Annotated in this window: 67 protein-coding genes and 1 riboswitch (1 of these 68 running past the window's edge); of the genes, 58 read left to right on the top strand and 9 right to left on the bottom strand. The window is 38.2% G+C overall.

Translation table 11 applies throughout. The annotated features are described in order from the left end of the window. From H9655_RS19450 to tuf, 5 genes are all read left to right on the top strand, one after another. A protein-coding gene (locus tag H9655_RS19450; protein WP_191816921.1) for a 50S ribosomal protein L7ae-like protein crosses the window boundary here: on the top strand, nt 1-181 show its 3' portion. It extends 68 nt beyond the left edge of the window; 181 of the gene's 249 nt are visible here — the last part of the coding sequence; the start codon falls outside the window, past its left edge; the stop codon is at nt 179-181. Nucleotides 182-285: 104 nt separating this feature from the next. Then, nucleotides 286-708 carry a 30S ribosomal protein S12 gene (rpsL, locus tag H9655_RS19445; protein ID WP_095371229.1) on the top strand — a complete coding sequence of 141 codons (423 nt, stop codon included), beginning with the start codon at nt 286-288 and terminating at the stop codon, nt 706-708. A gap of 44 nt (nt 709-752) precedes the next feature. Beyond that, nucleotides 753-1,223 (top strand): 30S ribosomal protein S7, encoded by a 471-nt coding sequence (rpsG, locus tag H9655_RS19440; protein WP_095371228.1) that lies wholly within the window; start codon nt 753-755, stop codon nt 1,221-1,223. Nucleotides 1,224-1,277: 54 nt separating this feature from the next. Next, nucleotides 1,278-3,356 carry an elongation factor G gene (gene fusA, locus H9655_RS19435; protein WP_191816894.1) on the top strand — a complete coding sequence of 693 codons (2,079 nt, stop codon included), beginning with the start codon at nt 1,278-1,280 and terminating at the stop codon, nt 3,354-3,356. A gap of 121 nt (nt 3,357-3,477) precedes the next feature. After that, nucleotides 3,478-4,665, top strand: coding sequence for an elongation factor Tu (tuf, locus tag H9655_RS19430; RefSeq protein WP_095371226.1), 1,188 nt, complete (start codon nt 3,478-3,480; stop codon nt 4,663-4,665). A gap of 95 nt (nt 4,666-4,760) precedes the next feature. Here tuf and metH read toward each other — a convergent pair whose 3' ends face one another. Both metH and H9655_RS19420 read right to left on the bottom strand, forming a co-directional pair. After that, nucleotides 4,761-8,186, bottom strand: a complete 3,426-nt coding sequence (metH, locus tag H9655_RS19425) for a methionine synthase (protein WP_191816893.1) — start codon at nt 8,184-8,186, stop codon at nt 4,761-4,763. Continuing rightward, nucleotides 8,164-10,020 (bottom strand): bifunctional homocysteine S-methyltransferase/methylenetetrahydrofolate reductase, encoded by a 1,857-nt coding sequence (locus tag H9655_RS19420; protein WP_191816892.1) that lies wholly within the window; start codon nt 10,018-10,020, stop codon nt 8,164-8,166. Before H9655_RS19420 ends, metH begins: the two co-directional genes overlap by 23 nt. Before the next feature lie 102 nt (nt 10,021-10,122). Next, a riboswitch (SAM riboswitch) is annotated at nt 10,123-10,236 on the bottom strand. Between the two features lie 357 nt (nt 10,237-10,593). Between H9655_RS19420 and rpsJ the strand changes: the two genes are divergently transcribed. The 42 genes from rpsJ to H9655_RS19210 all read left to right on the top strand — a co-directional run bounded on the left by rpsJ (nt 10,594) and on the right by H9655_RS19210 (nt 38,707). Continuing rightward, entirely contained in the window at nt 10,594-10,902 is a 309-nt protein-coding gene (rpsJ, locus tag H9655_RS19415) for a 30S ribosomal protein S10 (protein WP_003348621.1), read from the top strand. Between the two features lie 36 nt (nt 10,903-10,938). Continuing rightward, nucleotides 10,939-11,568 (top strand): 50S ribosomal protein L3, encoded by a 630-nt coding sequence (gene rplC, locus H9655_RS19410; RefSeq protein WP_095371223.1) that lies wholly within the window; start codon nt 10,939-10,941, stop codon nt 11,566-11,568. 24 nt (nt 11,569-11,592) lie between these two features. Further along, entirely contained in the window at nt 11,593-12,216 is a 624-nt protein-coding gene (gene rplD / locus H9655_RS19405) for a 50S ribosomal protein L4 (RefSeq protein WP_095371222.1), read from the top strand. After that, nucleotides 12,216-12,500, top strand: coding sequence for a 50S ribosomal protein L23 (gene rplW, locus H9655_RS19400; protein ID WP_095371221.1), 285 nt, complete (start codon nt 12,216-12,218; stop codon nt 12,498-12,500). The genes rplD and rplW overlap by 1 nt, the downstream gene beginning before the upstream one ends. A gap of 28 nt (nt 12,501-12,528) precedes the next feature. Next, nucleotides 12,529-13,359 carry a 50S ribosomal protein L2 gene (rplB, locus tag H9655_RS19395; RefSeq protein ID WP_095371220.1) on the top strand — a complete coding sequence of 277 codons (831 nt, stop codon included), beginning with the start codon at nt 12,529-12,531 and terminating at the stop codon, nt 13,357-13,359. A 60-nt stretch (nt 13,360-13,419) separates the two neighbouring features. Further along, nucleotides 13,420-13,698 carry a 30S ribosomal protein S19 gene (rpsS, locus tag H9655_RS19390; protein ID WP_095371219.1) on the top strand — a complete coding sequence of 93 codons (279 nt, stop codon included), beginning with the start codon at nt 13,420-13,422 and terminating at the stop codon, nt 13,696-13,698. Nucleotides 13,699-13,716: 18 nt separating this feature from the next. Continuing rightward, nucleotides 13,717-14,058 carry a 50S ribosomal protein L22 gene (rplV, locus tag H9655_RS19385; RefSeq protein ID WP_095371218.1) on the top strand — a complete coding sequence of 114 codons (342 nt, stop codon included), beginning with the start codon at nt 13,717-13,719 and terminating at the stop codon, nt 14,056-14,058. Nucleotides 14,059-14,061: 3 nt separating this feature from the next. Then, complete coding sequence (rpsC, locus tag H9655_RS19380; RefSeq protein ID WP_095371217.1) at nt 14,062-14,718, top strand: 30S ribosomal protein S3; 657 nt, start codon at nt 14,062-14,064, stop codon at nt 14,716-14,718. 1 nt (nt 14,719) lies between these two features. Further along, complete coding sequence (rplP, locus tag H9655_RS19375; RefSeq protein ID WP_095371216.1) at nt 14,720-15,154, top strand: 50S ribosomal protein L16; 435 nt, start codon at nt 14,720-14,722, stop codon at nt 15,152-15,154. Beyond that, nucleotides 15,144-15,344 (top strand): 50S ribosomal protein L29, encoded by a 201-nt coding sequence (rpmC, locus tag H9655_RS19370; protein ID WP_009336588.1) that lies wholly within the window; start codon nt 15,144-15,146, stop codon nt 15,342-15,344. Before rplP ends, rpmC begins: the two co-directional genes overlap by 11 nt. Nucleotides 15,345-15,365: 21 nt before the next feature. Next, nucleotides 15,366-15,629 carry a 30S ribosomal protein S17 gene (rpsQ, locus tag H9655_RS19365; protein ID WP_191816891.1) on the top strand — a complete coding sequence of 88 codons (264 nt, stop codon included), beginning with the start codon at nt 15,366-15,368 and terminating at the stop codon, nt 15,627-15,629. Nucleotides 15,630-15,670: 41 nt separating this feature from the next. After that, nucleotides 15,671-16,039 (top strand): 50S ribosomal protein L14, encoded by a 369-nt coding sequence (rplN, locus tag H9655_RS19360; RefSeq protein ID WP_095371214.1) that lies wholly within the window; start codon nt 15,671-15,673, stop codon nt 16,037-16,039. 36 nt (nt 16,040-16,075) lie between these two features. After that, a complete protein-coding gene (gene rplX, locus H9655_RS19355; protein WP_095371213.1) occupies nt 16,076-16,387 on the top strand; it encodes a 50S ribosomal protein L24 in 312 nt (103 codons plus the stop codon). A 26-nt stretch (nt 16,388-16,413) separates the two neighbouring features. Further along, nucleotides 16,414-16,953, top strand: a complete 540-nt coding sequence (gene rplE / locus H9655_RS19350) for a 50S ribosomal protein L5 (RefSeq protein ID WP_191816890.1) — start codon at nt 16,414-16,416, stop codon at nt 16,951-16,953. Between the two features lie 25 nt (nt 16,954-16,978). After that, the gene (gene rpsN / locus H9655_RS19345; protein WP_009499044.1) at nt 16,979-17,164 is read left to right on the top strand and encodes a 30S ribosomal protein S14; all 186 of its coding nucleotides are present in this window, start codon (nt 16,979-16,981) and stop codon (nt 17,162-17,164) included. Between the two features lie 29 nt (nt 17,165-17,193). Beyond that, nucleotides 17,194-17,592 (top strand): 30S ribosomal protein S8, encoded by a 399-nt coding sequence (gene rpsH, locus H9655_RS19340; protein WP_095371211.1) that lies wholly within the window; start codon nt 17,194-17,196, stop codon nt 17,590-17,592. A 31-nt stretch (nt 17,593-17,623) separates the two neighbouring features. Next, nucleotides 17,624-18,163 (top strand): 50S ribosomal protein L6, encoded by a 540-nt coding sequence (gene rplF, locus H9655_RS19335; RefSeq protein WP_191816889.1) that lies wholly within the window; start codon nt 17,624-17,626, stop codon nt 18,161-18,163. A gap of 32 nt (nt 18,164-18,195) precedes the next feature. Beyond that, complete coding sequence (gene rplR / locus H9655_RS19330) at nt 18,196-18,558, top strand: 50S ribosomal protein L18 (protein ID WP_191816888.1); 363 nt, start codon at nt 18,196-18,198, stop codon at nt 18,556-18,558. A gap of 23 nt (nt 18,559-18,581) precedes the next feature. Beyond that, complete coding sequence (gene rpsE, locus H9655_RS19325; RefSeq protein WP_095371208.1) at nt 18,582-19,082, top strand: 30S ribosomal protein S5; 501 nt, start codon at nt 18,582-18,584, stop codon at nt 19,080-19,082. 13 nt (nt 19,083-19,095) lie between these two features. Continuing rightward, nucleotides 19,096-19,278: a 50S ribosomal protein L30 gene (gene rpmD / locus H9655_RS19320; protein ID WP_191816887.1), complete on the top strand. Its 183-nt coding sequence runs from the start codon at nt 19,096-19,098 to the stop codon at nt 19,276-19,278. 34 nt (nt 19,279-19,312) lie between these two features. Continuing rightward, entirely contained in the window at nt 19,313-19,753 is a 441-nt protein-coding gene (gene rplO, locus H9655_RS19315; RefSeq protein WP_191816886.1) for a 50S ribosomal protein L15, read from the top strand. Further along, a complete protein-coding gene (gene secY / locus H9655_RS19310; protein WP_191816885.1) occupies nt 19,753-21,048 on the top strand; it encodes a preprotein translocase subunit SecY in 1,296 nt (431 codons plus the stop codon). Before rplO ends, secY begins: the two co-directional genes overlap by 1 nt. 57 nt (nt 21,049-21,105) lie before the next feature. Further along, on the top strand, nt 21,106-21,759 hold the full coding sequence (locus H9655_RS19305) for an adenylate kinase (RefSeq protein WP_191816884.1): 654 nt from the start codon (nt 21,106-21,108) through the stop codon (nt 21,757-21,759). Further along, a complete protein-coding gene (map, locus tag H9655_RS19300) occupies nt 21,756-22,502 on the top strand; it encodes a type I methionyl aminopeptidase (protein WP_191816883.1) in 747 nt (248 codons plus the stop codon). The genes H9655_RS19305 and map overlap by 4 nt, the downstream gene beginning before the upstream one ends. A 295-nt stretch (nt 22,503-22,797) precedes the next feature. Further along, nucleotides 22,798-23,016, top strand: coding sequence for a translation initiation factor IF-1 (infA, locus tag H9655_RS19295; protein ID WP_095371202.1), 219 nt, complete (start codon nt 22,798-22,800; stop codon nt 23,014-23,016). 35 nt (nt 23,017-23,051) lie between these two features. Then, nucleotides 23,052-23,165, top strand: a complete 114-nt coding sequence (rpmJ, locus tag H9655_RS19290) for a 50S ribosomal protein L36 (RefSeq protein WP_003156543.1) — start codon at nt 23,052-23,054, stop codon at nt 23,163-23,165. 21 nt (nt 23,166-23,186) lie between these two features. After that, entirely contained in the window at nt 23,187-23,552 is a 366-nt protein-coding gene (rpsM, locus tag H9655_RS19285) for a 30S ribosomal protein S13 (protein ID WP_095371201.1), read from the top strand. A gap of 22 nt (nt 23,553-23,574) precedes the next feature. Next, the gene (gene rpsK / locus H9655_RS19280; RefSeq protein ID WP_095371200.1) at nt 23,575-23,964 is read left to right on the top strand and encodes a 30S ribosomal protein S11; all 390 of its coding nucleotides are present in this window, start codon (nt 23,575-23,577) and stop codon (nt 23,962-23,964) included. A gap of 170 nt (nt 23,965-24,134) precedes the next feature. Next, a complete protein-coding gene (locus tag H9655_RS19275; protein WP_095371199.1) occupies nt 24,135-25,079 on the top strand; it encodes a DNA-directed RNA polymerase subunit alpha in 945 nt (314 codons plus the stop codon). A gap of 51 nt (nt 25,080-25,130) precedes the next feature. After that, entirely contained in the window at nt 25,131-25,493 is a 363-nt protein-coding gene (rplQ, locus tag H9655_RS19270) for a 50S ribosomal protein L17 (RefSeq protein ID WP_191816882.1), read from the top strand. Between the two features lie 954 nt (nt 25,494-26,447). Continuing rightward, nucleotides 26,448-26,618 carry a hypothetical protein gene (locus H9655_RS19265; protein ID WP_191816881.1) on the top strand — a complete coding sequence of 57 codons (171 nt, stop codon included), beginning with the start codon at nt 26,448-26,450 and terminating at the stop codon, nt 26,616-26,618. A gap of 478 nt (nt 26,619-27,096) precedes the next feature. Further along, the gene (locus tag H9655_RS19260) at nt 27,097-27,936 is read left to right on the top strand and encodes an energy-coupling factor ABC transporter ATP-binding protein (protein WP_191816920.1); all 840 of its coding nucleotides are present in this window, start codon (nt 27,097-27,099) and stop codon (nt 27,934-27,936) included. Next, nucleotides 27,912-28,778, top strand: a complete 867-nt coding sequence (locus H9655_RS19255; protein ID WP_191816880.1) for an energy-coupling factor ABC transporter ATP-binding protein — start codon at nt 27,912-27,914, stop codon at nt 28,776-28,778. Before H9655_RS19260 ends, H9655_RS19255 begins: the two co-directional genes overlap by 25 nt. Then, complete coding sequence (locus tag H9655_RS19250) at nt 28,778-29,575, top strand: energy-coupling factor transporter transmembrane component T family protein (RefSeq protein WP_191816879.1); 798 nt, start codon at nt 28,778-28,780, stop codon at nt 29,573-29,575. Before H9655_RS19255 ends, H9655_RS19250 begins: the two co-directional genes overlap by 1 nt. Before the next feature lie 9 nt (nt 29,576-29,584). Next, nucleotides 29,585-30,346: a tRNA pseudouridine(38-40) synthase TruA gene (truA, locus tag H9655_RS19245; protein WP_191816919.1), complete on the top strand. Its 762-nt coding sequence runs from the start codon at nt 29,585-29,587 to the stop codon at nt 30,344-30,346. Nucleotides 30,347-30,549: 203 nt separating this feature from the next. Continuing rightward, the gene (gene rplM, locus H9655_RS19240) at nt 30,550-30,987 is read left to right on the top strand and encodes a 50S ribosomal protein L13 (RefSeq protein ID WP_191816878.1); all 438 of its coding nucleotides are present in this window, start codon (nt 30,550-30,552) and stop codon (nt 30,985-30,987) included. A 22-nt stretch (nt 30,988-31,009) separates the two neighbouring features. Then, nucleotides 31,010-31,402, top strand: coding sequence for a 30S ribosomal protein S9 (gene rpsI / locus H9655_RS19235; protein ID WP_191816877.1), 393 nt, complete (start codon nt 31,010-31,012; stop codon nt 31,400-31,402). A gap of 299 nt (nt 31,403-31,701) precedes the next feature. Beyond that, the gene (locus H9655_RS19230; protein ID WP_191816876.1) at nt 31,702-33,135 is read left to right on the top strand and encodes a spore germination protein; all 1,434 of its coding nucleotides are present in this window, start codon (nt 31,702-31,704) and stop codon (nt 33,133-33,135) included. A gap of 426 nt (nt 33,136-33,561) precedes the next feature. Further along, nucleotides 33,562-34,230, top strand: a complete 669-nt coding sequence (locus H9655_RS19225) for a WxL domain-containing protein (protein ID WP_191816875.1) — start codon at nt 33,562-33,564, stop codon at nt 34,228-34,230. Between the two features lie 76 nt (nt 34,231-34,306). After that, nucleotides 34,307-35,332 (top strand): DUF916 and DUF3324 domain-containing protein, encoded by a 1,026-nt coding sequence (locus H9655_RS19220; RefSeq protein ID WP_191816874.1) that lies wholly within the window; start codon nt 34,307-34,309, stop codon nt 35,330-35,332. 55 nt (nt 35,333-35,387) lie between these two features. Beyond that, entirely contained in the window at nt 35,388-37,811 is a 2,424-nt protein-coding gene (locus H9655_RS19215) for a ring-infected erythrocyte surface antigen domain-containing protein (protein WP_191816873.1), read from the top strand. Continuing rightward, complete coding sequence (locus tag H9655_RS19210; protein WP_191816872.1) at nt 37,781-38,707, top strand: hypothetical protein; 927 nt, start codon at nt 37,781-37,783, stop codon at nt 38,705-38,707. The genes H9655_RS19215 and H9655_RS19210 overlap by 31 nt, the downstream gene beginning before the upstream one ends. 279 nt (nt 38,708-38,986) lie before the next feature. Here the strand turns inward: H9655_RS19210 and H9655_RS19205 are convergent, their stop codons facing one another. Together H9655_RS19205 and H9655_RS19200 are read right to left on the bottom strand one after the other, a co-directional pair. After that, the gene (locus H9655_RS19205; RefSeq protein WP_191816871.1) at nt 38,987-39,286 is read right to left on the bottom strand and encodes a hypothetical protein; all 300 of its coding nucleotides are present in this window, start codon (nt 39,284-39,286) and stop codon (nt 38,987-38,989) included. Beyond that, nucleotides 39,283-39,489, bottom strand: a complete 207-nt coding sequence (locus H9655_RS19200) for a helix-turn-helix transcriptional regulator (protein WP_191816870.1) — start codon at nt 39,487-39,489, stop codon at nt 39,283-39,285. The genes H9655_RS19205 and H9655_RS19200 overlap by 4 nt, the downstream gene beginning before the upstream one ends. Nucleotides 39,490-39,753: 264 nt before the next feature. Between H9655_RS19200 and H9655_RS19195 the strand changes: the two genes are divergently transcribed. Then, entirely contained in the window at nt 39,754-40,482 is a 729-nt protein-coding gene (locus H9655_RS19195; RefSeq protein WP_191816869.1) for a CPBP family intramembrane glutamic endopeptidase, read from the top strand. A gap of 315 nt (nt 40,483-40,797) precedes the next feature. Here the strand turns inward: H9655_RS19195 and blaI are convergent, their stop codons facing one another. Both blaI and H9655_RS19185 read right to left on the bottom strand, forming a co-directional pair. Then, nucleotides 40,798-41,187, bottom strand: a complete 390-nt coding sequence (gene blaI, locus H9655_RS19190) for a penicillinase repressor BlaI (protein WP_191816868.1) — start codon at nt 41,185-41,187, stop codon at nt 40,798-40,800. Further along, nucleotides 41,188-42,975 carry a BlaR1 family beta-lactam sensor/signal transducer gene (locus tag H9655_RS19185; RefSeq protein WP_191816867.1) on the bottom strand — a complete coding sequence of 596 codons (1,788 nt, stop codon included), beginning with the start codon at nt 42,973-42,975 and terminating at the stop codon, nt 41,188-41,190. Between the two features lie 153 nt (nt 42,976-43,128). Here H9655_RS19185 and bla point away from each other — a divergent pair, with 153 nt between their 5' ends. Continuing rightward, nucleotides 43,129-43,983: a class A beta-lactamase gene (gene bla / locus H9655_RS19180; protein ID WP_225230764.1), complete on the top strand. Its 855-nt coding sequence runs from the start codon at nt 43,129-43,131 to the stop codon at nt 43,981-43,983. Between the two features lie 109 nt (nt 43,984-44,092). Here the strand turns inward: bla and H9655_RS19175 are convergent, their stop codons facing one another. Next, nucleotides 44,093-44,830, bottom strand: a complete 738-nt coding sequence (locus H9655_RS19175; RefSeq protein ID WP_191816865.1) for an SDR family NAD(P)-dependent oxidoreductase — start codon at nt 44,828-44,830, stop codon at nt 44,093-44,095. A 186-nt stretch (nt 44,831-45,016) separates the two neighbouring features. Here H9655_RS19175 and H9655_RS19170 point away from each other — a divergent pair, with 186 nt between their 5' ends. From H9655_RS19170 to H9655_RS19140, 7 genes are all read left to right on the top strand, one after another. Next, nucleotides 45,017-45,616 (top strand): TetR/AcrR family transcriptional regulator, encoded by a 600-nt coding sequence (locus H9655_RS19170; protein ID WP_191816864.1) that lies wholly within the window; start codon nt 45,017-45,019, stop codon nt 45,614-45,616. A 279-nt stretch (nt 45,617-45,895) separates the two neighbouring features. Continuing rightward, entirely contained in the window at nt 45,896-47,083 is a 1,188-nt protein-coding gene (locus tag H9655_RS19165; protein ID WP_191816863.1) for a DUF4317 domain-containing protein, read from the top strand. Between the two features lie 485 nt (nt 47,084-47,568). Next, nucleotides 47,569-50,244 carry a YhgE/Pip domain-containing protein gene (locus tag H9655_RS19160; RefSeq protein ID WP_191816862.1) on the top strand — a complete coding sequence of 892 codons (2,676 nt, stop codon included), beginning with the start codon at nt 47,569-47,571 and terminating at the stop codon, nt 50,242-50,244. A 477-nt stretch (nt 50,245-50,721) separates the two neighbouring features. Next, entirely contained in the window at nt 50,722-51,558 is an 837-nt protein-coding gene (gene proC, locus H9655_RS19155) for a pyrroline-5-carboxylate reductase (RefSeq protein WP_191816861.1), read from the top strand. 90 nt (nt 51,559-51,648) lie between these two features. Continuing rightward, entirely contained in the window at nt 51,649-52,092 is a 444-nt protein-coding gene (locus H9655_RS19150; protein ID WP_191816860.1) for a DUF2521 family protein, read from the top strand. 66 nt (nt 52,093-52,158) lie between these two features. Continuing rightward, nucleotides 52,159-52,878 carry an N-acetylmuramoyl-L-alanine amidase CwlD gene (gene cwlD / locus H9655_RS19145; protein ID WP_191816859.1) on the top strand — a complete coding sequence of 240 codons (720 nt, stop codon included), beginning with the start codon at nt 52,159-52,161 and terminating at the stop codon, nt 52,876-52,878. Between the two features lie 170 nt (nt 52,879-53,048). Further along, on the top strand, nt 53,049-54,098 hold the full coding sequence (locus tag H9655_RS19140) for an Mrp/NBP35 family ATP-binding protein (protein ID WP_191816858.1): 1,050 nt from the start codon (nt 53,049-53,051) through the stop codon (nt 54,096-54,098). A 43-nt stretch (nt 54,099-54,141) separates the two neighbouring features. Here the strand turns inward: H9655_RS19140 and gerD are convergent, their stop codons facing one another. After that, complete coding sequence (gene gerD, locus H9655_RS19135) at nt 54,142-54,792, bottom strand: spore germination lipoprotein GerD (RefSeq protein ID WP_191816857.1); 651 nt, start codon at nt 54,790-54,792, stop codon at nt 54,142-54,144. 148 nt (nt 54,793-54,940) lie between these two features. Between gerD and H9655_RS19130 the strand changes: the two genes are divergently transcribed. After that, entirely contained in the window at nt 54,941-55,582 is a 642-nt protein-coding gene (locus H9655_RS19130) for a KinB-signaling pathway activation protein (RefSeq protein ID WP_191816856.1), read from the top strand. A gap of 20 nt (nt 55,583-55,602) precedes the next feature. Here the strand turns inward: H9655_RS19130 and pdaB are convergent, their stop codons facing one another. Continuing rightward, on the bottom strand, nt 55,603-56,355 hold the full coding sequence (gene pdaB, locus H9655_RS19125; protein WP_191816855.1) for a polysaccharide deacetylase family sporulation protein PdaB: 753 nt from the start codon (nt 56,353-56,355) through the stop codon (nt 55,603-55,605). Between the two features lie 138 nt (nt 56,356-56,493). On the opposite strand from pdaB, the gene H9655_RS19120 reads away from it, so the two are divergent. Further along, nucleotides 56,494-56,733 (top strand): hypothetical protein, encoded by a 240-nt coding sequence (locus H9655_RS19120; protein WP_191816854.1) that lies wholly within the window; start codon nt 56,494-56,496, stop codon nt 56,731-56,733. The last annotated feature ends 209 nt before the right edge of the window (nt 56,734-56,942 follow it).

Below are 56,942 nucleotides of genomic sequence, written 5' to 3'. Positions count from 1 at the left end.
TAAATCTGGAATTGTATCTGAAGTAGTCATCGCTAGCGATACAAATTTTCAAGTCAAATCTATGATAGAAGAAGCTGCTAAAGATCATAACGTTCCAATCACATATGTTGATTCGATGAAAAAGCTTGGTAAAGCATGTGGGATAGATGTAGGTGCTGCAGCTGTTGCATTAACTATTTAAAAACTGTTTTTGTAGATAGAAATCTGCAAGAACTTTGTTTTTGCCTTTAAATGAACCACCTGGATGTGTGGGCTTACATGAAAAGATGAAGGGAGGAAAAATACATGCCTACTATTAATCAATTAGTACGCAAGCCTCGTAAAACAAAGGAAGAGAAATCAACTTCTCCTGCGTTGAACAAAGGTTATAACAGCTTCAAAAAAGTACAAACGAACATATCTTCACCACAAAAACGCGGTGTATGTACTCGTGTTGGTACAATGACTCCTAAAAAACCAAACTCAGCGTTGCGTAAATATGCACGTGTGCGTTTAACTAACGGAATCGAAGTAAATGCTTATATTCCTGGTATTGGTCATAACCTACAAGAGCACAGTGTGGTACTTATCCGTGGCGGTCGTGTAAAAGACTTACCGGGTGTACGTTACCATATCGTTCGTGGTGCACTTGATACTGCTGGTGTTAACAACCGTATGCAAGGTCGTTCTAAATACGGTGCAAAACGTCCTAAAGCAGCTAAGAAATAATTCACAAATAAAAATAACCCTTTCTTGAAAGGAGGAAAAATTACATGCCACGTAAAGGTCCTGTAGCAAAAAGAGACGTATTGCCTGATCCGATTTACAACTCAAAGCTTGTTAGCCGTCTAATCAATAAAATGATGGTAGATGGTAAGAGAGGTAAATCTCAAGCAATTCTATATAATGCATTTGATATCATTAGTGAGCGTACTGGCAAAGAGCCAATGGAAGTATTCGATCAAGCGCTTAAAAACATCATGCCTGTACTTGAAGTAAGAGCACGCCGTGTAGGTGGAGCTAACTACCAAGTACCAGTTGAGGTGCGCCCTGATCGCCGTACAACTCTTGGTCTTCGTTGGTTAGTAAACTACGCTCGCCTTCGCGGTGAGAAAACAATGGAAGAGCGTCTTGCAAACGAAATTCTTGATGCAGCTAACAACACTGGTGCATCAGTGAAGAAACGTGAAGACACTCATAAGATGGCTGAAGCAAACAAAGCATTTGCTCACTATCGTTGGTAAGATTCATTTATATATTATAAAAACAATTCCCATACTAGGAAGGAGAAAGACACAATGGCAAGAGAGTTCTCCTTAGATAATACGCGTAATATTGGTATCATGGCTCATATTGATGCTGGTAAAACAACAACAACTGAGCGTGTTCTTTATTACACTGGTCGTATCCATAAAATTGGTGAAACACATGAAGGTGCTTCACAAATGGACTGGATGGAGCAAGAGCAAGAACGTGGTATTACAATCACTTCTGCCGCTACTACAGCTCAATGGAAAGGCCACCGTGTTAATATCATTGACACGCCAGGACACGTAGACTTCACAGTTGAAGTTGAACGTTCATTGCGTGTACTTGACGGAGCAGTTGCTGTACTAGATGCTCAATCTGGTGTTGAACCACAGACTGAGACTGTATGGCGCCAAGCGACAACTTACGGCGTACCACGTGTGGTATTCGTAAACAAAATGGATAAAATCGGTGCAGACTTCTTGTACTCTCTAGGTACAATTCATGATCGTCTTCAAGCAAACGCAGCAGCTATCCAATTACCAATTGGTGCTGAAGATGAATTCGAAGGTATCATTGACCTTATCGAAATGAAAGCTACTTTCTACGGTAACGACCTTGGTACTGACATCGAAACACGTGAAATTCCTGAAGAATACATGGATCAAGCTCAAGAGTATCGTGAAAAATTAATCGAAGCTCTTGCAGAACTTGATGAAGAATTAATGGAGAAATATCTTGGTGGAGAAGAAATCTCTAATGAAGAGATTAAAGCTGCAATCCGTCAAGGTACAGTAAACGTTGAATTCTATCCAGTTATTTGTGGATCTGCATTCAAAAACAAAGGTGTTCAAAAAATGCTTGATGCAGTAATCGACTATCTTCCATCTCCATTGGATGTACATGCCATTAAAGGTATTAATCCAGAGACAGAAGAAGAAGTTACTCGTCCATCAAGTGATGATGAGCCTTTCTCAGCATTAGCATTTAAAGTTATGACTGACCCTTATGTTGGTAAATTAACTTTCTTCCGCGTTTACTCTGGTACGTTAGATTCAGGTTCTTATGTTAAGAACTCTACGAAAGATAAACGTGAACGTGTAGGTCGTATCCTACAAATGCATGCAAACTCTCGTGAAGAGATCTCTACAGTTTATGCAGGGGATATTGCTGCTGCTGTTGGTTTGAAAGATACTTCTACTGGAGATACACTATGTGATGAAAAGAGTCTTGTCATTCTTGAATCTATGGAGTTCCCAGAGCCAGTTATCTCTCTTTCTATCGAACCTAAGTCTAAAGCAGACCAAGATAAGATGACAACAGCACTTCAAAAACTTCAAGAAGAAGATCCAACATTCCGTGCGCATACTGACCAAGAAACAGGTCAAGTAATCATTGCTGGTATGGGTGAGCTTCACCTTGATATCCTTGTAGACCGTATGAAACGTGAATTTAAAGTAGAAGCAAATGTTGGTGCACCACAAGTTGCTTATCGTGAAACTTTCCGTGCATCTGCAAACATCGAAGGTAAATTCGCTCGTCAATCCGGTGGTCGTGGTCAATTTGGTCACGTTTGGATTGAGTTCTCTCCAAATGAAGAAGGTGCAGGATTTGAATTCGTAAATGGCATCGTTGGTGGTGTTGTTCCACGTGAATATATCCCTGCAGTACAATCTGGTCTTGAAGATGCTATGGAGCGTGGTGTATTAGCCGGCTATCCAATGGTTGATATTAAAGCTAGATTATTTGATGGATCTTATCATGACGTTGACTCATCTGAAATGGCGTTTAAAATTGCCGCTTCTATGGCATTGAAAAACGCTGCTTCAAAATGTAACCCAGTTATCCTTGAACCGGTAATGAAAGTTGAAGTAGTTATTCCGGAAGAGTATATGGGAGACATTATGGGTGATGTTACATCTCGTCGTGGACGTGTAGAAGGTATGGAAGCACGCGGTAACGCACAAGTTGTTCGTGCAATGGTACCACTTTCTGAAATGTTTGGTTATGCTACTTCATTGCGTTCTAATACGCAAGGTCGCGGTACATTCTCAATGCACTTTGATCATTATGAAGAAGTTCCAAAATCAATTTCTGAAGAAATCATCAAAAAAAATAAAGGTGAATAATTGATTTTACCTTTTTAATCAAGTATAACTATCATTGTAAGTACCCTGACATTGGAAGGTAGCCACCGACCAATGTCAATCAAATACTTAATTTATTTAAATTTAAAGGAGGATTTTCCTAATGGCTAAAGAAAAATTTGACCGTTCAAAACCCCATGTTAACATCGGAACTATCGGACACGTTGACCATGGTAAAACTACATTAACAGCAGCAATCACAACTGTACTTGCGAAAGCAGGCGGCGGTGAAGCTCGTGGATATGACCAAATCGATGCTGCTCCAGAAGAAAGAGAACGTGGTATCACAATCTCTACTGCACACGTTGAGTACGAAACTGAAAACCGTCACTATGCACACGTTGACTGCCCAGGTCACGCTGACTATGTTAAAAACATGATCACTGGTGCTGCACAAATGGACGGCGGTATCCTGGTAGTATCTGCTGCTGATGGCCCAATGCCACAAACTCGTGAGCACATCCTTCTTTCTCGTCAAGTAGGTGTACCTTACCTTGTTGTATTCATGAACAAATGTGACATGGTAGACGACGAAGAATTACTTGAATTAGTAGAAATGGAAGTTCGTGACCTTCTTTCTGAATATGAATTCCCTGGTGACGATATTCCTGTAATTAAAGGTTCTGCGCTTAAAGCTCTTGAAGGAGATGCTGCGTGGGAAGAAAAAATCATTGAATTAATGGCAGCAGTTGATGAGTATATCCCAACTCCAACTCGTGACACTGAAAAACCATTCATGATGCCAGTTGAGGATGTATTCTCAATCACTGGTCGTGGTACTGTTGCTACAGGTCGTGTTGAGCGTGGACAAGTTAAAGTCGGTGATACTATCGAAATCATCGGTCTTGCTGAAGAACCAAAATCAACTACTGTAACAGGTGTTGAAATGTTCCGTAAGCTTCTTGATTATGCTGAAGCAGGAGATAACATTGGTGCTCTTCTTCGTGGTGTTGCACGTGAAGATATCCAACGTGGTCAAGTATTAGCTAAACCAGCTTCAATCACTCCACACGTAAAGTTCAAAGCTGAAGTTTACGTTTTATCTAAAGAAGAAGGTGGACGTCACACTCCATTCTTCACAAACTACCGTCCTCAGTTCTACTTCCGTACAACTGATGTAACTGGTATTTGTAACCTTCCTGAAGGTGTAGAAATGGTTATGCCTGGAGATAACATCGAAATGAACGTTGAACTTATCTCTCCAATCGCTATCGAAGAAGGTACTAAATTCTCTATCCGTGAGGGTGGACGTACTGTAGGCGCTGGCGTAGTTGCTACAATCGTTGAGTAATAACTTTTGATTTAATATATTTGAAGGGGACGCCTTTCATAGAAAAAGCAGTCGGGACGCCGGCTGCTTTTTCTTTATGCCTTTTTTTACAAAAATCATGAAGAGGCGTGGACATTAAAGTATCTTGCTTCGGGATGTGAAAACACCATTGCTGTAACAGAAGCTTCAGGTTCCATCATAAAACCCTCTGTTAATTCGATATCAATATCCTCTGGTTTTATAAGACGAAATAACTTTGCTTGATCTTCTAAATTTGGGCAAGCTGGATAACCGAATGAAAAGCGTTGTCCTTGATATTTCGCTGCAAAACGGTCCTCCATCGTCATTGTTGGATGATCTGGGAAGCCCCATTTATCTCTAATCTGTCGATGAATATACTCAGCGAGTCCCTCAGCTGTTTCTAAAGCAAGTGCTTGCAATGCATGACTTTCTAGAAACCTGCCTTCCTCTTTTAAATGTGTAGCTGCTTGTCGTATTCCCTTTCCAGCTGTTACAGCAAAAAAACATACATAGTCTGTTTGCTTTTCTCTTAGGTAATCAGCAAGACAAAGATTTTTCCCTTTTTCTTGTCGAGGGAATGCAAATTTTTCAATAGCACGTTCGTCTTTATCTAATATTATGACACCATTTCCATTAGCCCTTGCTTTGAAAAATTGGTAGGTAGCCTTTGCTTGTATCCAGTTATTTTTAATGATTTCATGAATCAGTGAGTCTAGCATGAAATTCACCTTTTCCAGTTTTTCATTCATGAGCTCCCTTTTTTGATTCTTAACCCCAAGATGATATAGCAGCATTTTTCGGTTTATATATGGTTCAATATGGTGGAAAGAGAGATTTGTAATTAAATGTCTCTTTAAGTCTTGCGGTTGAAAAATAGGAGCTTCTTGAACGGTTTTCACTGCAACGGTTGGTTGTTTTGGATATTTTTTGATCAATGAATCTTCTTCCGTGATTATTTGTGCCGCTCTCGAGATTTGTGCTTGAAATAATTCATGATAGCGACTTGGTTCTCGGATATCATTAGCTAAACTGAGACCGGTCATTGCATCTTTTGCATATAAGACGAGGCCTTTATAGTTAGGTGCGATTTTATTATTCGTAAATTTGCGAGATAAGGCCGCTCCACCGACCATAATGGGGGTTTGAATATGGGCATCCTGTAAGTCCTTTGCCGTTAAAGCCATTTGTTGTGCGGATTTTACGAGTAAGCCAGAGAGCCCAATTATGTCGGGGTTTTCCTTCCGAATGGCTGCGATAAGATCAGCAGAAGAGACTTTTATTCCAAGATCAATGGTTTCAAATCCATTGTTAGAGAGAATAATATCTACGAGATTCTTGCCAATATCATGGACATCCCCTTTGACGGTAGCAAGTAAAACTTTTCCCTTACTTGTAGATGTTTGTTGATCATTTTCCATATAAGGTTCTAAAAAGGCGACTGATGCTTTCATCACTTCTGCACTTTGTAAGACCTCTGCAACAATTAATTGATTATCATTAAATAATCTACCTACTTCTGCCATGCCATTCATTAATGGTCCGTTGATGATATCTAATGGACTTGGGTATTTCACTAACGCTTTTTCTAAATCTGGGAGGAGGCCTTCTTTTGTTCCTTCTATAATATAGTGTGATAAACGTTCTTCTAATGATAGTAAATGGGTTTCGATCCTTTTTTCTTTCTTCTTATCACGATAAAAGTCAGTAAAGTCAGCTAAAATGTTATCGTTTGTTTGAAAGAGAAGCTTTTCTGCTAATTCAACTTCATCTTTAGGGATGCTGGGGAAGCGCTCTAGCCTTTCGGTATTGACGATTGCATAGTCTAGTCCGGCTTTCGTGCAATGAAAAAGGAAGACTGAATTTAAAATTTCTCTCCCCACATTTGGGAGACCAAAGGACACATTACTAATGCCTAGAATCGTTTTCGCCTCGGGCAGAGCTTCTTTAATAAGTTTAATACCAAGTACTGTTTCTTTAGCTGAACCAATATATTGTTCATCTCCAGTGCCGACAGGAAAAACGAGAGGGTCGAAGATAATATCCTCTGGAGGTACTTGATACTGCTCAACGAGGATGTGATAGGCCCGATTAGCTATAGCTAGCTTATTTTCAGCTGTGATGGCCATGCCTTCCTCATCAATGGTACCGACAACAATGGCGGCTCCGTACTGATGAATAAGCTTGGCAGCAAAGGCAAATCGCTCTTCCCCATCTTCTAAGTTAATCGAATTGATTATAGCTTTGCCTTGAGAGTAAGTGAGTGCTTTAGCGATAACTTCATCGTCAGTTGAATCAATGACTAAAGGAACTTTGATCTTTTTCGTTACTTCCGCTAAAAAATAGTCCATATCTTCTATCTCATTACGATCAGGGTCAGCGAGACATATATCAATGACGCTTGCTCCGTTTTTAACTTGAGCTCTAGCTATTTCTGATGCTTCTTCATACTTTCCTTCATTAATCAAGCGTTTGAATTTTTTCGAGCCAATGACATTTGTCCGCTCCCCAACCATAATCGGCCTAATAGACTCATCATAGGTAAGGGGCTCGATACCAGATAGTTTATGCTGTCTCTTTTTTGTAATGGGACGGGGTGGCACATGGGCTAATGCTTGACTAATTGCTCTGATATGCGCTGGTGTGGTACCACAACAACCACCGACGATATTCACCCACCCCTGTTTGGCAAAATCCAAAAGTTTTGTAGACAGAGATTCTGCTGTTTCGTGATAACAACCGTCTTCATCTGGTAAACCTGCATTAGGATAACAGCTCACGCCAGTTGAAGAGAGTTGGGCAAGAGAGCGAATATGCTCTTGCATAAATTCCGGTCCAGTTGCGCAGTTGAGCCCAACAGCTATTGGTTTCATATGCTCTACGGAAATGTAAAAAGCTTCGATGTTTTGCCCTGCCAAAGTCGTGCCCATCGGCTCAATTGTCCCTGAAATCATAATAGGGAGTTCTTTCTTTGTATCCTGAAAGGCTTTGTTAATTCCTAGAAAAGCTGCTTTTACATTGAGGAGATCTTGACTTGTTTCTATCAATAATAAATCTACACCACCATCAATAAGGCCTTTCGCTTGTGTACGATAATCAATGACTAATTGCTCAAAAGTTGTTCCGCCGGTGACGCTTAATGTCTTAGTGGTTGGCCCCATTGATCCAGCTACATAACGGGGATGATTAGGCTGGTCGTATTTATGGGCTGCTTTTATAGCGATTTCAGCAGCTCTACGGTTTAACCATTCACTTAAATGGCCAATATTGTATTCTTCTAAAACGATACGCGTCGCTCCGAATGTATTTGTTTCAATGATATCTGCCCCTGCTGAAAGATAAGCTTCATGAATGGATTGAATCAATTCAGGCCGCGTAAGTGTGAGGTGTTCATTGCATCCTTCTAAATCCTCACCACCAAAATCATCTGCTGTTAGATGGGCTTCTTGTAGCATGGTACCCATTGCTCCATCCATGATTAAAATCTTTTTTTTCATTTGTTTAGTGATGGATACTTTTGACATAATGATGCTCCTTCTGTCGATCTTTTCTTTTAATATAATTGGTCAGTTCAGTTGTAAGTTGATATCTAAGGAAAGGGGTAACAAGATAGATGCCTTGAAAGAGTTCTAAGCTTGCATCGATTAACTCCTTTGTAATTAATAAGCCTTCTTTCTCAGCTTGAATCGGGTTAACCGCTTTTGCCATTCTGTCGCGGATTATTTGTGTAATTTTGATACCAGGCACTTCGTTATGAAGATACTCTGCATTTTTACTGCTAATCAGTGGCATCATTCCGATGAAAATAGGTGTGGAAAGATGCTTAGTTGCTTCATGGATCTCCAATAGTTGTGTTACCGAAAAAACGGGCTGTGACACGAAATAATCAGCGCCTGCTTTTATTTTCCTTTCAAGTCGGATAACTGCTTTGTCCAATGCTTTTACATGAGGGTTAAACGCTGCCCCGACAGAAAAGACGGCATTTTCACCAAGTTCAGAGCCTGAAGGGGAGATTCCTTCATTAAATTGTTTAATCATTTCTATTAATTCAAAGGAAGATAAATCAAATACAGATGAAGCGCCTGGGAAATTACCAACCCTTGCCGGATCTCCTGTAATAGCTAAAATATCATGCAACCCTAATGTATGGAGGCCCATGAGATGTGATTGTAAGCCGATTAAGTTTCGGTCTCTACAGGAGAGGTGAACAAGTGGCCGGACGTTTGTTTCTTTTTGGATGATATGTGCTAGCGCTTCATTTGCAATTCGCGGTGTGGCAAGTGAGTTATCTGCGAGTGTGATTGCATCAACCCCAGCATCTTTTAAGGCTCTGGCCCCTTCAAAAAATTTAGCAGTTGATAGCTTCTTAGGTGGGTCTAGTTCGACGATGATGGTGCGTTTCTCTTGTACAAGTGTCTCTAATGGTGTATTGGTACGTTTGATCGTCATTCTCTCTATTTTAGGTTTCTTTCTATTAGTTACTTGTTTTTCAAGAATAGGTACAGCATGTTTAACTTCATCGGCAAATGCTTTAATATGGCCAGGTGTTGTTCCGCAGCAGCCGCCAAGCAGTCGAACACCTTGTTTAAGGAAGGACTGCGCTGATTTTCTAAAATAGTCTTCGCCCTCCTTATATTGAATCGTCCCATCGATATAGGCAGGTAGACTTGCATTTGGATATACAGATAGAAACGCGTGTTGAGGTAATTCAACGGAGGAGAGTGTTTCTAACATATGATGTGGCCCTAAACGGCAGTTTACTCCGACAACATCTGCCCTGTTAGCTTCTAATCTTTTTATAGCGTCATTAATTAACATCCCATTTTGTAAAATAGCGATTTCTTGTAAAGACACTTGTGCAATAATTGGTATATCCGTTTCTTTTCGGGCAATAGAGAGAACTGTTTCGAGTTCTTCTAAATCATAAAATGTTTCAAGAAGGAGCCCATCTACGCCTTCTAACAATAAGCAGTATAGCTGTTCGCGAAAGTTACGTTTAATTTCATCTAGAGGGATAGCGAGGGGGGTTAATCCTCTTACACCTCCAATTGTGCCAAGCACATATGCCTGATGTTCTTGAATACTAGACCGTGCCAGTTTAACAGCCGCGCTATTAATTTCTTTGACTGAATCCTCTAGGCCGTATCGTTTCAATTTTAAATAATTCGCAGCATAGGAATTTGTTTGAATTAAATCAGCACCTGCATGGAGATAAGCTTGATGAATGCCCTGAATTTGTTCCGGTGCTGAGAGGTTCAACTCTTCAAAACATGTATCCGTACCATAAGAGTAAAGAAGTGTACCGATCGCACCGTCACCAATTAATACTTGGTTCTTCATTTTTTCAAGAAAGTTCAAAGGTCTCACTCCTTCAATTCATATTTTTTGAATTCAATGGATGAGAAGCCAAAAAGAAAATAAAAAAGGCCTTCAAGAAGAAGGCCTATTATTATAGTCATCTTCTCATCTTTCAAGCACATAGCTTGTAGGAATTAGCACCTTTTCAATAGCGATTTACTATTGATGGTTGCTGAGGTGTCATCGGGCCTTTCCCTCAACCTCTCGTGATAAGAAATAAAAATATTTTATTGAGTAAAATTTACATGAAAGGGCCTATATTTGTCAAATGAAAATTTAGAAAATTTGAAAATAATAACATGAATAGGTGTTAATTTAGAAAGTGCTGTAAAGAGGAAGATATACTTGAAAACACTATTCACAGCAGTTATAATGTTAAAAGTGTGCAGAACAGAGAGAAACGCAATCAATGGTTGCATTTGTTATGTCTTTTCTGTATAATAGACAATGTTGGTCTTTGACTGCGATGAAGTGAAAGGTTGCTGACACACCCGGCCGCTTTGCCATGGCGAGTGTGTGGGAAATTTTCACGGAGAATGTCTATATGAAAATAGGCGAAAAGGAGGGAAAATAATGGCAAAACAAAAAATTCGTATTCGTTTAAAAGCTTATGATCACAGAATTCTTGATCAATCTGCTGAAAAAATCGTTGAAACTGCAAAACGCTCTGGTGCGGCTGTATCTGGTCCAATTCCATTGCCAACTGAAAAGTCAGTTTACACAATTCTTCGTGCGGTGCATAAATATAAAGATTCTCGTGAGCAATTCGAAATGCGTACACACAAACGTTTAATCGACATCATTAATCCAACACCACAAACAGTCGATTCATTAATGCGTTTAGACTTACCATCTGGTGTTGATATTGAAATTAAACTTTAATTAATACATTAAAACAATCTAGGAGGTGTGACTGAAATGACCAAAGGAATCTTAGGAAGAAAGATTGGTATGACTCAAGTATTTGCTGAAAACGGTGATCTTATCCCGGTAACAGTGGTTGAAGCTACTCCAAACGTTGTTCTTCAAAAGAAATCAGTTGATACTGATGGATACGAAGCAATCCAAATCGGTTTTGAAGATAAACGCGAAAAGCTTTCAAACAAACCGGAAAAAGGACACGCTGCTAAAGCTGATACTACTCCTAAGCGCTTCGTTCGCGAATTACGCGGAGCTGACTTAGCTGAGTATGAAGTTGGTCAGGAAGTCAAAGTTGATATTTTCGCTGAAGGTGAAAAAATTGATGTAACAGGAATTTCAAAAGGTAAAGGTTTCCAAGGTGCAATTAAACGCCACGGACAATCTCGCGGACCAATGGCACACGGTTCACGTTACCACCGTCGCCCAGGTTCAATGGGTCCTGTTGCTCCAAACCGCGTATTTAAAGGTAAATTATTACCTGGTCGCATGGGCGGAGAACAAATCACTGTACAAAACCTTGAAATCGTAAAAGTAGATGCAGAACGCAATCTTCTATTAGTAAAAGGTAATGTACCTGGCTCTAAAAAAGCGCTTCTAAAACTAGTAAGTGCGGTTAAAGCAAAGTAATAACCCGGAAAGGAGGAAGTAAGAATGCCTAAAGTTGCATTATTAAACCAAAGTGGTTCACAAGTTGGCGATATTGAGCTGAACGACTCAATCTTTGGTATCGAGCCAAACAACCACGTGATGTTTGAAGCTGTTATTATGCAAAGAGCTTCTCTACGTCAAGGAACTCATAAAACTAAAATTCGTTCTGAAGTAGCTGGCGGAGGACGTAAACCATGGCGTCAAAAAGGCACAGGTCGTGCTCGTCAAGGTTCAATTCGTTCACCACAATGGCGCGGAGGCGGTACTGTATTTGGTCCTGTACCACGCAGCTATAGCTACAAATTACCTAAAAAAGTTCGTCGCTTAGCTATCAAATCAGCGTTATCTACTAAAGTTGCGGAAGAGAACATTCTAGTATTAGAAACTCTATCTTTCGAAGCTCCAAAAACAAAAGACTTTAAAGGTCTACTTAAAGGTCTTTCTGTAGATTCTAAAGCGTTAATCGTAACTGCAGACATCGATGAAAACGTAGCATTATCTGCTCGTAACATCCCTGGAGTAACAGTTGTTACTGCTAACGGAATCAGCGTATTAGACGTTTTAAATCATGATAAATTGATCATGACGAAGCAAGCGGTCGAAAAAGTAGAGGAGGTGCTTGCATAATGGATGCACGCGATATCATTAAGCGCCCCGTTATCACTGAACGTTCTACTGACATCATGGCTGACAAAAAATATACATTTGAAGTTGATGTAAGAGCTAATAAAACTCAAGTTAAAGATGCTGTTCAAGAAATCTTTGATGTAAAAGTTGAAAAAGTGAACATCATGAACTACAAAGGTAAATTCAAGCGCATGGGTAAATTCGGTGGTTATACAAACAAACGCCGTAAAGCGATTGTTAAACTAACTGCTGACAGCAAAGAAATCGAAATCTTTGAAGCTTAATTTCTAACAAGAAGAGGAGGGAAATCAAATGGCGATTAAAAAATACAAACCTACCTCTAATGGTCGTCGCGGCATGACGGTATCTGATTTCGCAGAAATCACTACAGACAAACCAGAAAAATCTTTGCTTGCTCCAGTAAAGCGCAAAGGTGGCCGTAACAACCAAGGTAAGTTGACAGTTCGTCATCAAGGCGGCGGTCATAAACGTCAATATCGTATCATCGACTTCAAACGTGACAAAGATGGAATACCAGGTCGCGTTGCTACAGTCGAGTATGATCCAAACCGCTCAGCTAACATTGCACTAATTAACTATGTAGATGGAGAAAAGCGTTACATCCTAGCTCCTAAGACTCTTAAAGTAGGCGCAGAAGTAATGTCTGGTCCTGAAGCAGATATCAAAGTAGGTAATGCATTACCACTTACAAACATTCCTGTGGGTACTGTAATCCACAACATCGAACTTAAACCTGGTAAAGGTGGACAGTTAGTACGTTCTGCTGGAACAAGTGCACAAGTACTTGGTAAAGAAGGTAAATACGTATTAGTACGCTTAAACTCTGGTGAAGTTCGTATGATTCTTGCTACTTGCCGCGCTACTGTAGGTCAAGTTGGTAACGAACAACACGAATTGATTAACATCGGTAAAGCCGGTCGTTCTCGTTGGTTAGGTAAACGCCCAACTGTACGTGGATCTGTTATGAACCCTAACGATCACCCACACGGTGGTGGTGAAGGTAAAGCGCCTATCGGTCGTAAATCACCTATGTCTCCTTGGGGTAAACCAACTCTTGGATACAAAACACGTAAGAAAAACAATCAATCTGATAAATTTATCGTACGTCGTCGTAAAAAATAACGGGATTGAACTACGGTTCCAAAGAAGGGCCGTAGAACAATCACGAAGGGAGGTTCAATCATGGGTCGCAGCTTAAAAAAAGGACCTTTTGTTGACGAACATTTAATGACAAAGATCGAAAAGTTAAATGAAACTGATGGCAAGCAAGTAGTGAAGACTTGGTCTCGCCGTTCTACGATCTTCCCACAATTCATCGGACACACTATCGCAGTGTATGATGGTCGCAAACATGTGCCTGTTTATGTTACTGAAGATATGGTAGGCCACAAACTTGGAGAATTTGCTCCAACACGTGCATACAAAGGCCATGGTAATGATGATAAGAAAACAAGACGTTAATGAGAGGAGGGCATTATAATGCAAGCTAAAGCTGTTGCAAGAACAGTTCGTATTGCTCCTCGTAAAGCTCGTTTAGTCGTAGATTTAATTCGAGGTAAGCAAGTAGGTGAAGCGGTAGCGATTTTAAATCTAACTCCAAAAGCTGCTTCTCCAATCGTAGAAAAAGTATTAAAATCTGCACTAGCTAACGCAGAGCACAACTACGAAATGGACGTTAATAATCTAGTAGTTGAGCAAGCATTTGTTGACGAAGGACCAACTTTAAAACGTTTCCGTCCACGTGCACAAGGTCGTGCTAGCGCAATCAACAAACGCACAAGTCACATCACAATCGTTGTATCAGAAAAGAAGGAGGGATAATCTGTGGGTCAAAAAGTAAATCCAGTCGGTTTGCGTATCGGTGTCATCCGTGATTGGGAGTCAAAATGGTACGCAGGTAAAGACTACGCTGATCTTTTACACGAAGACCTGAAAGTTCGTGAGTACATCACAAAACGCTTAAGCGATGCATCTGTTTCTAAAGTAGAAATCGAACGTGCAGCTAACCGCTTAAATATCACAGTCCATACTGCAAAACCAGGAATGGTTATCGGTAAAGGTGGTACTGAGGTAGAAGCGTTGCGTAAAGCACTTAACGCACTTACTGGCAAACGTGTTCACATCAATATTCTTGAAATCAAAAAAGCTGACATCGACGCGAAATTAGTAGCGGAAAACATTGCTCGTCAATTGGAAAACCGCGTATCATTCCGTCGTGCTCAAAAACAAACTATTCAACGTGCTATGCGCGCAGGAGCGAAAGGTATCAAAACAATGGTATCTGGACGTCTTGGCGGTGCTGATATCGCTCGTTCTGAATCTTATAGCGAAGGAACTGTACCACTTCATACTCTTCGTGCTGACATTGATTATGCTACAGCAGAAGCAGATACGACTTACGGTAAGTTAGGCGTAAAAGTATGGATCTATCGTGGAGAGGTGCTTCCTACAAAGAAGAATAATGGGGAAGGAGGCAAATAATATGCTATTGCCAAAACGCGTAAAATATCGTCGTGTACACCGTGGAAAAATGCGCGGTCAAGCAAAAGGTGGTACTGAAGTAACATTCGGTGAATATGGTCTACAAGCTCAAGATGCTTCTTGGATCACTAACCGTCAAATCGAATCTGCCCGTATTGCAATGACTCGTTACATGAAACGTGGCGGTAAAGTTTGGATTAAAATATTCCCGCATAAGCCATACACTGCTAAGCCTCTTGAAGTCCGAATGGGTTCTGGTAAGGGTGCTCCTGAAGGATGGGTTGCAGTTGTTAAGCCTGGTAAAGTAATGTTTGAAATTGCAGGTGTATCTGAAGAGATCGCTCGTGAAGCGCTACGTCTTGCAGCACACAAACTTCCAGTTAAATGTAAGTTTGTAAAACGAGAAGAAATTGGTGGTGAATCAAATGAAAGCTAATGAAATTCGTGACCTTACCACTGCCGAAATAGAACAAAAAGTGAAATCATTAAAAGAAGAGCTTTTTAATCTACGCTTTCAATTGGCGACTGGACAACTGGAAAACACAGCTCGCATCCGTGAAGTGCGTAAAGCAATTGCTCGTATGAAAACTGTTATCCGTGAAAGAGAAATTGGTTTTAGCAAGTGATATTGAGAGGAGGTTCGCACAATGAGTGAACGTAACCAACGCAAAGTATACTCTGGACGCGTTGTTTCAGACAAAATGGATAAAACTGTTACTGTTTTAGTCGAAACATACAAAAAGCATCCATTATACGGCAAACGCGTAAAGTACTCTAAAAAGTTTAAAGCTCATGATGAGCACAATGAAGCAAAAATCGGCGATATCGTTCGTATCATGGAAACTCGCCCATTATCTGCGACTAAACGCTTCCGTCTAGTTGAAGTTGTTGAGAAAGCAGTTATTATCTAATTGTTCGGAAATATGTTTGATCCCGAAGGGAGGTTACACAGATGATTCAACAAGAATCACGTTTAAAAGTTGCTGATAACTCTGGTGCTCGTGAAGTACTTACAATTAAAGTTTTAGGTGGATCAGGCCGTAAAACTGCTAACATTGGTGATGTAATTGTTTGCACAGTGAAACAAGCAACACCAGGTGGCGTTGTTAAAAAAGGTGATGTTGTTAAAGCTGTTGTCGTTCGTACAAAGAGTGGCGTTCGTCGTAAAGATGGCACATACATCCGTTTTGATGAAAACGCATGTGTAATTATTCGTGACGATAAAGGTCCTCGTGGTACACGTATCTTTGGACCAGTTGCTCGTGAACTACGCGAGAACAACTTCATGAAAATCGTATCATTAGCTCCAGAAGTACTATAAAAATTAAACAAAATGCCTTTAAGGAGGTGCACACAGATGCATGTAAAAAAAGGTGATAAAGTAATGGTCATCTCTGGTAAGGATAAAGGCAAATCAGGCGTTATTCTTGCTGCTTACCCAAAACAAGAACGCGTTCTTGTAGAAGGTGTTAATATCGTAAAGAAACACGCTAAACCATCTAACTTGAATCCTCAAGGTGGAATCCTTAGCCAAGAAGCACCTATTCATGTATCAAACGTTATGCCGGTTGACCCTAAATCTGGTGAACCAACTCGCGTAGGCTATCAAACGGTTGATGGGAAAAAAGTGCGTGTAGCAAAAAAATCAGGTGAATCTTTAGATAAATAGATCAATGAAGAAGGGAGGTACAATCGATGAACCGCCTAAAAGAAAAACATGTAAAAGAAATTACTCCTGCTCTTGTGAGCAAGTTTAACTATAAATCAGTAATGCAAGTACCAAAACTTGAAAAAATCGTTATCAACATGGGTGTGGGTGATGCAGTGCAAAACTCTAAAGCATTAGATAATGCTGTTGAGGAATTAACACTACTTGCAGGTCAAAAACCTGTTATCACTCGCGCGAAAAAATCAATCGCTGGCTTCCGCTTACGTGAAGGTATGCCAATCGGAGCGAAAGTTACTTTACGTGGAGAACGCATGTACGAATTCTTCGATAAATTAGTATCTGTTTCTCTTCCACGTGTACGTGACTTCCGTGGTATTTCTAAAAAGTCTTTCGACGGACGCGGAAATTACACACTTGGTATTAAAGAGCAATTGATCTTCCCTGAGATCGATTACGATAAAGTAAGCAAAGTTCGTGGTATGGATATCGTTATCGTAACAACTGCCAATACTGATGAAGAAGCTCGTGAACTTTTAACACAATTTGGAATGCCATTCCAAAAGTAATCGTTAATTAGAGGGAGGCGAAAACGTGGCTAAAAAGTCAATGATTGCGAAACAAAAACGCACGCCTAAATACAAGGTACAAGAATATACACGTTGCGAACGTTGTGGACGTCCACATTCTGTATACCGTAAATTTAAGCTTTGCCGTATTTGTTTCCGTGAATTAGCATATAAAGGACAAATTCCTGGCGTTAAAAAAGCTAGCTGGTAAACCCAAAGTTAGGGAAGGAGGTAAAAACAATGGTCATGACAGATCCAATTGCAGATTTGCTAACTCGCATCCGTAATGCGAACATGGTTCGTCACGAAAAATTAGAAGTTCCTGCTTCTAATATTAAAAAAGAAGTTGCTGAAATCCTTAAGCGTGAAGGCTTCGTACGTGATGTAGAGTTTATCGAAGATAACAAGCAAGGCATTATCCGCATTTTCTTAAAATACGGTGCTAAAAATGAGCGTGTAATCACAGGATTAAAACGTATCAGTAAACCTGGTCTTCGTGTTTATGCTAAAGCTGATGAGGTACCACGCGTACTTAACGGTCTTGGTATCGCACTCGTTTCTACTTCTCAAGGCGTTCTTACAGACAAAGAAGCTCGCGCGAAACAAGTAGGCGGAGAAGTACTAGCGTACGTTTGGTAATATAGTTTCAGAAAGAATGGAGGTGCAATAAATGTCCCGTATAGGTAAAAAACCAATTGAAATCCCTAGTGGAGTAACTGTAACTGTTGATGAAAATCATCACGTTATTGTAAAGGGTCCTAAAGGTGAGCTTTCTCACACTTTTAATAAAGATATCGCAATTAACATCGAAGAGAACGTAATCAACATCGTGCGTCCTTCTGATCAAAAAGAACACCGTGCGCTTCATGGTACAACTCGTGCTTTGATCGCAAACATGGTTGAAGGTGTATCTAAAGGCTTCGAAAAAGGCTTAGAACTTATCGGTGTCGGTTACCGTGCCCAAAAACAAGGTAAAAAGCTTGTATTGAACGTTGGATACTCTCACCCAGTTGAAATCGAACCTGAAGAAGGTATCGAAATCGAAGTACCAGCTAATACGAAAGTAGTAGTAAAAGGTGCAAGTAAAGAACGTGTAGGCGCTTTAGCGGCTAACATTCGTGACGTTCGTCCTCCAGAACCTTACAAAGGAAAAGGTATTAGGTATGAAGGAGAATATGTTCGTCGTAAAGAAGGTAAAACAGGTAAGTAATGCTGCATAGCTAAACGAAAGGAGTGACCGAAATGATTACGAAGGCTGATAAAAATGCAGTGCGTAAGAAAAGACACGCTCGCGTAAGATCTAAACTTTCTGGCACTGCGGCTCGTCCTCGTCTAAATGTGTATCGCTCAAACAAGCACATTTATGCACAATTAATTGACGATGTGAACGGAGTAACTCTTGCTAGCGCGTCTACACAAGACAAAGAAGCTGGTATTGAAGCTACAGGCAACGTTGATGCGGCTGTTAAAGTCGGCGAATTAATCGCTAAACGTGCGGAAGCAAAAGGATTGAAATCAATCGTATTTGACCGTGGAGGATACTTATATCATGGTCGTGTTAAAGCGTTAGCAGATGCTGCTCGCGAAAACGGGTTAGAATTTTAATAGACAAAGGAGGGACATATAGAATGCGTCGTATTGATCCAAACAAACTTGAACTTGAAGAGCGCGTAGTTACGGTAAACCGTGTAGCTAAGGTTGTTAAAGGTGGACGTCGTTTCAGATTCTCTGCTCTTGTAGTAGTTGGAGATAAAAACGGTAACGTTGGCTTTGGTACAGGTAAAGCTCAAGAGGTACCAGAAGCTATTCGCAAAGCAATTGAAGATGCGAAGAAAAACTTAATTGAAGTTCCTATGGTTGGAACAACAATTCCTCACGAAGTAATCGGTCACTTCGGAGCTGGCGAAATTCTTCTAAAACCTGCCTATGAAGGTACAGGAGTTATCGCTGGTGGACCTGTTCGTGCGGTACTAGAGTTAGCGGGTGTAGGCGATATCCTTTCTAAATCATTGGGTACAAACACACCAATTAACATGGTTCGCGCAACACTAGATGGTCTACAACAATTAAAACGTGCTGAAGACGTAGCTAAGTTACGTGGTTTATCAGTAGAAGAACTGTTAGGATAAGGAGGGAAATCAAATGGCGAATAAACTAGAAGTTACCCTCACTCGCAGTGTGATTGGTCGCCCTGAGGACCAACGCCAAACAGTCAAAGCTCTTGGATTACGCAAAATGCACCAAACAGTTGAGCACCAAGACAATCCTGCCATCCGTGGTATGATTAATAAAGTTGCTCATCTTGTAACGGTAACTGAAAAATAATTTTCGATCTTCTACAAAATAAGGAGGTGCCAACATGAAACTTCATGAATTAAAACCTGCAGAAGGTTCACGTCAAGAACGTAAACGCAAAGGTCGCGGTATTGGTTCAGGTAACGGTAAAACTGCTGGTAAGGGACATAAAGGTCAAAATGCTCGTTCTGGCGGCGGCGTACGTCCTGGATTCGAAGGTGGTCAAACACCTTTATTCAGACGCTTACCAAAACGCGGATTCACTAACATTAACCGTAAAGAATATGCGGTAGTTAATCTTGACGCACTTAATCGTTTTGAAGATGGAGCGGAAATTACTCCAGAGCTTCTTATTGAAACGGGTGTTGTAAGTAACGAAAAAGCAGGAATCAAAGTTCTTGCTAAAGGCAACGTAGAGAAAAAGCTTACAGTGAAAGCTCATAAATTCTCTGCTGCGGCTAAAGAAGCAATCGAAGCTGCCGGCGGTAAAGCCGAGGTGATCTAATGCTTCAGACAATCTCCAATTTTATGCGCGTGGGTGACATAAGAAGAAAGATTATTTTCACCCTATTAATGTTAATTGTATTTCGCATCGGCACATTTATCCCCGTTCCAGGGGTGAATGCACAAATTTTACAGTCACAGGATCAAATGAGTGTATTTGGTGTCTTGAATGTATTTGGTGGCGGTGCGTTATTAAACTTCTCAATTCTTGCGATGGGAATCATGCCGTATATTACAGCATCAATCATTGTTCAGTTACTACAAATGGATGTTGTGCCGAAATTTACGGAATGGGCTAAGCAAGGTGAGGCAGGTCGTCGTAAACTAGCTCAGTTTACACGATACTTTACTATCGTGCTTGGTTTTATCCAAGCTCTTGGTATGTCTTACGGGTTTAATAATCTTGCTGGTGGCATGTTAATTGAAAATCAGGGTATTGGCTCTTATTTATTAATTGCTACAGTATTAACTGCAGGAACTGCTTTTTTAATGTGGTTAGGGGAGCAAATTACGGAAAAAGGTGTTGGTAATGGTATCTCTATTATTATCTTCGCTGGAATTGTTGCCGGTATTCCTTCCATCGCTAACCAAATTTATGCGCAGCAAATTGAAGGTGCTGGAGATCAATTATTCCTACGTATCGTAACCCTCGTACTTATCGTGCTTGCGGTTATTGCTATTGTAGTTGGAACAATCTTTATCCAACAGGCATTAAGAAAAATTCCAGTACAATATGCAAAACGTGCATCAGCAGGTAAGACGCCAGTAGGTGTTCAAAACACTCATTTACCTTTAAAAGTAAATGCTGCAGGTGTTATCCCTGTTATCTTTGCGATTTCATTTATCATTACACCACGAACGATTGCAGGCTTTTTTGAATCGAACAGTGTAACGACTTGGATCCAGAAGATATTTGATTATACTGAGCCAATCGGTATGGTCATCTATGCTGCATTAATTATTGCTTTCACATATTTCTATGCATTCATTCAAGTAAACCCAGAGAAAGTCTCTGATAACTTGAAGAATCAAGGTGGTTATGTACCAGGTATCCGTCCTGGTAAAAACACACAGGAATATTTAACGAAAGTTTTATATCGTTTAACTTTTGTTGGTGCTCTTTTCTTAACAGCAATTGCAATCATTCCAATGTTCTTCATTAATGTTGCAGGGCTACCAGAAACTGCTCAAATCGGTGGAACAAGCTTACTAATCGTGATTGGTGTAGCTCTTGACACTTACAAGCAGTTAGAGTCTCAGCTAGTTAAACGTCATTATAAAGGTTTTATCAAATAGAAAGGTTTAAGGGGACAATTGTTCCCTCAAACCCTAATAGAATAGGGGGGAATTCACTTGAATCTTGTATTAATGGGGCTCCCTGGTGCCGGTAAAGGTACACAAGCAGAAAGAATTGTTGAAAAGTACGGTATTCCGCATATCTCTACTGGAGACATGTTCCGTGCCGCGATTAAAGAAGAAACTGCTCTAGGTTTAGAGGCAAAATCTTTTATGGATAAAGGTGAACTTGTGCCAGACGAAGTAACAATTGGTATTGTTAGAGAACGTCTTGGTAAACCCGATTGCGAAAAAGGTTTTCTTTTAGATGGTTTCCCTAGAACCGTTGCTCAAGCGGATGCTTTAGAAAATATTCTTTCTGATCTATCAAGAAAAATTGATTACGTTATTAATATTGATGTTGATCAAGAGATTTTGATGGAAAGGCTAACTGGCCGCAGAATTTGTAAATCTTGTGGGGCAACATATCATCTTGTATTTAATCCTCCAGCTAAAGAGGGCGAATGTGACCGCTGTGGTGGAGAATTATATCAACGCGAAGATGATAATGAAGCAACTGTTAAAAATAGACTTGACGTAAACATTAAGCAAACAAAACCTTTGCTTGATTTCTATGAAAATAAAGGCTATTTACGTAACATTAACGGTCAACAAGAAATTGGTAAAGTATTTACTGATCTAGATAGTCTTTTAAGAGGCTTACAATCATGATCATAAGCAAAACTCAGCGTGAAATCGATATTATGCGAGAAGCTGGTAGAATTGTCGCTTTAACACATGAGGAATTAAAAAAGCATATCACTCCGGGAATAACGACAAGAGAATTAGATCGTCTTGCTGAGGATTTTATTCTCAAATGTGGTGCCGTCTCATCTTTTAAAGGATATAACGGATTTCCAGGTAGTATATGTACATCTGTGAACGAAAAGCTAGTTCACGGGATTCCTGATGATAATAGCTTAAACGATGGTGATATCATCAGTATTGATATAGGTGCAAAATATAACGGTTATCACGGTGATTCTGCCTGGACCTACGCAGTAGGGGCAATTGATGAACAATCAAAAGCGTTGCTTGAAGTTACTGAGCAGTCATTATATGAAGGCTTAAAACAAGCAAAGCCAGGTGTACGCTTATCGAACATCTCTCATGCAATCCAAACATATGCGGAAGGCAAAGGCTTTTCCATTGTACGAGAATATGTCGGACATGGGGTAGGGCAAGACTTACATGAGGAACCACAGATTCCACATTTTGGTCCCCCGAATAAAGGGCCTCTATTAAAACCAGGTATGGTATTAGCGATTGAACCGATGGTAAATATCGGTAGTAGATATGTATCAACGCTATCTGATCAATGGACAGTCGTAACAGTCGATGGTAAGCGTTGTGCCCATTTCGAACATACAATAGCGATTACTGAAACTGGTTATGAAATACTTACTGTAAAATAACAGTAAAACTTTTCTAAAATACTCCGTTTCTAACTCATTTTTCTTTTTACTATAAGGAGACGTCAAACTCTTTTTATGTTATAATCAGAAGGTTGTTGTGTATATGTTTAAAATCATTTGTTTTGAGTAAGATGATTATTAGCTCATAAAGCTTGCATTGATTACGCGACCTATGAGATTATGTATCGGAATGTCCGAATGTGTTATTCTGCGAACCTTTTAGCAAAGAATCTACATGCTTGGGAAAGCATTTGATGTATTTCGTATATGATTTTATGGAAGGGAGACTTGTTTAGTGGCGAAAGATGATGTAATTGAAGTAGAAGGCACAGTCATAGACACTTTGCCAAATGCAATGTTTAAGGTAGAATTAGAAAACGGTCATACAGTTTTAGCTCATGTTTCCGGTAAAATTCGCATGCACTTCATTCGTATTTTACCAGGGGATAAAGTAACAGTTGAGCTTTCTCCTTATGACTTAACTCGCGGAAGAATCACTTATCGTTTTAAATAATCATTGCACTCCATACTACTAAGGAGGTTAGGATAATGAAAGTAAGACCATCAGTTAAACCGATCTGCGAAAAGTGCAAAGTCATCCGCAGAAAAGGTAAAGTAATGGTTATCTGTGAAAACCCTAAACATAAACAAAAACAAGGCTAATTTGAAGGAGGTGCGCATATAGTGGCACGTATTGCAGGTGTAGATGTACCACGTGAAAAACGTGTAGTAATCTCATTAACTTATATCTATGGTATTGGTAAAACAACTGCTCAAAAAGTTCTAGCAGAAGCTGGTGTAAACGAGAATACTCGTGTACGCGATCTTACTGAAGATGAATTAAACAAAATTCGTGAGCAAATCGATTCATTAAAAGTTGAAGGTGACCTTCGTCGTGAAGTATCACTTAACATCAAACGTCTAATGGAAATCGGATCCTACCGCGGTCTTCGTCACCGTCGTGGCTTACCTGTTCGCGGACAAAATACTAAAAACAATGCTCGTACACGTAAAGGTCCTCGTAAGACTGTAGCGAACAAAAAGAAATAATCGGTAAAGGAGGGTTCTTAAAATGGCTCGTAAAACTAATACACGTAAACGTCGTGTCAAAAAGAATATTGAAAGCGGAATTGCACATATTCGTTCAACATTCAATAATACAATCGTAACTATCACTGATTCTCATGGTAATGCTCTTTCTTGGTCAAGTGCTGGTGCGCTAGGATTCAGAGGTTCTCGTAAATCGACTCCTTTCGCTGCGCAAATGGCTGCTGAAACAGCTGCGAAAGCATCTATGGAACATGGTATGAAAACTTTAGAAGTAACAGTTAAAGGACCTGGTGCAGGTCGTGAAGCTGCTATTCGTGCATTACAAGCTGCTGGTCTAGAAGTTACTGCTATCAGAGACGTTACTCCAGTACCACATAACGGATGTCGTCCACCAAAACGCCGCCGTGTATAATTAATCTGTATAAACTTTTGAATCCCTGTCTATAATGGGATATGATACAAAGTAAATGAATTATACAGTATTTATTATTCCAGTTGTTGTGCACAAAACGGGAACGTATACATGGGGGAATTTCGGTTAACAAGCCGGGGTTTCGACGTTTTGAAGGAGGGTGTATTTTGATGATCGAAATAGAAAAACCAAAAATCGAAACGGTTGAGATCAGCGATGATGCTAAGTATGGTAAGTTCGTCGTAGAACCACTTGAGCGTGGATATGGAACAACTTTGGGTAACTCCTTACGTCGTATCCTATTATCCTCACTCCCAGGTGCCGCTGTCACTTCGATCCAAATTGATGGGGTACTTCATGAGTTCTCAACAATTGAAGGCGTCGTAGAAGATGTAACATCTATCATTTTAAACATTAAAAAGCTTGCATTGAAAATCTATTCTGATGAAGAAAAAACATTAGAAATTGATGTTCAAAGCGAAGGTGTAGTTACTGCTGCAGATGTAACACATGATAGTGATGTAGAGATTCTTAATCCGGATCTTCATATTGCTACTCTTGGTTCAAATGGTCATTTGCATATGCGTCTAACTGCTAAACGTGGTCGTGGTTATACACCAGCTGTTCAAAACAAAAAAGAAGATCAACCAATCGGTGTTATTCCTATTGATTCTATTTATACGCCAGTTTCACGCGTACAATATCAAGTTGAGAATACTCGTGTTGGTCAATTGAGTAATTTTGATAAATTGACTTTTGATGTTTGGACTGACGGAAGTACTGGCCCTCAAGATGCAGTTGCACTTGGAGCGAAGATCTTAACTGAGCATTTGAATATCTTTGTTGGTTTAACTGATGAAGCTCAAAATGCTGAAATTATGGTTGAAAAAGAAGAAGACCAAAAAGAAAAAGTCCTTGAAATGACAATTGAAGAACTAGATTTATCTGTTCGTTCATACAACTGCTTAAAACGTGCAGGCATCAATACTGTTCAGGAGTTAGCTAATAAAACTGAAGAAGATATGATGAAAGTACGTAACTTAGGTAGGAAGTCTCTAGAGGAAGTAAAACATAAACTAGAAGAGCTTGGATTAGGTTTGCGTAAAGACGACTGATTGTCTTTTAAATCTAGCCTTTAATGACTTCAACAAAGGAGGGAAACTTTCATGGGATACAGAAAGTTAGGACGTACTAGCGCTCAACGTAAAGCGATGTTACGTGACTTAGCAACAGATTTAATCATCAATGAGCGTATTGAAACAACTGAAGCTCGTGCTAAAGAACTTCGTTCAGTAGTTGAAAAAATGATCACACTTGGTAAACGTGGAGACCTTCACGCTCGTCGCCAAGCAGCTGCATTTGTTCGTCATGAAGTAGCTGATGCTGAGAAAAACCAAGATGCTGTTCAAAAATTGTTCAGTGATATTGCTCCTCGTTATGAAGAGCGTCAAGGTGGTTACACTCGTATTATGAAAATCGGTCCTCGTCGTGGCGACGCAGCACCAATGGTAATCATCGAATTAGTATAATAAACGTATCTTCTAAGATTAGGATAACCTAACCTTTGGGATTCATGTGCAGATTGAGGGCGCCTGAATGGTTTCATTGGAACTTATTCAATGCCCTCTTTCTTTAAATAGGGATACCCCTAAAGCCAATGAGCAAAACCATTTTGAGTGTTACGATGGACACCCGTAAGATTGAGGTGTGACGTCTAGCTCTTTGCATCTTCATCCATGTGCTTTACTCGTCCATACAGGAATGCCTGTATTACTTGGATGAGGATGCAGGCTTTTTTAAAAACTACCATTGCAAGGCAATTGTTAACGAGCCTTTGTTATGGAGATAATGCAGATAAGATAAAACTCCATACACATAGTAGCTCGCCATCAATAGTGGCGGCTTTTTTATTATATCTAATTAATTATGTTTGGTAGGATTTGTGTAAAAAGGATAAGAGACTAAAGTGTTTGAGTTAATGGGAAAATAAAGGATAAATCGCCAGAGCCAGATTGAAAGTTCTTGTGTCTTATAAGTTCAACAAAATGCGAGATTTTGAGGAAATGAGCCAAGCCTAAATAGGGTCACAAGCGGATGGAAACACAAATATGATTGTGTTGGTGGCAAATTGGAATTACGAACATAAGTGTGGGGAATAAGCGTAAGATATGTGGGCAATTGGAAATGCGCGCACAAGTGTAAGAAGCAAGGATAAGAAGTGTGGGCAAACCGGAAATGCGCACACAAGAGTAAGAAACAAGGTTGAGAAGTGTGGGTAAACCGGAAATGCGCACACAAGTGTAAGAAGCAAGGAGAAGAAGAGTGGGTAAACCGAAAATGCGCACACAAGTGTAAGAAGCAAGGAGAAGAAGAGTGGGTAAACCGAAAATGCGCACACAAGTATGAGAAACAAGTCTGAGAAGTGTGGGTAAACCGAAAATGCGCACACAAGAGTAAGAAAAAAGGATAAGAAGTGTGGGCAAATGGGAAATGCGCACACAAGTGTAAGAAGCAAGGAGAAGAAGAGTGGGCAAACCGGAAAAGCGCACACAAGAGTAAGAAACAAGGTTGAGAAGTGTGGGCAAATGGGAAAAGCGCACACAAGAGTAAGAAACAAGGATGAGAAGTGTGGGCAAACCGGAAAACAAGAGTAAGAAACAAGGATAAGAAGAGTGGGTAAACCGAAAAAGCGCACACAAGAGTAAGAAACAAGTCTGAGAAGTGTGGGTAAACCGGAAAAGCGCACACAAGAGTAAGAAACAAGGATAAGAAGAGTGGGCAACTCGGAAAAGCGCACACAAGAAGGAAACAAAGTTTCAGCTAGGTTAGAAAAATACAATGGCATTAGAAATAGTAAAAAAAGCAGTAGAATCCAGTTGTAGCTTTACAGGCTTGCCAATCATATCGTCCAGTTTTCAATCACTTCAGAGCGCTTATGTTTTAACAAGGAAAGAAGAATAGCTAATGAGGCAGGTTCCAAGAAAAAACGAAGTATAAGAGCAACTAGACCTCTGTCATTGCCTTCACAGGCTTGCCAATCGGTCAGTTTTCTAATAAAATTTAGACGTTAGATTTTTAGGTTTGTTTTTAGTAGAGTTGAGAGTAGCAGAGGTTGGAGAGGAGTAGATGAGTATGAAGAATTCCCTCGTGCAGATAAGGAATCTTTCTTTTAAATATGATGAGCATGCGGATTATGCGTTGAAAGATGTGACGTTTGATATATATGAAGGGGAATGGTTGGCGATTGTTGGCCATAATGGTTCAGGGAAGTCAACGATGGCTAAGCTTTTAAATGGCTTGAATTTCCCGAAAGAAGGCAGTATTACGGTAGATAATTTGCTGCTATCAGAAGAAACGGTTTGGGACATACGAGATAAAATTGGGATGGTTTTTCAAAATCCCGATAATCAGTTTGTTGGTACTACTGTACAGGATGATGTGGCTTTTGGTTTAGAAAATCACGGCATCGAGAGAGAAGAAATGATTAAGCGTGTCCATGACGCGCTGGAAAGTGTGAAAATGGAAGAGTTTCTTGATCAAGAGCCGCACCATTTATCAGGTGGTCAAAAGCAGCGTGTGGCCATTGCAGGGGTTCTAGCGCTTAGGCCAAATATCATTGTCTTGGATGAAGCGACCTCTATGTTAGATCCGCGTGGTCGTGAAGAGGTGTTAGAGACAATTAGACAGTTAAAAGCATCACAAGAAATGACTGTTATATCCATCACACATGATTTAGAGGAAGCAGCAAAGGCTGACCGCATGATTGTGATGAATAAGGGACAGCTTTATCGAGAAGGTAGTCCGGAAGATATTTTTCAATTAGATGAAGAGTTGATTTCGTTAGGACTCGATATTCCGTTCCCTGTGAAAATGAGCAAAATGTTAAAAGCTTTAAATATCCCAGTATCTAAGCATCATTTATCCGAAGAAGAATTGGTGGAAGAATTATGGACATCTCACTCAAAAATGTAGAATATCGCTACCAAGTCAATACGCCATTTGAAAGATTAGCGATTCAAGATGTGTCTATAGATATTCCATCTGGCACATTTCTCGCTTTAATAGGACATACTGGTTCTGGGAAATCGACCGTCCTACAACATTTAAATGCATTACTGAAACCTACAGCGGGCGAAGTTGTGATTGGTGAGAGAACGATTACTTCTGAAAAGAAACAGAAAGACTTAAAAGCGGTACGCCAAAAAGTAGCGATTGTCTTTCAATTTCCTGAGCATCAATTATTTGAAGAAACTGTAGAGAAAGATATTTGTTTTGGTCCGATGAATTTCGGTGTAAATGAAGAAGAAGCAAAAAGACGCGCGCATGAAGCCATTAAACAAGTAGGCTTAGATGAGTCGATTTTACAAAAATCACCGTTCGATCTTTCGGGTGGGCAAATGCGCCGAGTAGCCATTGCGGGTGTATTAGCGATGCAACCTAATGTTATTGTGCTTGATGAACCAACAGCAGGCTTAGATCCCCGTGGCCGCAAAGAAATTATGGATATGTTTTATCAGCTTCATAAAGAGCGGAATTTATCTACAATACTTGTAACCCATAGTATGGAGGATGCCTCACGCTATGCAGATAAGATTGCTATTATGCATAAAGGTCAAGTTTATAAGGTGGGGACTCCACTCGAGATTTTCTCTGACCCAGAGCAACTGATAGAAATGGGCTTAGACGTACCAGAGGTAGTGAAATTCCAGCAAAAGCTAGAGAAAACATTCGGCCATAAGTTTGCTAAAACTTGTTTAACAATTGAGGAAATCAGTCAAGAAATGCCTCGCTTTTTAAAGAGAGGTGAAGCATAATGATGGAAAAAATGATTTTTGGACGCTATGTTCCAGCTGACTCAGTGATTCACCGCATGGACCCGCGTTCCAAGCTCCTTATCGTTCTTTTATTCGTATGTGTTGTTTTCCTCGCTAATAATGCGATTACGTATGGTGCACTTGTTGTCTATACCTTATTAATGCTAGCGATGTCGAAGGTGCCGATGCGCTTTGTATTTGGTGGCTTAAAACTCGTCTTCATTTTGATTATTTTTACGTTCTTGATGCATATCTTTTTAACAAGAGAAGGTCCGGTTATTTTTGAATTAGGATGGTTTAAAGTCTATGAAGAAGGCTTGAGACAAGGGATTTTCATCTCTTTACGCTTTTTCCTATTAATCTTAATCACATCCATCTTAACGTTAACAACCGCTCCTATTGCGATTACAGACGGTTTAGAGAGCTTGTTAGGCCCACTTAAGAAGCTGAAGTTTCCAGTCCATGAGCTCGCTCTAATGATGTCTATCGCTTTAAGATTTATTCCGACGCTTATGGAGGAAACAGATAAGATTATGAAGGCACAGTCAGCAAGAGGGGTGGAGTTCTCCTCAGGCCCTGTAAAAGACCGTGTAATGGCCATCATTCCACTATTGATCCCGTTGTTTGTGAGTTCATTTAAACGGGCAGAGGAGCTTGCTACGGCAATGGAAGCACGTGGTTATCGCGGTGGCGATGGCCGGACAAGGTATCGTAAGCTTGTGTGGAGTGGTATCGATACATTGATGTTGTTATTGCTTTTAGCTTTAACGATATTGTTAATTATATTTAGAACATAAAGAGGGCCGATTATGAGAATCAAATGTATTATCGCCTACGATGGCACAGGCTTTGCAGGCTATCAAGTACAACCCAATAAACGGACTGTCCAGAGTGAACTAGAATCAGCACTTACGAAGCTGCATAAGGGCAGCGAGGTTAAAGTAGTTGCTTCTGGCCGCACGGACGCTGGTGTCCATGCGGTGGGTCAAGTGATCCATTTTGATAGTCCTTTGCAACTGCCTGCAGAGCGGTGGCCGGTTGCTTTGAATTCTATTCTGCCGAATGATGTGGTAGTAGAAGAAGCGGCATATGTAGCAGAGGACTTCCATGCACGATATCATGCCATAGGTAAGGAGTATCGCTACCGATTAATACGCACGAAGAAAAGCAATCCTTTTTTGCGGCATTATGCTTATCAGTATTCTTTTCCGATTGATGTCGAGCGTATGCGTGAAGCAATTCCGTATTTATTAGGAGAGCATGACTTTACGAGCTTTTGTTCAGCAAGGTCTGAGGTGGAAGATCGCGTGCGTACCATCCACGGTATTTATATTGAGGAAGATGGGAATGAGTTACTGTTCCGTTTTGTTGGTAATGGATTTCTTTATAATATGATTCGCATTTTAATGGGAACGTTACTTGAAGTCGGTAAGGGTGAGCGTGAGCCCTATGAAATAGAAGAGATATTAGCGAAGAAAAACCGTATTTATGCCGGGAAAACGGCACCTGGTCATGGCCTGTATTTATGGCAAGTCTATTATGAAGAAAATATTGCTAATGATAGGTAGAACGCGTCCTTTGCAGGATTTATGAGAAAAAAATCTTAAAACAACTAATCCTGGTGTAACATCGACTTGACAATCAGCTGGTAAAGTTATATTATAGCATATGGTATTATAATTAAAACCACGATAAGCCCCGGAATCTTATTGTGTAAGAATATATGAAACCAAAAATGATTATGATGGATTTAATTTAGGAGGGAAAACCGATGCGTACAACGTTTATGGCGAATGCAAACAATATCGAACGTAAATGGTACGTAGTTGATGCTGAAGGCAAAACTCTTGGACGTCTTGCTAGTGAAGTAGCATCAATTCTACGTGGTAAACATAAACCAACTTTTACACCACATGTGGATACTGGTGATCATGTAATTATCTTGAACGCTTCTAAGATCGAGTTAACTGGTAAGAAGCTTACTGATAAAATTTACTACCGCCACAGCATGCACCCTGGTGGTTTAAAAACTAGAACTGCTAATGAAATGCGTACAAACTACCCTGAGAGCATGTTAGAGCTTGCTATTAAAGGCATGCTTCCAAAGAACTCTCTTGGTCGTCAAATGTTTAAAAAATTACATGTTTACGCTGGTAGCGAACATGCTCACCAAGCACAACAACCAGAAGTTTACGAACTTCGTGGATAATTAATTAGGGGAGGTTATTAACTTGGCACAGGTTCAATATACTGGTACTGGTCGCCGTAAGAGCTCAGTAGCTCGCGTACGTTTAGTCCCTGGCGACGGTAAAATCGTTATCAATGGTCGTGACATCAATGAATATATCCCGTTTGCAGCTTTACGTGAAGTTGTTAAACAACCACTAGTAGCTACTGAAACAGTAGGAAGCTACGACATTCTTGTAAATGTTAAAGGTGGTGGATACACTGGTCAAGCTGGCGCAATCCGCCACGGTATCGCTCGTGCGTTACTTCTTGCTGATCCAGAATACCGTCCAACACTAAAACGCGCTGGACTATTAACACGTGACGCTCGTATGAAAGAACGTAAAAAATACGGTCTTAAAGGCGCTCGTCGTGCACCTCAGTTCTCAAAACGTTAATTACCAACGTTTCAAGACCCTCGAACATTTTTGTTCAAGGGTCTTTTTTTGATGCAAAAAAGAGCTTCTAACCTAATATTGACCTGATTTATTCTAATTCATGAATTTAGGAAGCTTTCAGCGGTTTTTTGAGATATTGTTTTTAAATGTCTTTATGTCCCAACCTAGATTGTACTTCTTTAATGCTTGCCACTAGAGGAGGGAAGATTTTAACTTGTATTCGATGGTTGTACAAGAATAAATAAAATAAGCTACTCACATAATAGGTCTAGATACTTTATCTGGTGGTGAGAAAAGAAGTGGAAAATATCGAAAGAAATCTTGATGATAATATTCGGCATATTAAGGAAGTATTTAATAATACATCAGATTTAGTAGTGAAAAAGTTTAAGTTAGGTATAGAAAAGAAAGAATATGCTGCAATGATTTATATTGATGGTATTGTCGATTCGGACGCAATACAGGATTTTGTGGTTAAACCATTACTTAATAAAAAAACTTCTGAAAAAGAACAAATAATAAATTATATTACTGAAGTAATTGAATCAACAAATATCAATATGTGTACAAAATATAATGAAATAACAGATGCAATTGTTAATGGTAAAACGACTATTTTATTTGAAAATCATGACACTGGAATCATTATAGATGCGCCAATGTGGCAAGAAAGAAGTCTGGAAGAAGCTCAAGGTGAACGTGTACCACAAGGACCAATTATTGGTTTAACAGAAAAGCTTAAAACAAATATAAATATGTTACGCTCAATTATAAAATCGCCTAATCTATGTGTAGAAAATAAAGAGATTGGAGTAATTTCAAAAACACAAATATCAGTTGTTTATATGAATGGAATCGTCGATAAAGGAATACTAGAAAAGGTTCGAACTCGTATAGGAAATCTTTCAGTTAAATACATATTAGAAGCACGGGTGATTGACGATCTAATTGAAGGAAAGAAAAACTTATTTAACTTAAATAAGTCAACCGAACGCCCTGATGTTCTTGCGTCAGCTTTGTATGAAGGAAGGGTGGGCGTTATTGTAGATGGTACACCCTTAGCTATTATAACACCAACCTTATTTATAGATTCTTTTCAAACGCCCGATGATTATTATTTTAAAACAGGACGTTTTACAACTCGGTTAATTCGCCTATTTGGTTTTTTCTTATCTGTATTTTTGCCTGCAATATACCTTACCTTAGAAAAATTCCATCAAGATGAATTTTCTAAGAAGGTTGTAAAATCATTATTTTCTGATGGCGAAATACTACCTGCATTTTGGGAAATGATCTTTTTAATGTTTTTATTAAAAATACTTACAGATGCTTCTTTTCGAATTCCTAAAAGTGCAATTATTCTTATCTCATTAGTCGCAACTATTGTAATTGGTGAGACAGCAGTTACAGCTAAAATTATTCACCCGGCAAGTCTAATTACCATAGGAATTACTTTTTTATCCAGTTTTCTTATTGTATATAGAGGGTTGTCTAATGCAATAGCAACATTACGTTTTCTTTTTTTAATCATTGCTCTTTATTGGGGGTTCACTGGTTTAATAGTTGGAACAACAATTCTCATATTGTATATGGTAAATCTCAAGTCGGCAGGAGTCCCTTATCTTTCACCATTAATCCCTTTTAGATATCGAGAGTTAAAGGATACTTTTTATAGAGGTGATTTACAGTCTTTAATAAATAGTAAGCACACATATCCTGATAATAATAGTTGAAAAATTATCAAAGTGAAAAAATTTTATTTTTAAATGTTGAAAAAAGCCCTTCTCAATAGAGGGGCTTTTTTTATTTATCACTTAAGGTTGTTTTTTTATGGTTAAATGTTGGTAAAAAATTCAGAAATACAATTATTCATTTATTTATTTTTCATTTTTTTATTAATTTGCGAACAAGAAATAGAAAAACTTGAACGTAAAAATGATAAGAATTTAGTTTTTAAACCATAAAAAGCCATTATGAATACGATTTTTTAAAAAATATATATCAGTGTAAGGAATAATATTAGAAAAATAGTTTAATAAGGTAAGTCATTCCTAATATGTTCAATATATAAGAAAATACGGTCATTTATTGATAAGACCATAATGGATTTATTATGCTAACATTTTTTGTGTAGACAAAAAATGAGGAGGAGTTATTTGATGAAGTTTAAATTTTTGGGTATAGCTGGTGTTTTATTAGGGGGTATGTTCGTTTCTCAGACAGCTTTTGCAGCTGAGGTCCAGGAACCATTTGAATCTCCTGCTACTGTGGAGTTTGAAATGAATACTACTAACCCTAATGAACCTGGTGGAGAAAAAGGTGAAGATGGAAATAACAACGATATTATCCCAACTACTCAAGTAGGTCCATTAACAGTAGATGTTGTTCCTAAAGCTGAATTTGGTTTGCACACAGTACCTACACAACAAGAAACTTATGAAGCAAACAATCAACTACCCTACCTACAAGTTACGGAGCAAAGAGGTGCGGATTCAGATGGTTGGAATGTTGCTGTAAAGATGACACAAGGTTTCACGGATGGAACAAATTCTTTTGAGGGGTTATTAACTTTCCAAAATGCTACTGTCAAATCTGTTGGTGAAAATAGTTCTAATGCACCTGTTGCAAGTGATATAACTATTACAGATGCTGCTCAAAACATCCTTTCAACTCAAGATGCGGGTGATGGACTAGGCACATGGTTATCTACTTACTACACAGAAAATGAAACAAATGAAAACATTTCACTAACGGTTCCGGCTGGTGTAAGTGCTGGATCTTATGAAGCTGAACTTGAATGGACAATTTCCAGTGGACCAACTGAATAATTTACTGTAATGAAAATAAACCATTATATTAGGAGGGTATGAATGTACTCTCTTATTTTTATAGGAGACCCTATTTATGAAAAAACTATTAAAAACTTTTTCAATCCTTTTTTCAATCCTTTTTATAGTTGGTATCCCAACAATCATGGTTCAAGCAAATGGTGAAGGGACAACTCAGATCAAAGCAATTATTCCAGATAATCAAATTCAAGATAATATTGGTTATTTTGATCTCATGATGGTTCCTGGGCAAAAACAAACGATTGAAGTTGAGTTAGATAATAGTAGTTCTGAAGAGAAGAACTATTTCATTCATATCACTCCTGCAACGACTAGTGATGGAGGGACGATCGATTATTCTAATTTAGAACCTAAATTGGACGAGTCAGTTCTGTTTGATTTTCGTGAAATTGCAACTTTAGAAAAAGAGAAATATGTTGTTCCTCCAAACTCTAAGATTCGCGTACCTATCCAAATAAGTATGCCTGAGGAGGCATTTGAAGGTCGATTATTGGGCGGCATTTATAGTTATGTTGAAAGTGATGATGAAGAATCAACGGATGAAGCGTTACAGGTGAAAAATAAAGTATCTAATAGTATTGCTATTGTATTAAGAGTTGGTGATTCTCCTGTTACCCCAAATCTTGTCTTGAAACAGATTATTGCTGATTCAAGAAATACTTTTCCTGTAATTGAAGTAAATCTTCAAAATCCAACTCCTACAATAATAGGTGGCCTTTCAATCGATTCAACAGTTTACTATGAAGATCATCTATATATTGAAAATCATTCAGAAAATATGATCATGGCGCCAAATTCTAATTTTGATTATGGCCTTTCCCTTGATGGTCAAGAAATTCAACCAGGAAATTATCGATTAGAAATGACTGCTAGTTCAGGAGAACATACTTGGGAGTTTTCTGAAGAGTTTGCTATTGATAGTCAGACGGCAAATAACCTAAACGAGAACATAGTCTTTGAGGTAGAAAAGGATAATCATTATCTCTACTTTATTATTTTTGGGTTAATCATTTTAATGGTGATTATTTTGTTAGGTTTTTTTATAAAAAAACACAAAAAAAGTGAATCAGAGAAACAATGACGTGCCATCCTTTTTAGAGTATAAAAATCTAATCTGAAATGGAGGGGATATTCACGTGAGAAAACAACGTTTAACTCCAAAGAGGAAAAGAAAGAGATCGTTCATTCATTACTCTAAAATTGGTATTGTTGCCAGTGTTATTGTCCTTTTGTTGCAACAAATGAATGCATTAGGTTATTTTAATGTTCATTTCACCTCTGCGGAAGAAACAATTAATCTTCAAATCACAAAAAGTGAATTGCATGTTAATGAACAAACAACTTTAAAAGTAGAAACGACTGGACATGAAGTAGAAACGATCAAGATACCTGAAGGAATGGAGTATGTCGAAACGGAAAAAAATATTAATGATGAAAATATTATAAGTTATAACCAAGAAAAACGAGAAGTAGTCATGAATACAATGGAGGCTGATGATAAGAAAGTCGAAATTCATTTAATAGGTCTAGAAAAAGGCGAATATCGAATTTTTGCCGAAGCCAATACTGGTACTTTATCAAATACGGTGGAAATTACAGTTAAAGACAAGGAAACGATCCAAGAAAAGAAAGAGGAAGGTTCAAAGGAAGCTGAGGATAAGCCAGAGGATGATCAGACAAACCAAGTAATTGAAGAAAAACCATTAGATGAATCAGATGAAGGAATGGATGAAGAAACTGAGGATTTAGGAAGTCAAACGATTGATAATGATAATGATACCGATGAAGATAAAGAAAGTGAAACGATTGATAAAGATAATGATAGCGACGAAGATAAAGAAAGTGAAAAGAATAAAAATGAGCATACTGATCAAATAACTAGTGAGTCGGTTCATATAAATAAGGATAATGAAAACGAATCAAAGGATACCTTAATAGATTCTGATTCGACAAATGAAGAGAATAATAATGAACCAGATATAAATAATGAACCAACATTGAAAGAGGATAATGAAGGAAAGGCTGACAACTCAGTCGATCAAGGTGTAGAAGAGCCTTTATTATTCAATCAGCAGCCTATTTCGACCTTGAATATTAGTCCAATGAATATATGGGAAACAGATCCAAGAAATTATAGATTAAATCTAAATGATGATGTTTCTGGAGCTAGGGTCTTATTTAACCCATTAAAACATAGCTCTAGTATAGATATCACGTATAGTCCAGAAGATGACTCAGTTGACCCCTGGGCAAATGGGGAGTTAGATTTCTATTGGAATGGAAGCGTCGGGTTGGATATTAATTTACTTGAAGTCATTAATATCTTTCAACTAATAACAATCATGAACGGTGGATTAGGTTTTGCAGTATATCTTAATTTGCCAGATTATTTTTCTGCAGATTCAATGTTGGAGGCTATAAATTATACCAGCTCGGAATTAATTATTGGAAACTCTAGTGCATTTTCAATTACAAGAAATAACTTTCGTAAAGTAGATGATTCCACATTAGAATTAACTATTCGCCCTAGTAATAGTAGCGAGAACTTCTTTAGCTTAATTGCTCATGCTGTCTGGGATATTATCACTACCGCAGGAATGGATCTGAAGAATTTTCCAGTATCATTTAGAATTCAAGTGGATGTAGAGACCCTTACTGCAAACGGTCATCCAACAGATGAATCAGAAGGAAATGTTTTAACAAAAGGAAAATTACCACCTAGCCCCAATAATTTAATTGAAGGAATTTCTGTTGACTTCTATCCTTCAGAACAAGTAGCAAACTTACAACAACGAAAAACTATTTTGGGAATTCCGTATTGGGAGAATGTTTCTGGTGCGCCGGTATATGTAAAACCTGATCAAGTTGGTAACCCCAAAATTTCTGTAACTGATAGCATCCCTACTTGGAGTCATTATATTTCTCCATGGGATAATGAAGAAGAGTATAATGTAACAACCATAGATGGGTTTGAAGAGGTAACGGGAGTAACGACTTCATTGCCAGGTTCAATCGGAAGTCGTGAACTAACTTTAGATTTATATAAACATAGATTTGATGAATTAGATAAATCCCGTTTCTATCGAGTGGTTAACTTCTTTGATCGAACCAATGAAACGGATGGAGCTAGTCTAGATCATACACCTACCTCATTACAATTAAATACTCCATCAACTGTAAGTATTTCAGGAAAAGATAATAATGGGATCGCCCTTAGCCCGGTTAATGTTAAAGTACTTGATGAGGCGAAAAGTCCCGAGTTAAAGTTAAAGAACATGGAAACTACTGAGATTGCTAAAGGGAAAAGTTTTGATATTCCTTTAGAATGGAAAGGTGAGACAAGTAAAAGTATAAGTATTTCTTACTCACTTGATGAGGGTGCATTCCAAGAAGTAGTTGAAAGCAAAGAAAATAATAATAATAAGAGATATCACGATGAAACCATTACCATACCAGCTATAAAAATGAAGGTTATCATAAGGTACTCATTAAAATCCGAGATAATTATAATAGGGAAGCCATACAAAGCTTGGATATCACAGTTTTGGATATGCTGGTAATCAATGGAAAACAAGAACTTTCAAATTTAAGGACCGAAGAATCTGGTTCTAAAATTACTGCTATCACAAATGAGGTCATTAGACATACTATTCAATTTGAAAATGAAAGTGATTTAAATATATTGTATGATCCCACACTCAATCTGACCTTACCCACCGATATTGCTGCTGACTATGTTGCTGATTCTCTAACAGTTTATGTCAATGGAGAAGAAAAATCTTTAGATAAGGATATTATTTTTGAGAATGGTAAAGGAAAGTTAAATTTAGGGGAGTTGTTAGAGTCTAATGAATTGCAGCCAAATGATGACATAATGGTTACGCTTCATTATCGATTCAAGAATATAGTTGACACCAGGTTAACCATTCCTGGGGCAGCAATTACGGGGACCTATATGGCTGAAGGGGAATCAAAAACTTTCCCTTTAATGAATTTATCTCAACTGGAAATCGAATTTCAAAATGAAGAATTAACTTTGAATAAAGTACCTGAAAGTATCCAATTTGGTGTCAATGACATTCCAACATCCACATCCACATATAATAGAATAAACGAATCATTTGCTTTCCAAGTGATTGATACCTTACAAGCAGCGGAAGCAAAGAAGTGGCAAATTAACGCAACATTAAAATCAGATTTTCAGACTTCATCAGGTGACCCATTATTTTCAGATTTGATTTTCACGAATAAAAAGGGTGTAGAGTATATATTACAAAAAGATACCCCAGTCCCTGCTTACGTTAATGATGAGCTTACGACTTATGGCGTACGTAACATAGAGTATGGGTCTAATGAAGGTTTAACATTAAGAGTAATAGGCGGAGCACCGATTAAAAAAAGTGAAACCTATACAGCAGTAATTGAATGGAACCTTTCGGAAGGGCCTAAAGAATAACCTGATTGATGTTAGAAGCGTGTGTGAAAAAGAAAATGGTAGGAACAAGACTTGGGTTTACTGTGGAAACTAAGTACTTTATAGGGTTATATCTACTTAAAGTTATGTCTAGAAGTATAAATGTTCTCCATGGATAAAACCGGATGATTAAAAAAGAAACACAAAAATAACCATATGGACGAATTATTTTTCCTACTGGTTCTTAAAATAAGGAAACATCCGTAATTCCAATTTACAACACTTTGAGAATGAACTACTCAAAGTGTTGTATTTGTTTTTTTATACTCGTTTTGCTACAGCTAAATATATTGAGGAAGCAATACTTTGAATAAAGAATATAATCATTACGTAATAAATAAAATACTCTCTATGAATCATATCTAATATGGCTACTAATGCAACGCCAAGAAGGATTCCTCCTGTTAATATTGAATACGAAAAAGATTTAGTTTTAAAAATTAATAACTCTCCTCTTTCATCCATTGATTCCTTTTTTCTTTCAAAATTGGCTTTGTATATTTCTGAAATAATAACAAGTAATGCTAACCCTATAATCAGGGTTGTGGTTAACGTAATCATACAACATCCTCCTTATATTTAAATACTTCTGTAATCTCTTTTCCTAATGAATTAGAAATCTTAAATGCCAATATCAATGAAGGGTTATATTTGTTTTTTTCTAAGGCTGCAATTGTTTGACGACTAACACCTACGGCATCGGCTAAGTGTTGTTGGGTCCATTTCTTCTCAGCCCTTCCCACAGATATATAGTTTTCTAACATATGGTACCTCTTTTCTTTATGGTATTTTAATACGTTGATTGTAATGTATTTTTTACATAATGTAAAGTATATACGACAATTAAATTTCTTATATTAGATGATTCCCTTTAAAGATTTTAATTACAAGCACTTCAATAAAATGAATGGAATATAAACTAATCCAATATAAGTATAAATAATTATCACAATATTAAATCTTCTCTTGAATCTCACGTAGCGTGAGCTGGTAACATTAATTCACAACCTGCAAAGGAGGATGATAGGATGGAAATAGGCTTTTGGATTATTTTAATTACCTTATTACTTTATGATCCGATGATTGGATACTTAGACTTTCAAAAATTTATAAAGGATGTACGGATAAAAGAGCATGCAAGATTAAAGTACTACTACAAAATAATATATGGATCATGGCTACCGATCATTTTTATTCTTGGCTTGGTGTTACTGACAGAACTGTCTTTAGGGCAAATAGGCTTCACATCACTTAAACTTAATACATCTGTTTTAGGTACTGTTTTTAGTTACATCATTTTAACTTTAGGCGTATTATATCTTTGTTTAGTTTTGTACTATATATTTGGATATTATTTAAGTTCTAAAATTAGGCGTGAACTATCCATAAAAAAAGCGAGGGAAATGGAGAATTATGAGTTTACTCCGATATTGCCAGTTAATGATAAAGAGAAAAAAGTGTGGAATTTTGTATCATTGAGTGCAGGGATAACGGAAGAAGTTCTTTATAGGGGTTTCTTGATTTTTGCACTATCCTATTTGTTTCCTAATTTATCAATTTGGGGCGTAATAATTGTTGCAACCTTTATATTTGGATTAGCACATACTTATCAAGGGTTTTGGATAGGGGTTGTAAGAACTTCTATTGTAGGTTTCTTATTTTCAAGTCTCTATATTGTTTTAGGATCAATTATTCCGTTAATTGTTTTACACTTCTTAATTGATTATCTTGCCAAATTAGGAGATCATCAAAGTTAAGCTTACGAAATAAATGAAGAGTAGTATTTTTTCAATACGAAACAAAGAGGCAGTTTGTGTCGCCTCTTTGTTTTTTTAGATGGAAAAATGCTTGGCTTTATCAGTTAATCATAAAAACAACAGTATCAGCTACATCTTTAGGGAGGACAGGCTTATTAATGAGTTGCTGTTTAGATACTTCTCTTTTCTCCAATCAGGAAAAAGCGAGTGGGCAATTTAATGCACAGCTTAAATTAAACCATCTGCCTCTGTTCTCTTCAGGTGCATTGTCATAGTAAATGCTGTCTTTACGAGTTGTATACCTTTTTTTAGTTGCTATTTTGTTGTATCATCAGGCTTCTCATCCAATATCGTACGTAGTTCTTTGATGTCTTTGTCTGATAGTTTTTCGTCTTGGATGAAGTGGACGAGCATGGATTTGAGTGTGCCTCCATAGATGCGTTGGATGAATGATTGTGTTTCTGCCTTTTGGCACTCTTCTTGGGAATAGAGTGGGGAAAAGGTGTACACTTTCTGGCTTTTGTCGACAGCTACGACGGACTTTTGCACGAGACGGTCGAGCAGTGTCCGTATGGTCTTTGGTTTCCAATCTGTGTGTTTTTGTAACGATTGGATGATATCGTTAGCGGTTTGTGGTGAGTGATTCCAAAGGACATTCATGATGGCCCATTCGGATTCCGAGATATTCGGTAATGCTTTCCCCATTTATTGTGCCTCCTTGCTTTCGTAAATGCTTAATTCTTTCAAAATATCTTTCGTGATTTGTATGGCCTTTTGGCCGTCTGGTTCTCCGTCGTCTTGAATATTTGTGGCAAAGAAGTAGGTAGATTGCTTTGTTTCGACGTAACCTATAAACCAACCGTTTTTGTTTATGCCATTAATGGTACCTGTGCCTGTTTTTCCATATAAGCGGTTACCTGTATGGCTCTCCATTAAAAGTGCATCTTGCACCTTTGTTGTATGCGCCTTTTTAAATCCTAATTGATGATGATAAAAAGATTGCAGGAGTTCGACTTGTTCAACTGGGGAAATCTTTAAAGACGATTCATTCCAAAAGTCTTTTACGCCTCCTGAAGTATCGGTATTGCCATAATGTATACGTTGAAGATTGGCTTGTAACGCTTCCTCACCAGCCATTGTATCCAAGCGTTGGAAATACCAGTTAACAGAGCTTTGTAGGGCAGATGCTAAGTTGTGATCTTGATTCCAAGCTGCAAATGGTTGATTTTCACCGTCCCATGAAAGGGTGGATGCTTGCTCCGTAATGTACCCTGCATCTAGTGCGAATAAAGCACTAAAGATTTTATAGGTCGAATCAGGTGAGATCCGCTGCATACTTTTCTCACGATTATGAACGATGTATTGGTTTTTCGCTTCATCATAAAGGACGAAGCTTCCTGCAAATCCTTGAAAGAACGGAGAGAGGTTCCGCTCGATGATGCCCTCGTTTTGAAAGTCATACTTTTCTTCTTTTCCTAGCTCAAGTGCCGATACAACTGGCAGTTGCATCGTTAAAATAAAGATGGTTAGTACATAGAAAAATACAGTCTTGCGCAAAGAGTATCCTTTTTGTGTACGAAAGCCAGCAATACGCTCGATTCGTTCTTTCATTTGTCGCTTACCACTTGTGAATTCTGCGGTTAGTGGTAGCTTCTTTTGCATAGTAACTGCGAAATTAATCATGGTATGTCCATAACCAACGACAGCTTCATGGTGATGGAGTAGCTGTAAAACTGCCTCATCACACGCTATTTCTCTATCACCCTTCATTTTTTTTGAGGCAATCCAGATAAGCGGGTTGAACCAGTAGATGACTTGGAAGAAAATCATCGCATAGTTTGTAAGTAAATCTTTATTTTTATAATGACTTAACTCATGTAGAAAGATATTCTCATAGTCCTTTTTGGTTAACCAGCTCTGCGCATTTTTGGGGATGACGACAACAGAATGAAAAAGGCCAAAAATGAGTGGTGAGTGAGTCTCGGTTGAATAGCGGACATCGATATTCCTTTTGATTCCTAGTCTTTTTTTACATGATAGAAAAAGAGCTTCAATATTTGCATCTTCAACTGGTTGTGTTTGTGACTTTAACCTGTTAAGTGCGAAAAAGCTAGTCAAAAGTAAAGATAGTAATACAATCACGCCGAGTAGCCATAGAATCATAAGCGGCACATTTAAGATCGAGAAATCAATCTTTTGTACAGAAACAGAGAAATCTCTGATGATTTCGTTTGTCATTACACTTTGGTTTTCCTCAGCTGGGATGGTTGTACCTTCTTTTTGTGATTCCGGTATTTGCGGTTGTTCGGAAAGCAAAGAAGGTAATGGTATAGGGCATAAAGGAATGAGCAGTGTTAGGAAAAGCAATATCCACAAGTGGTTAAGTGATTGTGCTTTTATTTGGTTTTTCATCCATTTACGAATAAGTAGGATGGTAAGGATTGAAAAAGTGGAAATGATCAACCCGTTGAGAAAGAAGCTTATAAAGATCACGCCCACCTCCTTTTTAAATAAAAAAAGTTTGACAATTACGATTACATATGTAATATTGTACTACAGATGTAATCAGACTACAAACGTAATCTATTATTAATTTTAGGGAGGGGTTTTCAGATGAAAAAAATGGTTGTTGGTTTATTTGTTGCTATGTTATTACTCGTCGGTTGTTCTAAAGAAAATGAAGTGAATGGTGGGGAAGTGAAGGCAGGGGATGTGTCGTCTGGAAAGTTTGCTCAGTTAGAAGAAAAGTATGGTGCTAAATTAGGTGTATACGCTATTGATACAGGTAATGAAGAAACGGTTGCCTATCAAGAAGACGAACGGTTTGCGTATGCATCGACATTTAAGGCGTTAGCGGGGGCGGTTTTATTAAAGGAAAACCCGATATCAATCTTAGATGAAAAAAGAATGTACACAAAAGAAGACCTTGTTACTTATTCACCGATTACAGAAAAATATGTCGATGAGGGCATGACAGTAAGGGAGATTGCGAAAGCAGCTATGCAATATAGCGATAATACAGCGGGGAATTTATTGTTTGCAGAATTAGGTGGACCAGCTCAGCTTGAAAAAGCCCTAAGAGCAATCGGTGATGATGTGACAGAGATGGACCGATTGGAGACAGAATTAAATGAAGCAACTCCTGGAGATACAAGAGATACGAGTACCCCTAAAGCATTGGCGACAAATTTAAGAATACTTGGATTAACGGATGAATTATCGGAAGAAAAAAGAGAAATTTTTCAGGAGTGGTTCAAAGGAAATACAACCGGTGATACTTTAATTAAATCAGGTGTACCAACAGATTGGATCGTTGGTGATAAAAGTGGTGCCGCATCTTATGGTACTAGAAATGATATCGCGATTGTATGGCCGCCTGATAACGAACCCATTGTAATTGCCATATTGTCGAATAAGCAGGAAAAAGAAGCCGAATATGATGATCAATTGATTGGCGAAGCAACGAAGATTGTAATTGAAACATTGACTCAAGGGAATTGAGATAAGAAAGTGTGATTAAGATTTTTGATTGTCCGTAGCTGTTTACAGCAGGACATAAAAAAACCCATTCTGACCATAAGTCAAAATGGGTTCCTTACTCTATTTATAATTATTGTGCTGTATATCCACCATCAATAATTAGGCTGTTACCAGTCATGAAAGAAGAATCATCGCTAGCCATAAATAATACTGCTTTTGCCATTTCTTCTGGTTTACCTAAACGGTTCATTGGTGTAGCAGCAGTTAAACCTTGTCTATCTGTTTCTCCAAGAATTGGTGTATCGATAAACCCTGGGCAAAGTGCATTTACACGGATATTACGTGCTGCATACTCTAATCCAAGTGAACGAGTTAAGTTCACGACACCTGCTTTGGCAGCGTTATATGCCGCACTTCCAGGTGAGCCAACCCAACCATACATAGAAGCTGTATTGACAATCACACCGCTTCCTGTTTTTAAGAATTCTTTAATAGCAGCTTGTGCAACTAAGAATACTCCATCTAAGTCTACTTCTACTATTTTTCTCCACTCTGCATATTTTAGCTCTTCAGTTGGTTTTACAGAGCCAATTCCGGCGTTATTAAATAAAATATCAACTTTACCGAAAGTATCTAATGCTGTAGTAAAGATATTTTTAACTTCTTCTTCACTTGTAACATCAGCTTTAAGGAAAACTGCTTCTGCCCCTTGTGATTTTAATTCAGCTGCAAAATTAGCACCTTTTTCTTCGTTCATATCAACAAGGACTAATTTTGCCCCTTCTGAAGCAAATAATTTTGCAGTTGCAGCACCGATACCAGATACTCCACCAGTAATAACGGCTACTTTATCTTGTAGTTTGCTCATGTTTCTTCCCCCTATTATAATAAATGTGTCAATACACCTAAATTGAAAGTGTTTACAAATATAAATTATAATACGATGATGGATAGGTTCAATCAGCAATAAAATTGCAAGTGTGTATTCATTAGACATATTAGGTATAATTGTCTATAAACTAGCAAAATTTTGTTGCATAAGGAGAAGGAGCGAATGCAAAACAATTGGTCTACCCCAAGAAGAGATCGGACGAAGATGCACCTTCAACAGGCTCTGGTTGCCTTAACGAAAGAAAAGGGCTTCCATTCTGTTTCTGTCAAAGATATCGTGCAGTATGCAAAATATAATCGAAGTACGTTCTATGTTCACTATAAAGATAAATTTGAATTAGCCGATGACCTCTTGTTTACCAATCTATCGGCATTAGAAGAATCCTTTGAGAAACCTTTTAAAAATAAGAGAGAGGTTAGTACAAATTTATTGGATAATAACTATTTTCATATCATCTCATCCATTTATAACAATCGGGAATTTTATGATTTAATCAACTATGTTGACACCATTCCCGAACTGCATACTAGGTTTCCACAAACCATACTTACGATATATCAGGAGAGGTTTGAATTTAAAACAATTAATGATCTCCCGGTAAATATGGATTACTTTAAGCGTTACACAGCCTATGGATTTTACGGGTTATTAGCTAATTGGATTAATACAGGCTTCCAAATATCAAAAGAAGAATTGATAAAAGAAATTATCATACTATCTCAGGCACATATGGCTTCGGTCAAATATATAAATAAGCATTAGAAGTGGCAAGAAAAGTAGGTTCTTCTATTACACGCTTGTTCGGACTATATTCCTTTGGAACCACTTTTCAGCTTAATCATGTTCAATGTTTCACAATCGATTTATATTTTTATTATAACTGCTTGTGCATATTTTCACAAACTATTTTATTGTACTTTATTTTGGAAATAATCTATGAAGATAAGTCATCCATTCGCCCATCTAATTATGTTAAAATGAAAAGTACGATTTAGTTGATTGATCCATGGTTTGGATAATGAATTAAGGGAGAATCCATTTTTGAATAAAAAAGATATAGCTGACTTTAAAAAACAATTTAAGATGAATAATGATCTATTAAAGATTAAAGATATTTTTAATGTTTATATAATGAAAGAATCTAGTGAAGTATATCACCATCAAAGCACGCCATTTGAGATACTTGAACAAGAACAGCAGGAACTTTTCTTAACGAATTTTAAAAAAGTACTGACAGGCCAGTTGGATCAGAAGTTGTTTGAATTGAAATTCCAGCGAAATGCTGAGAATAGTAGCCAACTAATCCTTCATCAAGGGATACTAACCAATGATACGGATGAATGGAAAGGGCAGATGTTGCAACTTGTAGAAAAGATGTTGAAGGATAAGCAGTACGAAATGGATATTGTCGTTACGTTTATACATGGTGAATATTTAAAGCCTACGAAGCGGAGTAACGCAGAGACCGAAGAAAGCAGCCGAGATACAGTCTATGCCAACCCCTTTATCTTATGCAGTATCAATAAGACGATGGATCCAAAAAAAGAGCTACTGTTTGACTATGTGGAGAAGGAATTCAAGTATCACTTTGTCGTAGATCCTGTTATCAATTTGAAAGTACCAGTTGGCGGGTTTCTATTTCCTAGCTTTACGGATCATGCTGCAGATGTGAATCATGTACTCTATTCAGCAGAAAAACCATATGAGCTGGATTATCATTTCATTGAAGAAGTATTAAATGCTGAAGAAGCTATGACAGCACAAGACGATAAGATTGTGTTTGAGGAAATTGTCAAGGATGTTGCAGGTAACCAGATTAATACGTCGATACTCGCCAATGTATTCGATGAAATCCAACGGGTTGTGGAAGAGAATGAAGAGCCTGATGCTCCGAAACTGGACTATCGCGATGTGGAAAAGGTGCTAACGACTAGCGGTGTGCAGGATGTCGATCGACAAAAGGTAGAATCAGCTTTCAAAAAGGTAATTGATGATGAAAATTATGAGCTGAAAGCCACCAGTATTGTGCCGAAGTATACTTCTAAGTCTATTAAAATCAAAACAAAAGTAGCCGATATTTCTGTTTGTCCGCAGGATTTGCGCTATGTCCGTCAAATGCATGTGGATGGCAAGCTTTGTCTAATGATCGAAGTGGAAGAAAACACAGTGATTGAAGGCTTTGAAATGATTCCAGAAGCAATATTTAACAAAGTAAAAGATGAAGAATAAAATATCCCATTAAATTAACCGCCTTAGCCCCAAATATAAGGCGGTTAAACATGATTTACAGGTGAATCGCCATAGGTTATGACATGTTCTACCCTCCCCATTTCTAAAATAAATCCCTCAAAACACATGAATTATATTAGCGCACTCTTAGCAAGTTAATCTGGCGTATATTTTACTCCTGGAGAATGATACATCGGAAAATATCTACGAGTATAAAAACCATATAAAATAATCCAAACTAATAGAAGGTAAAGAACTCTAATCATACGGATTCATTTTTGGTAGCAATCATTATGTCCCAACCACATTGAAGTTAAATTCAACACTATACAAATTATTGCCCCTTTTGAAGCGACAATTATTCGACAAGCAACCATTCAGTTTTATTATGCAATTTCCAGTGACTTTTAAATGGAAACTTCTAAAAGGATGTTGTATTCTTATAGGTATTGAATTGGGGTTCTTCTGTTTTAAGAAGGCCCATCATGAATAAGGAAGGTGGAAGATTGAAGGAGATTTTCAGCATTGTCAGGCAGGATTTTAGGAATTTACGCAGGGTACCGCTAGTTGCGTTGCTACTAATCGGTTTAGCCTTTTTGCCGTCATTGTATGCATGGTTTAATATTGCTGCATCGTGGGATCCATATAGCGAGACGAGTCAAATTAAGGTAGCAATTGTCAATGAAGATGGTGGCACAAAGCTTGAAGGGAAAGAACTCAATGTAGGGCAAGAGCTCGTTGATCAATTAAAAGATAATGATCAAATGGGTTGGACCTTTGTGAATAGGCAGGCAGCTGAAGAAGGAGTAAGAGATGGAGATTATTATGCTGCGGTCTATATTGACGAGGATTTTTCGCAACAATTAACAAGTGTGGTGGATGGTGAACCAGAAGCACCAGAAGTTAGGTATGAGGTGAATGAAAAATTAAATGCGATTGCACCGAAGATGACATCTGCAGGCGCTTCCGCATTAGTAGAACAAATCAGTGAGAATTTCTTAGCCGAAGCATCAAAAGCCCTATTCACGGAATTTAACGATATCGGCATTAAGTTAGAGGAAGAACTACCGACCATTCTTAAAGTGGAGAATAATATTTTTGCCTTAGAAGAGCGGTTTCCGGAGTTAAATGAAGTAGGGGAAAAGATAGTCACGTTAAATGAAGACTGGCCAGAAATGAAGGAAACGATTACTAAAGTAATTGCCTTAGAAGAGAAATTTCCTGAATTAAATCAAGGCGCACAGCAAATACTCACATTAGAAGAAAAGCTTCCGCTTATCAATCAATTAGGTGATCAAGTATTGACATTAGAAGAGCGGTTACCAGAAATTGAAGAGGCAGCAGAGCGATTAACTGAAGCAAGTCAGCAGTTTGGAGAAGTATCAGATCAGTTAAATCGAGCGTTAACAGGTGTTCAAACAGCGCAAGAGGTGATTGACCGTGTCCAGGCAGCTTTACCAAAAGCCAATCAAATGGCGGCTGATGCTGAAGAATATGTGACTAGTTTAAATAGATTTTTATCAGCAAATGATGGGGCAATGGAGCCTATATTAGATGTTATTACTCAAAATGCAGTTATCATTGAAAATACGGCTAATTCCATTGATCAAGTACTTCAACAACGCGAAAATGACCAAATGAACAATTCGGTCAATCAATCGATTGAAGATTTGCAACAACAATTGCAGACAAATATTACAGCAGTGAATCATGCGATTGATATGTTTACGGCGTTCAATCAAAACGGTCAATTTACAACTGTGATTGATTCATTAACACAATTATCACAGCAGTTAACAGCACTGAATGATTCCCTAGCACAAGCGGGCTCAGGTGAGTTATCAAAAGAGCAAATCCAAGTATTTAGGAAACAGGCTCAAGATACCGCCGCTCAAGCGGGTAGACTTGTTGGTTTTATGAACAATGGTGGAAAGCAAGAAATCTTAAATGGGATGCAGCAATTGAATGAGACAGCGCAAAAAGCTGCGGGCGATTTAGAGAACATTCAACAAGAAATGCCGAATATAGAAGAAGTGCTAACGAATGCAGAAGGAATCGCTGAAACAGGTGAAGCTCAGCTTAATCAAATCATCGCTGACCTGCCTGCCATTGAGGAGAGAATAGGTGAGATAGTAGCCAAGATTGAGATGGATTTACCGAAAGCAGTTGATGCCGTTCATAAGGCAAGCGACTTTATTCGAAATGACCTTCCAGGTGTGGAAGATAAAATTCATCAAGCAAGTAACTTTGTCCGTAATGACCTCCCTAAAATTGAGTCAGAATTCTCGCGAATAGCGGGCTTAGTGAATGAAAACCTTCCTGAGGTTGAAAAAGGACTTTCTGAAGTATCGGCGTTCATTCAAGGGAATCTTCCTGCGCTTGAAGATTCAGTCCATAAGGCAGCTGATGATATTCGAGATTTTAAGGCAAATAATGATTTGGGAGAAATCATTGCGTTATTAAAAAATGATATTCAAAAAGAAAGTGAATTCTTTAAAGAACCGGTAAAACTTGTTGAGGATCAATTATATCCAATTCCGAATTACGGTTCAGCGAATACACCATTTTATACCGTGTTATGTTTATGGGTAGGTGCATTGTTATTAGCGAACTTATTAAAAACAGATGTCCACCCCGAAGATATGAAAGAGGAGTATTCTATTCGCCATGTTTACCTCGGCAGGCTTGTACTATTTTTAATCGTAGGCTTCCTACAGGGGTTAATTGTTAGTGTTGGTGATCTCTTGATTCTTGGGACTTACGCAGCAAACCCAGTTTGGTTTGTGATATTTACTGTCATTATTGCGATGATGTTTATGACAATGGTTTATACGATTGTCTCCATCTTTGGTAATATTGGTAAGGCGTTAGCAATTATCCTCATGGTATTGCAATTATCAGGTGCAGGTGGTACTTTCCCGATTCAAGTTGCCCCAGCATTTTTCCAAGCGATTAATCCATTTTTACCATTTACACATGCGATTAATATTCTGAGAGAAGCAGTCGGAGGTATTGTCCCACACGTGGTCTGGATGAGTTTTCTATACTTATTTATCTTTTTCGTAGCCTCTTTGATCTTAGGGCTTGTACTAAAAAAACCATTAACACCTTGGTTAAAGAAGACTGCGGAGAAATCTCGTTCTAGCCGATTAGTTGATTAATAAAGAGCTTTTTGTCACTTCTTGTGGCGAAAAGCTTTTTTTTGATTTGTCATCATACAGAACAGGGCTAGTTGGTGGCGATAATTTTATAGGGAGTGGAGACAGTAGCTCTTTTTGTAATTGTTTTTTAAGCAGTTGCATCGATTATGTGGCATATATCTATCAACGTAATCACATCATAAATGTTCTTCCCAATCCCTTATGATTCAAGAAAAAAGAATGAACCTACGATTGAAGTATTTTTCCTTCTTTAAAACAAAGATGAAAACACGATATTCAAGATTGAGCCTGCATACAGACGGTTGAGCAAGGTTAGAGGACATCAGGATTTGAATGGTACCGCTTTCTTTCACTATCTCGCTCATATCCTTATGACTTAATCGTTACCCCTTGATTCTCAATAGTGACATGTTAAGATAGATAACGTTGAAAAAAGTACGGAAACGAAGACACAACTTTTAAGGAGTGTTCGTGTAAATGTTAGAGAATAAGACAGTGGCTTTCTTTGGTGCAGGTTCAATGGCAGAGTCAATGATTTCAGGAATGGTTCATGCGGAGAAGGTATCAGCACAGCAAATTTATGTAACGAATAAATTCAATGGGGATCGGTTGACAGAAATAAAGGAAAGATACGGAGTTCATACGATGTTACAAAAAGATTTACCGTATGAAGAAGTTGATTATTTTATTATGGCAATGAAACCATATGGTGCAGAAGAAGCCCTTGCCTTTTTAAAAGATAAAATTAGACCTGATCAAGTGGTTGTTTCTGTATTAGCGGGTATTTCTACTTCCTATATGGAAGAGAAGCTGAACGATGAGCAACAAGTCATTCGTGTGATGCCAAATACCTCTAGCATGATTCAAGAATCAGCTACAGCGATGTCTCTCGGTTCTTATACTCAGAAGCGACATGAGAGAGATGTGAAAGATTTACTTGCTTGCATGGGTGAAGTATTTGTCATCGAAGAAGAGCAGATGGATGTTTTCACAGGTCTTGCCGGGAGTGGCCCTGCCTACTTCTACTATCTAATGGAAGAGATGGAGAAGGTGGGTGTAGAACAAGGGTTAGAAGCAAAAAAAGCAAGGAAAATCATTGCTCAAACGATCTATGGAGCAGCAAAAATGGTTCTGGAAAAAGGCGAATCACCGATTGTTTTACGTGAGAGAGTGACGTCACCTAATGGTACAACGCATTCGGGTGTCGAAGCACTAAAAGCACATCACGGCGGGGAAGCGATTTCCGAAGCTGTTCAACATGCTGCCGCCCGTTCGAAGGAAATTAGAGAAGAGTTAGAAAAAGTCCCACATTAATATGGTGGAAAAATTGGCAGCGGAAATCTCCGCTGCTTTTTGTATGCCTCTATACAGGAAGTTAAAGAATAGAGATAGAGGTGAAAACAAGTGACACTTATTACAACATTTGAAGATAAACGGCGAGAGAAGCAGTTAAAATATGAAAAGTCAGTGCTTAAGGAAATCTCAGTAAAGGATTTAAAAGAACAAGTGAAGCGTTTATTCGGATCATCTCGTTTGTTAACAAGTTTAATGAACCATGCGGGAATCGAGGAAGCTTGTTATGATATGGCAATCGAAGCGTATCTTTTAGGCGCACATTATAGTCATTTTGGTACGAGTGGTGAGACGGCTACTGCCGTACAACATAGATGTAAAGAAGAACTTACACATTTTACGAATACCCTATATCATTTTTTCTTATATTGGGCGCAAAATGAAGAAGGGATTTATAGTGAATCCCTATTCTACAGTTGCGAACAGTACATTTACAGTTGGTGGATGGAAGGGTTTCAAAATGGCCGAAAAAGGCATAAATTAAGACTGCATTAAATCGTTCTAATCACTCTCCTTGTCCCATATATATATTTGTGAGGACGAGCGGGGAGTGGTAAATCGGTGAGGAAGAAATTAAAAGTAATTGGTTTTATAACTGGACTGGCTATTTTATTCTTTATTTTGCAATATGACTTTTCTGAAGATGATTCTTGGAATGCTTGGAATCTTCCTTTATCGGGAAAGGTTATCCTTCTTGACCCTGGTCACGGCGGTCCGGATGGTGGAGCAGATAATGGAAATGTTTTGGAGAAAGATATTTCTCTAGAAGTTTCTTTGAAGCTACGTGATTACCTTCAAGAACAAGGGGCCGTAGTAATGATGACACGCGAAGATGATAGAGACTTAGCCGCAGAAGATACTAAAGGGTATAGTAGGCGAAAAGTAGAGGATTTGAAAAAACGCTTAAATATGATTAATCATAGTGATGCTGATTTTTACGTAAGTGTCCATTTGAATTCAATCCCTTCTCCAAAATGGAGAGGAGCCCAAACCTTTTTTGCTTCTCATATAGATGGGAATGCACGAGCGGCTAAATTTATCCAAGATGAACTCATCGCCAACTTAGAGAATACGACAAGACGGGCAAAGGAATTAAAAAATGTCTATATTCTTGATCATTCGAAAAAACCTGGTGTCCTTGTAGAAGTTGGTTTCCTCTCTAATCAAAACGAGCGGACCTTACTTCAAAGTGACGATTATCAAAATAAAATAGCAGCCTCCATTTACAATGGCATAATGCGCCATTACTCTAATGAGAAAGAAATTGTGATAGAAGATTAAACGCGGACAAAAATTTGTTCGTGTTTTTATTTGGTGGAAATTTTAAACATTTATACAAATAGATCTTTAAGATATTTTAGGCATTGTATAAGACTGATATTCTAATATGTGTTAGAATGACAATTAGAGTTATTCTAATGAAGAAACGATTTTAAAGGGGTGTAGGATAGATGATTACAGAACAAAAAGTAAGAGAAGCCATTGAAGGCTTACAAGAACCTTTTTTACATAAAACACTCGGGGAACTTCAAGCGATTGAAGAGATTAAAGTAAAAGAGGAGAAGGCTCACGTCAGTGTAAAAATATTGATCGCTAAGACTGCGACAGCTGAACAATTGCAATTGCAAACGGAGATTGTGAATCGAATTAAAGCAGCAGGAGCAGAATCCGTGGGTATCCGTTTTAATGAACTTCCGGCTGAAACACTAGAAAAACATAGACAAGCAATGCCTGAAGAAGATAAAGGTCTATTATCACCGAATAGTAAAACGAAATTTATTGCTATTGCTAGTGGTAAAGGTGGCGTTGGGAAATCAACGGTATCTGTCAATATGGCGGTCGCTCTTGCTAGGCAAGGAAAGAAAGTCGGTCTAGTAGATGCAGATATTTATGGGTTTAGTGTTCCTGATATGATGGGTATTATGAAGCGCCCTGTAGTGCGAGGGGAGCGAATTATTCCTGTTGAACGTTTTGGTGTGAAGGTTATTTCTATGGGCTTCTTTGTAGAGGACAATGCACCAATTATTTGGAGAGGTCCAATGCTTGGTAAAATGCTCAATAGCTTCTTTAATGAAGTAGAATGGGGAGATCTTGATTATCTTCTATTAGATTTACCACCAGGAACAGGTGATGTGGCGTTAGATGTTCATACAATGCTTCCTTCATGTAAGGAAATCATCGTGACTACGCCTCACCCTACAGCCGCTTTTGTTGCCGCTCGTGCGGGTGCGATGGCTATTCGTACTGAACATGAAATCTTAGGTGTAATTGAAAATATGGCTTTCTTTGAAAGTAAAGTTACGGGTGAAAAAGAATATGTCTTCGGTCATGGTGGCGGAGAAAAACTTGCAGAAGAACTAAGAACAGAGGTAATTGGTCAATTACCACTGCAACAGCCTGATTGGAGCGAAGAAGATTTCGCCCCATCTATTTATGACGCAGATCATCGTTTAGGAAAAATCTATACAGAAATTGCACAACAAGTAATTGAAAAAGCATAATAAGAAAAGCATTTGGATGTTAAATCCAAATGCTTTCTTTATATTACTCTCCAGAACCTTGTTCACCGCCACCTTCTTGGCCGCCTTCTCCCTCACCGCCTTGTTCACCGCCACCACCTTCGCTACCGCCGCCGCCTTCTTTACCTGATTTACCTGATTGTGATTCTTCGGCTGCTTTCATAAGAACATCTTGTAATTTTGCCTTAAACAGCGGGCTTTCAAAGGTTTCAGTAATGACTGTTTGCAAATGCTCCCTAAATGCTTGGCTTTTCATCACTTCTGTTAATTCTTTCTCCATTTCGGGATCCTTTAGAATGTCCATCATCATTTTTTGATAATCTGGATCCTTCATTAAGTCCTTGAGTAACTCTTCATTCTCTGATTTCATGCTTTTAGCCATTGTTTCAGCAAATGCTGGGTCTTCAAAGGACTTTTTCCAAAACTCTGTGCCTTTATCTGATGTCAGCGTACTCTCGATTGTCTCTGTCACCATATTCTGGTCCATTACTAGTTGCTGTTTTATTTTTTCATCTGCCATTAAGTCTTGTAATGCTTGTTTTCCGTCATCCGTTTTTAGTATATCTACAATCATTTTCTTCGTTTGATCATAGTCCATATGCTCATTACCTGATTGCGAACATGCTGTTAAGGTTAGAATGAGGAGCAATGGAATAATAAAAAGGCTTTTTTTCATGTTAAACTGCCTCCTAAAATAAATATCCCGTACTAATAGAATGAAGAAAATCTGTCAATATTATGCGTAAATTGCGGATTGCCTAGATTTTTCAAGTAAAGATTTGGTACAATCATTAAGTGATAATAACGTTATGGGGGAAAAGGAATTGACTAGCCGAGCTTGGATCAAATTTTTTATAACCACATTACTTGTCGGTGGCGTTGCAACAGGGGTTATTGGTTTTGTCGTGCGTTGGAATGAATTTTCTCATTTATTTACCAATTTTGATGGGTTGGAAATACTATCTGTTCTTTTTTGGTTATTCGGTGTCGGTTTAATTTTTAGTATTATTAGTCAAATGGGATTTTTCGCATATTTAACAGTGCATCGTTTTGGATTGGGTATATTTAAGTCTCATCAACTATGGAATGCTGTGCAAATTGTGTTGATTTTATTTGTACTATTTGATTTAGTGTACTTCCGTTATAAAGCTTTTGCGGATACAGGAGATAGTATTCTCCCTTATTTGGGTCTTGCAAGTGTTGTTTTAATAGCTGGTCTAGTTATTGCAGCTTTAAAAGTATCCACTACGAATAAACATGCTTTTGTACCAGCATTGTTCTTTATGGTGGTCGTGACAACGATTGAATGGGTGCCGGTATTAAGGGTAAACGAAGAAAGCTGGTTATGGTTAATGGTTCTCCCTTTAATCATTTGTAATGCTTATCAATTACTGGTGTTACCAAAATATAATGCAGAATCAGCCCGTCAAAGAGAAAGATTACAAGCAAAAAAGTCGTCTGTTTAAGCAGGCGACTTTTTTGTTATTTAATTAATTTCTTCTGTCGTTGCATTGGCATTGGCCATCATTTCTGAAATCGTTACTAGCTCAAGCTGTTCCTTTTTGAACCCATTTAGGATTGAAGGCAATGCTTTGGATGTTTGTTTCACGGAATCAGATGCATGCATCAGCACAATTTCTCCATTTTCAGCTTCGAGTACTTTTTGAATAATTTTATCTGTACCCGGATTTGTCCAGTCTTTAGAATCTAAACTCCAATGAACGACTGTATAGCCTAATTGTTTGGCGGCTGCTAAGGTTTTTTTATCAAAGTGACCAGTAGGTGGCCTAACATATTTAATATCCTTAATATTTAACTTAGCAAACGCGGTTTGTGCTCTAGCTAAATCTTGTCTGATTTTATCCTCTTCTAGCTCTGTATAGTCTTCGTAATTATAGCCTAGTATACCGATTTCATATCCAGATTTAACAATACGTTCGACAATATCAGGGTGGCTCTCAGCCCATGAGCCTGATAAGAAAAATGTCGCAGAAGTCACGTTTTCTTTTTTTAATAAGTCTAAAATAGGCTCAGCCTTTTCATCGCCCCAACCAATATTAAAAGTGAGAGCCACTCCTTTCTCCCCTTTATATAATGCCTTCGGGGCGTCTTTTGTAGAAAAAACAGGTAAATGAATCGTTGTTTCCATAAACATAAACATGGCTGTGAAAAATGCTGCCACCAAAATTAAAATCATTTGTTTTAATCTCTTTGCATGAAATACATAAAAGATCTTCATTCTTTTTCACCTCGTCCTAATACATCCTTGTCCTATATCTATGCAAAAAAAATTAAAAACATGATGAATTTATTATTATAAAAAGAGTGGGGATGGGTAATATATTGATAGCTTGTCAAAGAGAGGGTGGAACAATCGTTGATCGGGTTATTACTAAATGGAAAAGAACAACAAGAAATTGAATACTTATTAAAGAGAGAGATGGATGAAATTTTGTTCGATTTAGAAGATGAGCGAATTGCAGATGTCGTTAAAGTTGCAATGAAGGAGAAATATGAGATTCTTTTAAGCTTATTCAAAAGGGTTGTTCCAGCACATGAATATGCTCATTATAAATTAAATGAAAAAAAGAATAAAAAAATGAAAAAAAGTCATTGACGTTTTAAAAGATATGGTGTTATTATATTAAAGCAGTCGTTAGTGACATCAACTACTAAAAACTTTTTAAATAAAAAACAAAAAAGTTGTTGACAAAAACGAACTGAGATGTTAAATTAATAAAGTCGCTTCTGAAGCGAACGAGATTGTTCTTTGAAAACTGAACGAACATAAAACGTCAAGCGTAATTCTAAAAAAGCTGATTTATC

Source organism: Cytobacillus stercorigallinarum (genome assembly GCF_014836495.1).
Taxonomy (GTDB): domain Bacteria; phylum Bacillota; class Bacilli; order Bacillales; family Cytobacillaceae; genus Cytobacillus; species Cytobacillus stercorigallinarum.
Note: the sequence above shows the minus strand (reverse complement) of the source record. Positions and strands in the feature narration are given on the sequence as shown.

What these genes read in the sequence shown, in the direction of transcription:
- rpmC (WP_009336588.1), top strand. Translation starts at nt 15,144, where the DNA reads ATGAAAGCTAATGAAATTCGTGACCTTACCACTGCCGAAATAGAACAA.
- H9655_RS19175 (WP_191816865.1), bottom strand. Translation starts at nt 44,830, where the DNA reads ATGAGCAAACTACAAGATAAAGTAGCCGTTATTACTGGTGGAGTATCT.
- pdaB (WP_191816855.1), bottom strand. Translation starts at nt 56,355, where the DNA reads ATGAAGATCTTTTATGTATTTCATGCAAAGAGATTAAAACAAATGATT.
- H9655_RS19160 (WP_191816862.1), top strand. Translation starts at nt 47,569, where the DNA reads ATGAATAAGGAAGGTGGAAGATTGAAGGAGATTTTCAGCATTGTCAGG.
- tuf (WP_095371226.1), top strand. Translation starts at nt 3,478, where the DNA reads ATGGCTAAAGAAAAATTTGACCGTTCAAAACCCCATGTTAACATCGGA.
- rpsL (WP_095371229.1), top strand. Translation starts at nt 286, where the DNA reads ATGCCTACTATTAATCAATTAGTACGCAAGCCTCGTAAAACAAAGGAA.
- rplB (WP_095371220.1), top strand. Translation starts at nt 12,529, where the DNA reads ATGGCGATTAAAAAATACAAACCTACCTCTAATGGTCGTCGCGGCATG.
- H9655_RS19200 (WP_191816870.1), bottom strand. Translation starts at nt 39,489, where the DNA reads ATGTTAGAAAACTATATATCTGTGGGAAGGGCTGAGAAGAAATGGACC.
- H9655_RS19275 (WP_095371199.1), top strand. Translation starts at nt 24,135, where the DNA reads ATGATCGAAATAGAAAAACCAAAAATCGAAACGGTTGAGATCAGCGAT.
- rpsJ (WP_003348621.1), top strand. Translation starts at nt 10,594, where the DNA reads ATGGCAAAACAAAAAATTCGTATTCGTTTAAAAGCTTATGATCACAGA.
- rplN (WP_095371214.1), top strand. Translation starts at nt 15,671, where the DNA reads ATGATTCAACAAGAATCACGTTTAAAAGTTGCTGATAACTCTGGTGCT.
- rplX (WP_095371213.1), top strand. Translation starts at nt 16,076, where the DNA reads ATGCATGTAAAAAAAGGTGATAAAGTAATGGTCATCTCTGGTAAGGAT.
- proC (WP_191816861.1), top strand. Translation starts at nt 50,722, where the DNA reads ATGTTAGAGAATAAGACAGTGGCTTTCTTTGGTGCAGGTTCAATGGCA.
- gerD (WP_191816857.1), bottom strand. Translation starts at nt 54,792, where the DNA reads ATGAAAAAAAGCCTTTTTATTATTCCATTGCTCCTCATTCTAACCTTA.
- rpsE (WP_095371208.1), top strand. Translation starts at nt 18,582, where the DNA reads ATGCGTCGTATTGATCCAAACAAACTTGAACTTGAAGAGCGCGTAGTT.
- rpsH (WP_095371211.1), top strand. Translation starts at nt 17,194, where the DNA reads ATGGTCATGACAGATCCAATTGCAGATTTGCTAACTCGCATCCGTAAT.
- rpsS (WP_095371219.1), top strand. Translation starts at nt 13,420, where the DNA reads ATGGGTCGCAGCTTAAAAAAAGGACCTTTTGTTGACGAACATTTAATG.
- rpsG (WP_095371228.1), top strand. Translation starts at nt 753, where the DNA reads ATGCCACGTAAAGGTCCTGTAGCAAAAAGAGACGTATTGCCTGATCCG.
- rplQ (WP_191816882.1), top strand. Translation starts at nt 25,131, where the DNA reads ATGGGATACAGAAAGTTAGGACGTACTAGCGCTCAACGTAAAGCGATG.
- secY (WP_191816885.1), top strand. Translation starts at nt 19,753, where the DNA reads ATGCTTCAGACAATCTCCAATTTTATGCGCGTGGGTGACATAAGAAGA.
- rplE (WP_191816890.1), top strand. Translation starts at nt 16,414, where the DNA reads ATGAACCGCCTAAAAGAAAAACATGTAAAAGAAATTACTCCTGCTCTT.
- H9655_RS19195 (WP_191816869.1), top strand. Translation starts at nt 39,754, where the DNA reads ATGGAAATAGGCTTTTGGATTATTTTAATTACCTTATTACTTTATGAT.
- H9655_RS19140 (WP_191816858.1), top strand. Translation starts at nt 53,049, where the DNA reads ATGATTACAGAACAAAAAGTAAGAGAAGCCATTGAAGGCTTACAAGAA.
- H9655_RS19250 (WP_191816879.1), top strand. Translation starts at nt 28,778, where the DNA reads ATGATGGAAAAAATGATTTTTGGACGCTATGTTCCAGCTGACTCAGTG.
- blaI (WP_191816868.1), bottom strand. Translation starts at nt 41,187, where the DNA reads ATGGGGAAAGCATTACCGAATATCTCGGAATCCGAATGGGCCATCATG.
- rplM (WP_191816878.1), top strand. Translation starts at nt 30,550, where the DNA reads ATGCGTACAACGTTTATGGCGAATGCAAACAATATCGAACGTAAATGG.
- H9655_RS19205 (WP_191816871.1), bottom strand. Translation starts at nt 39,286, where the DNA reads ATGATTACGTTAACCACAACCCTGATTATAGGGTTAGCATTACTTGTT.
- H9655_RS19170 (WP_191816864.1), top strand. Translation starts at nt 45,017, where the DNA reads ATGCAAAACAATTGGTCTACCCCAAGAAGAGATCGGACGAAGATGCAC.
- rplC (WP_095371223.1), top strand. Translation starts at nt 10,939, where the DNA reads ATGACCAAAGGAATCTTAGGAAGAAAGATTGGTATGACTCAAGTATTT.
- metH (WP_191816893.1), bottom strand. Translation starts at nt 8,186, where the DNA reads ATGTCAAAAGTATCCATCACTAAACAAATGAAAAAAAAGATTTTAATC.
- rpsQ (WP_191816891.1), top strand. Translation starts at nt 15,366, where the DNA reads ATGAGTGAACGTAACCAACGCAAAGTATACTCTGGACGCGTTGTTTCA.
- rplR (WP_191816888.1), top strand. Translation starts at nt 18,196, where the DNA reads ATGATTACGAAGGCTGATAAAAATGCAGTGCGTAAGAAAAGACACGCT.
- rpsK (WP_095371200.1), top strand. Translation starts at nt 23,575, where the DNA reads ATGGCTCGTAAAACTAATACACGTAAACGTCGTGTCAAAAAGAATATT.
- H9655_RS19260 (WP_191816920.1), top strand. Translation starts at nt 27,097, where the DNA reads ATGAAGAATTCCCTCGTGCAGATAAGGAATCTTTCTTTTAAATATGAT.
- rpmD (WP_191816887.1), top strand. Translation starts at nt 19,096, where the DNA reads ATGGCGAATAAACTAGAAGTTACCCTCACTCGCAGTGTGATTGGTCGC.
- rplP (WP_095371216.1), top strand. Translation starts at nt 14,720, where the DNA reads ATGCTATTGCCAAAACGCGTAAAATATCGTCGTGTACACCGTGGAAAA.
- rplO (WP_191816886.1), top strand. Translation starts at nt 19,313, where the DNA reads ATGAAACTTCATGAATTAAAACCTGCAGAAGGTTCACGTCAAGAACGT.
- rplW (WP_095371221.1), top strand. Translation starts at nt 12,216, where the DNA reads ATGGATGCACGCGATATCATTAAGCGCCCCGTTATCACTGAACGTTCT.
- H9655_RS19220 (WP_191816874.1), top strand. Translation starts at nt 34,307, where the DNA reads ATGAAAAAACTATTAAAAACTTTTTCAATCCTTTTTTCAATCCTTTTT.
- H9655_RS19255 (WP_191816880.1), top strand. Translation starts at nt 27,912, where the DNA reads ATGGACATCTCACTCAAAAATGTAGAATATCGCTACCAAGTCAATACG.
- fusA (WP_191816894.1), top strand. Translation starts at nt 1,278, where the DNA reads ATGGCAAGAGAGTTCTCCTTAGATAATACGCGTAATATTGGTATCATG.
- H9655_RS19265 (WP_191816881.1), top strand. Translation starts at nt 26,448, where the DNA reads ATGGGAAATGCGCACACAAGTGTAAGAAGCAAGGAGAAGAAGAGTGGG.
- rplD (WP_095371222.1), top strand. Translation starts at nt 11,593, where the DNA reads ATGCCTAAAGTTGCATTATTAAACCAAAGTGGTTCACAAGTTGGCGAT.
- H9655_RS19225 (WP_191816875.1), top strand. Translation starts at nt 33,562, where the DNA reads ATGAAGTTTAAATTTTTGGGTATAGCTGGTGTTTTATTAGGGGGTATG.
- rplV (WP_095371218.1), top strand. Translation starts at nt 13,717, where the DNA reads ATGCAAGCTAAAGCTGTTGCAAGAACAGTTCGTATTGCTCCTCGTAAA.
- bla (WP_225230764.1), top strand. Translation starts at nt 43,129, where the DNA reads ATGTTATTACTCGTCGGTTGTTCTAAAGAAAATGAAGTGAATGGTGGG.
- rplF (WP_191816889.1), top strand. Translation starts at nt 17,624, where the DNA reads ATGTCCCGTATAGGTAAAAAACCAATTGAAATCCCTAGTGGAGTAACT.
- map (WP_191816883.1), top strand. Translation starts at nt 21,756, where the DNA reads ATGATCATAAGCAAAACTCAGCGTGAAATCGATATTATGCGAGAAGCT.
- rpmJ (WP_003156543.1), top strand. Translation starts at nt 23,052, where the DNA reads ATGAAAGTAAGACCATCAGTTAAACCGATCTGCGAAAAGTGCAAAGTC.